We start from the raw sequence: 56,600 nt of genomic DNA, 5'->3' as shown, positions 1-56,600 counted from the left end.
ACGCGCAGCCGCTCGAGGTAGCGCGTCTCGTAGCAGTCCTGGAAGGCGTTGGGGGTGTCGAGGTTCTCCGGCTCCTCGCCCTCGGCGGCGGGCACCAGCGTCTTGTGCGGGTCCTGGTACTCGTGGACGTCCTGCGTGTACCACTTGGGCGCGTAGTCCAGCTCCACGGCGCGGCCGCCCACGCCGGTGATGCGGGACAGGTAGCAGGCCTTCGTGTAGGGTAGCCCGCCCGCGCCGACGCGCTGCTCGACGGGCGCGTACGCGTACGTGACGCGGTCGCCGTAGCGGTCCACTCGCGCGACGACATTCCAGGCGCGCGCATACTGCGCCTGGCCTTCCGCGAGGACCGAGCTGCCCGTCCAGCTCCCCCGCGGGCCTCCGAAGCGCACGCCCCACTCGATGGACTGGCCGGCGCTGGTCGCGAAGCCCTCGGACGTCTTCGAGACGCCGCCGCCGAACCAGCGCTGCGTGCCCGAGTCGTCGACGAGCACCCAGCGCTCGAAGTCCGGGTAGTAGCGGACGCGCCAGAAGCTGAAGTCCTGCGGCTCGAAGCCGAGGCCTCCCGCCGCCACGGCGAGCACCGGCGTCGCGCCGGACTGCTCGGACAGCACGAAGGACTGCTCGTGCACGGGGTCGGAGACCTCCCACGGCCCCTGGCCGCTGAGGGTGGCCTGGGAGGACAGCGGCAGCCCGGCGCTGGCGAACGCGGCGATGAGCTCGGGGGGGACGCCGGGCCCGCCGAGCTGCGACGTGAGGGCCACGTCCAGCAGCGCGCGGACCCAGGGGCGCGAGGTGGGCACGAGCCGGTTGCGGGTGCCTCCCGTCTCGATGCTGAAGCTCCGCGCGGCGAGTGACAGGCCGCCGCTGGACTCCGCGATGATTCGCTCGCGGGGCAGCGTCCAGCCCAGGCCCGCCACGCCCGTGGGCGCGTCCAGGTTCCAGCGCGTCGCCGCCTGGTGGATGGAGCTGTCGTAGGACAGCGCCAGCTCCACGGTGAGCGTGTCGTCCCCCAGCTTCCCCCCGAGCGAGACGAGGGGCCGCTGGTAGCTGACCGAGCCGCGGAAGAGGTTGACGCTCTGCTTCAGCGAGCCGACGTCGGACGACGCGTACTGTGCCGGCCGCTGGGCGGGAACCTGGTTCGGGGCTTTCCGCTGTGCCATGGGGCTCCGGTGACTGTTCGGGGATGCGGTAGCTGGGATACAGAAGTTGCCGAGATGAACCTGTGAGAGGGCACGTTGAGGACGTGCCCTCCCGCCGCGTGATGCCGGTGCGTGTTCGGCGGCACCGGCCTATGCAGCCGATATGCCGATGGTGCCTGTCCGTCTCGACGCCTCGGAGATATGGGGCGCGAGCCCTGCTCCGTGCGTTACGGCAGGACGCTGGTGCGTCGATGCCGTACGCGCCGCCTTCTCCTCCGGAGTCCGCTCGGCGAACGCGCGGTTGGCCTCGCGAGGAGCTGCGCGCTCCGTTTCACACCGTGAGAGGCTTGCCTCGCGGCCACGCCCCTTCACCGCAGGAGAGAACACGATGCATCGTCCCGCTGCTCCGAGGCCTTCCATCCTGCTGCCCCTGGCCACCGTGCTGATGGCGCTCGGTGTCCTGCTCATCGCGCCGCCCGCCTGGGCGGACAAGCCGGCCAGGCCCACGACCCGGCCCGTCGACCGGCACTTCATCCGCAAGGTCGACCAATCCACCGTCGCCAAGGACAAGAACACCGTCATCGAGTCACGCGTCGACGTCAGCCGGGACGTAAAAGAGATCAACGACGGCAAGGCCAAGAAGGGCAGCGAGTCCGGTACCATGACCTGGTCCATCAACGGGCGGACCTATGGTGCGCACGACAATGGTACGCTGTTCCCCATCCGGGGCTCCGGGCTCCACGAGCTGAACCGCTCGGCCTTCAAGGCGCTGGGTGTCTACAACAAGTTCAAGGACACCCCGCGCGCCAGGGAGATCCTGGACAAGATGGGCATCTCGCCGGGTGACAGGCAGGCCGCACTCAAGGCGCACAAGGCTGGCTGAGAGGGAGAGACATGCAGCCCGAAAGACAGGTTCTCGGATTTCTCGTCCGTGGCGCCGTGAGCGATGAGCACCTCTTCGAGAGCATCGCCCGCGCGCTCGGCCTTCCTCCCGGCGGAGCGGCACGCTTCGACGTCGACGGCCCCGCCGATGCGGCCGTGCTCGTCGAGACCACGCTCCGGCCCGCTGGCTTCCGCACGGATGTGACCCTCTACGCCGATGCTTCCCGCGCCAGCGGAGCCCCCGGGCTCACATCCCTGGACGTGGCGACCCGGGTCTCTGCCCTGCTCGGCGAAGAGGTCCTCGTCTCGCCTCCCGCGGACGACCCCGCGGTCGCCACCACCTGGCTCCTCGTCACGCCAGAGGGCAAGCGCTTCCGGGCCAACGAAGTCTCGCTGGGCGATGACGAGGACTCCGTCGACATCGACCGCGCCTCCCTCCGCCCCATATAGCCGGAGGAAGCACCACCTCGCCTCCCCCTCTTCGAATGACCGGGCCGCGCGGTACAGGCGCGTCCTTCCACCGCCCCCGGCGCGCCTGGCGCTCTGCAATGTCTTGACCAACAGGGCCGGAGCGTTGCGAATCGGCACTCGCGGCGGGAGTCGCGCGTCACGCCGCAACCATTCCCGGGGACGCGCGCCATGCGGGCCCGACGGAGACGTATCCGGACAGGCCGCCCGCACTCCCGCGCGGCGCCCTGCCCGCGAGGTCTTCTCGATGACGTCCTCACCGCGCTCGCCGTGGGCGCTGCTGCCCACCTGCGTCCTGTGGCTGTTCGCGCTCTCCGCCTGCACCGACTCGCCCGAGCCCCTCCCCACGCCCATTTCCACCGAGGACTCCGGCACTCCTGACGAGGGAGACGCCGACGCGGGCCCGGATGACGCGGGCTCCGGCGATGCCGGCTCCGACGACGCGGGCCCCGAGCCCTGGGACGGCGGCTACACGGTGCTCGAGGAGCGCGGGAACTGGGTGGACCGGGGCCGCTACGCCCCGTGCGCCTTCGACTCCGTCGGGGACCCCGCCACCGTCTCCTGCGAGGACCTGGCGCGCTACGACCTGTCGAAGTGCGCCCCCGGCGCGCTCGCGGACGTCGAGCCGCACGGCATCTACCTGACCGACCTCCGCACGGAGCGGCGGCTCGCGGACGGCGGCACCCGCGTCACCCCTGGCTTCACCAGCTTCCAGCTCCACTCCGACGGAGGCACCGACACGATGTCCGGTGCGCCCCTCACCCAGCGGCGGACGGATGGCGGGACGTTCTTCATCGCCAGCGCGAACACCTTCGGAACCGTGACGGCGCTCGCGGGGTGTCAGGTGCCCTCGCCGGGTGTCCTCACCGGCTGCTTCACCCGCTGCTCCGGCGGGAGGTTCGCGGGGACGGGCACCTTCGAGGCCCACCGCGTGGCGGTGCACGCGGGCGAGGAGGAGTCCTCCGGCGGGCTGCGGCTCATCTCGGAAGCGCACGTCGCGCTGGGCGAGCCCGCGGACGTCTTCGTCACGAAGGACCACGCCTATGTCGTCTCCTTCGCCCGCTTCGGCGTCAGCGGCGGGCTCACCGTCTTCGACGTGAAGGACCGGCGCTTCCCCATCCTGAAGACGGCCATCAGCCTGCCGGGGGACAACTACTGGAACGGCGTCTGGGCCAGGGGTGACGCGCTCTACATCGCGAGCATGGCCTCGGGCCTCATCGTCTACGACATCTCCAACCCCGCGGCCCCCGAGTTCATCCGCAGCTACGCCGCCGGTCCCGAGGGCGTGCACACCGTGCTCGTGGACGGGGACCGGCTCTACGCCATGTCACTGAATGGCGCGACGTTCGTCTTCGACGTGTCCACCCCGCTGAGCCCCGTCCTGCTCCAGAGCATCTCCCTGCCCGTGGAGCTCTCCGAGGGCGGCCCGCATGACGCCTTCGCCTACCAGGGGCGCCTCTACATCAACCACGGCAACGGCGGTTACTCCGTCATGGACGTCACCGACCTGGACAACGTGCGGCACCTGGGCCAGTTCGTGCACGGCGGCCGGGCCTACTCGCACCACAACGCGGTGGGCACCTTCGCCGGCCGCACCATCGCCTTCGAAGGCGGCGAGACGAACGGCGCCCACCTGCGCGTGCTGGACGTCACCGACCCCACGAACATCGTGAAGATTGGCGAGTTCCGCATGCGCCCCGTCACCTCCATCCACAACATGATTCTGCGCGGCGACCGCCTCTACATCGCGTGGTACCAGGAGGGGCTGCGCGTGCTGGACGTCTCCAACCCCACGAAGCCTCGGCAGGTAGCCCACTACAACACCTTCCGGGAGACCGACCCCGGCCGCACGGACAACATCTACGAGGGCGCCTTCGGCGTCCGCGTCCCCGGCGACGGACACGTGTACGTCGCGGACTCCGCGCGCGGCCTGCTCATCCTCAATGAGCCGTAGTTGACGCAAGGCCAGTGAGGTTCAAGCGGCCCGGGACAAGAGAGCCAGGCCCCTGCCGCGCACCCCATGGAAGGGCGGCCAGGGCGGGCGTGTCCCCAAGGGGCGGAACTTCGACATCGAGACTGTCCTGGAGTCGGATGACCGTCACCTGTCCTGGCCAGCCGCGGCTACCGGGTACTGCCAACGGGCGAGTCGAGGATGGATGCGGCCGTGGACTTCCCCAATGGCCCCACGGGGGCATGCGGGCTCCCGGCACCGGACACGCACGGGGGCGGATTCGCGCTCAGCGCGTCGACTCCACCTCGGGCTCCTCCGTCGAGCGGGTGAGCACCCGCGCGGGGCTGTCCAGCACTCGCGTGTCGTGCTTCACGCGCGCTGCCAGGGTGTAGCCCCCCTCGGAGCCCGTCCCCTCGTACACGGCCAGGAAGCGGTCGGCTCCGTAGGCAACCTCCGGGGTGCTCTCCTCCGCGAAGTCACCGCTGGAGATGAGGAAGCCGGAGGGGTCCTTCACCTCTCCGTACTCCGTCACCCGCGCACCCCAGACGCGGGGCGCGCCGTCGCGCGAGTCGCCCCAGACGACCAGGGACTTCGGGCCATGGTGGGCCACCGAGGGGAAGAGCTGATCTCCCGCTGCCGTGGAAATGGGAAGGCCGTCCGGGTCCTCCACGCGTCCGTCGGAGCGCACGCGCGCGCCGTAGACGTCGTAATCGCCTCCCCGGTTGTCGGACCAGACGACGAGGAAGCGCCGTCCGGTCCACACCACGTCGGGTGTGCGCTGATCCCCGGGCACGGAAACGAGGGGGCGGCCTCCCGGGTCGAGAATGGTGCCGTCGGGCAGCACCCGGGCCCCATGGATGTTCCGCGCATCCAGGTCGCCTCCGCGCGTGTCGCCCCAGACAACCAGGAACTCCCTTCCGTTCCAGGCCACCGCCGCACTGTCCGCGTCGCGGTCGGAGTCACTGAGACTCCTGGTTTCGAGGACCGTCCCGTCGGGCCGCATCCGGGTCATCCAGATGTCGTCCGCGTCATCCGCGGTGACCTCATACGTCACCAGACACATCTCCCGGCCGCATGCGATGTCCACCGGGCCAAACACGTCGCCGGAGTAGAAGACCTCGAAGAGTTCTCCAATCACCTCGCCCCTCGGGCTCACCCGGATGCCGGAGGCCCCATCCCCGGTATCCCAGACAACCACGAAGTTCGTACCGTCATATGCGATGGCGGGCTGGCCTCCGGCGCCAGGGAGTGGATTGAGGCGGATGCCCTCCGGGTCGAGGAGCGTCCCGTCTGGCTTCACGCGTGTGGCGTAGACGTTGCCCTCCCTCACGTCCTCCCATGCCACCAGGTACTTGCCACCGCCGTAGGCCACCGCCACGTTCCCGCTTCGCAGAGGGCGCGGCTCGGGCAGGGGCTTCTTCCGGTGCTGAGAGGACACCTCCTGCTCCGGCGCCTCCGGGTTCGTCTGGGGCTCCGCGGCCAGGAGCTCGGACTCCCCGGCCACGGACCCGCATGCCAGCATTGTCGCCCCCAGCAACACGCCTCCCCACCAACGCCTCAATCCGTACATGTGCATCCCCCTCTCGTGAACGACACGCGCAAGGTTCTGCTCTCGACGAGGGATGACAATTCGCCCGTTGGGGTGGGGCCTCGAGTGCCGGCCACATCTCCGCGATGCCGCCACCGCACCCTGTGCAAGCTCCCGCACGGTATGTGCAGACACACTCACACGAGAGGGGGGCCCCAGGGGCGTCCCTGATGGTGCGTGACTTGCAGTAGCCCCGGCATGCACGCCAAGGCAATCCAACAGCGCCCTTCCTTACGCGCTCGGAGTGGGCTCATGTCCCTCCTCTTGCTGCTCCTCGCGGGAACTGCATCGGCTCAACCTGTACAGGTGCCAGAGGCGGCACCAGAGGGCTCGCAAGGCACGCCAGGAACCTTCGGAGCCGAGCCACTACGCTCTCGTGAGGATCCGCGCGCCGGAACGCAGATGGGGATCGGCACCGCGGGCTACCTGACGCTGGGGCTGGCGGGTGGAATCGCTGGGGGACTGGCGGGCGACGCGATGTGCCCGGAGGGCGCTGACCGCGCCTGGGTCTTCTTCAGTCCGTGCCGGATGAGTGCCGCGCTGCTGGGCGGGCTCACGGGCATCGGCGTGGGATACCTGCTGGACCTGTGGTGGCGTGACGACTCCCAGGCGGCAATGTCCCCGGCACTGGTGGTCGGCCCCGGGGGCGCGAACCTCGGGCTGCACGGACGTTTCTGACTCGGCGTACCACGCGCCAACGTCGGCGCCCGTTCGGCGCTCGCGCGCCGAGCAACGGTAGCAGGCGCAGTCGCTCAGATACACGGCCGTTCAACGGAACCGCGCCGCGATCGCGCTCTCGAACGGGTAGTTCTTGAAGTAGGGCCTGGCCTCTTCGAGCGTGCGCCGCACCGAGGAACGTTCGACGAGACGCTCGAAGTAGGCGCTCAGCCGCGTGCAATGGGCCGGAAACGCGTGCAACGTCACGGCGTAGAACAGCGCTGGCGCCGCCGCGCAGTCGGCGAGGCTGAACTCGTCGCCCACCATCCACCGGGACGTGGCGAGCTGCTTCTCGGCCAACTCGTAGGCGGTGGCCAGCGTGGCGTGAGCGCGTCTGAGGTCACCGTTCGCGTTGCGCAGCCGGTCGAAGACGATCTCCTGCACGGGCGTCTGCACGTAGTTGTCGAACAGGCGATCCCACAGGCGCACATCGAGCGCCGCGTCGGCGTCGTGAGGAACCAGCGCGCGCGGGCCGGGACGGTGGCGGTCGAGGTACTCGACAATGATTGAGCTCTCCGCGACGACGCGGTCCGCGTCGCGCAACACGGGGAACTTGCAGAGCGGCCACAGCGCCGTCAGCTCGGCGCGGTGCGTGGCATCGGCGAGGTCGATGACGCGCTTCTCGAAGTCGGTACCGTTCTCGTAGAGAGCGATTAGCGCCTTCCAGCAGTATGTGGCGAGCGGATGGTAGTAGAGCGTCAGCATCACGGGCACCCCTCACGCGAGAGCCACCAGCGGTATCCGTTCGGACGGGAGGAGATGCCGAGCTCGGTGCAGACCTCGGCGATCAGGTCCGGCGTGAAGAAGTAGTTCTGCATGTGCACGACGCGGTCGCCATCGACCTCGAAGCGGTTGATGGCGCGCACATGCTCGCCGTCCTGGTGGGCGTACCAGAGCAGCGCGATCGCCTCACCACGATAGATGCGCGTCTCGGCGCGCGGCGGCGTCGGCAGTGCCCCGCCCACGAAGCGCGCCTCGATGCCGCCCTGGGTAGCGGCGTTCGCGAGGCGTTCGCTGCCGAACAGCATTCCTCGCAGCATCTGGTTGCGCGTCTCGTCTGTGCCGTACGACGCGGTGGCGCCGACGACCTCGACGGTCGCCATATCGAGCAGGAGCGCCGTGAGCCGCTCGATGTCGCGCGCGTTGAACGCCGCGCAGAACGCATCGACGACGCCACGCGCTGGCGCGCGACCGGCATCGACTTCAGGAGCGAGCAGCTTGCCACGACCTCGATGCAGCGCGGCCTTCACGGCGCCTACCGTCGTCCTGAGGATGCCGGCGACCTCCTCGAGCGAGAAGCCGAACGCGTCCTTCAGCACGACGGCAGCTCGCTCCTGAGGCGCGAGCTGGACCAGCAACGTACCCGCCGCATCACGCAGCTCGATGGGCTGGCTCGACGTGGTTGGCGCGGGCTCGATGGACAGGCGCGGCCTCCGCACGTGGTCGAGCCAGAGGTTCGATGCCACGCGGAACAGCCATGCGCGCGGGTTCGGCGGCGCCGACCCCATGCGTCCGAGCGCGGCGAACGCGCGCGACATCGTGTCCTGCGCGAGGTCCTCCGCGTCCCAGGGAGACCGCGTCAGGTGACGGCAGTAGCGATACAGCTCGCCTCGAAGCGGCTCGTAGGTGTCGGCGAAGCGGTGCCAGGAGGCGCGGACGGCATCTGGCAGGTCGGGGTTGTCGGTGCTCATGCGCGAGAAACGAACGGGGCTCCCCAAAGGATACGTCGGCTCGGCCCCGAGCAGGCTGAGTCCGCGCGAGGGCCTTCGGGCGGAAGCTGCGCGACCCGCCGGCCGAAGAGACGCGTGAGCCGGTGGAGCTCGTGGTGCGTCTGGATGAGCGGCCCGGTCGGGTCCTCCTCTTCGAGCATCTTGCCGAGCAGCGGGTAGTCCGTCTGGTGCTCCTCGCGCTCGTGCGGCAAGAGCTCCTTCTCGAGCATCTCGCGGAGCCCCTCGCGCTGCACGCGTGCATCGGGTGTGCCAGTGAATCGAGGCGTGCGGCCAGCGCCGCGAGCTCGCCGACGTGGGGGCGCAGCGAGTGATGGGCCGAGGCGAGCCCCTGCGCGAGCCCCTGCCTCCGCGCGCTTGGGCGCGACGAGCCCACCGCCGCCGAGCGCGCGCAGCGCGTTCAGAATGACGAGGACGTCCATGCCCTCCTCCTGGAGAACGGCCCCGGCGACCGGGGTGATGTAGCCCGCCGCTGCGAAGACCACCGCGACGAGCGAGAGTCCGCTCCCGACGAAGACGCTCTCCGGCGCGATGCGCCGGGTGCGCTGCGCGATGCGCGCCGCGAGAAGAAGCCCCTCGAGCCGGTCCGCTGTGAGCACGACGTCCGCTGCTTCGGAGGCCGCCGTCGCGCCGCGCGCTCCCATCGCGGCGCCGATGTCGGCGAGCGCCAGCGCCGGGGCGTCGTTGATGCCGTCGCCGACCATGGCCGGGATGCCTCGGCGCGGACGACTTTGATGACCTCGCCCTTCTCCTCCGGAGTCCGCGTGGATGGCGTTTCCTGGGAGGTGTGCGAACGGAGCGCGTGCGTGCAGCCTGCCATGGGCCCGAAGGGACGGAGAGATGACGCCTGTTGCCTCCCTGGCTGCCTTGCGGAGAGGTGCGGCATCGTGCCGCTCGCTCACGGTCTGCGACCTTCCCCTGGCTGGAGTAGCGGGCTTCCGGCCCGGCGCTCACCGTCCAGACGTCGAGGCCGCACTTGTTGCTCTCCTCCTTCGTGTTCACCTCCCCACCAGGAGTGAAGCCCGAGGAGAAGGCGATGACGGCCCCCAACCAGAACCCAATGCCCTACGCCGCGGCGCTACCCATGCCGGAGACGAAGCCGCAAGTCGGCAAGTATGGTCCGATTGCTCCGAAGACTCCGGCGCACGGCTTCACCATCATCGGTGACATCAAGCCGGGCAGGGCCCAACAGCTTCGACAGATGGCCCGCGAGCGCGCAGCCGCCACCTCGCCCAGGGAGCTGTACGAGCTGCTCAAGCCCCTGACCCTCCACTATGCCCGCTGGGTCATCATCAACAACGACACCCAGCTGATGTATCAGGCCATCTTCGACACGGACTTCGAGCTGTACGTCGAGGATGCCCATCGGCTGTTCATGAAGTCGGGCCTGGCGACGTTCTTCGAGTGCATGGTCGGCTTCCCCGACGACTGGAAGACGAACATCCCCGCTTTCGTCGAGTTCTTCAGGAAGCATCAAGTCGAGAGCATCTTCGAGTTCGCGAGCTATCCAGGCACCACGGTCACCGAGGTCGAGAAGGCTCTCGAGGTTCGCCGCACCTTCAGCTCCGTGCTCGACGCGATGCAGTAGGAGTGACCATGTACGGAGCAGAGAGCGATTCGGTGCGGGCGCAGCCGAAGGGACCGGCGCGTACCTACAATCAGAACCACCGCCCCCGCCCCTACACGGCAGGCCGCCGGCGCGTGAGCATCTACGTGTCGTGGAGCTTCCCGGGAGAAGCGAACCGGGACGTGACCGTCATGGACAACCGCTTCTCGACGATGACCGAGGTGCGGAGAGCGGAATGGCCTCGGTGGGAGGGCCGGGAATGGGCGCACCCCGGGCTGTTCCAACAGGGCATCGCGGGCGGGCTGGAGCTGTTCTTCCGCTCCTGGACCCGCTTCCAACGCATCGTCGAAGAGCTGACGGGGCATGGGGTTCCCGTCTGCCAACGTGTCGACCAGGCCGGGTTCAGGCTGCCGCTCGACGAACGCGTCCTGGGCGATACGGACACCCTGCTCGTCTTCGGACTCGACCACACGGTGACGGAGCAGACGGCGGAGCCGGCGGAGATTGAAGCGGTACGCCAGTTCCTCTCCCGCGAGGGGACCTGCCTGGTGCTCGGGCCACACCATGACGTCGGTGCGTCCGATGACCAGAAGGTGCGGGCGCAGGAGTACAGCCACCATGGGGACCCCCTGGTTCCACGCCAGCAGCGGTTCGGTGGCTACCTTCGCTCCCTGATGCAGGGGCTGGATATCCCCATCGAGAATCGCTTCGGGCTTCGCCCCGCACCGTCCAAGGACTCGACGAGCAGGCCCGCCCCGCTCTCCACCAACCGGGACCTGGACACCCGCGGCTGGCTGGAGGGAGTCACCACCCTCTCCTCGCACATGCACCTGCCCCACTATGCGCCGACGCGAGACGACGCCAAGGCCATCCGTGTCCTCGCGAAGCAGCCCATCGACCTGTCCAGGCCCCACCCCTTCACCGAGGCCGGAAATCGCGAGTTCAATGCCCTGGTCTGGCTCCCACCTGGCGGGAGCCGGGGCGGAGACGTCCTGATGGCCGACTCGACGGTGTTCAGCACCCTCTTCGGGATGGACGAAAGCCTGGACCGCTTCTGGAAGAACCTGGCGAACAAGAAGTGAGCGGCAGGGGGGCAGCCATGGGCGGAAGCAACGGTAGCTCGCTCGAGTTGGAGAACATCCAGAGCGGAATCCTGAGTGCGCGCCCCTCCCCCTACGCCGCGACCTACATCCTGCTGCAAATCGAAGACCCTGCCGCGGGACGCGCGCTCATGAGACGGCTGAGTGAAGTCGTCGCTTCGGCCGAGCACCTGACGAGCCCCGCGGGAGATACGTGGGTGAGCGTCGCGCTCACCTACTCCGGACTCGAGGCGCTTGGCGTCCCCGAGGAGTCGCTCGCCAGCTTCGCGTGGGAGTTCCGGCAGGGCATGGCGGCGCGGGCAGGGGTGCTGGGAGATACCGGCGCCAGCAGCCCCGAACATTGGGAAGCGCCCCTGGGGAGCCGGAAGGTTCACGTCATCCTGGTCGCGCTCGCTCCGGAAACGGAGCAACTCGAGCGCGCGCTGGAGCGTGCACGCCGTGCCTACCAGGACCAGCCCGGCATCCGCGCACTCTGGCGCCAGGATTGTCACTCCCTGGCCACCGGCAGGGAGGCCTTTGGGTTCAAGGATGGAATCAGCTTTCCGGGAATCGAAGGCTCGGCCGTTCCTGGCTCCAACCCACACGAGCGCCCCCTCAAGGCGGGCGAATTCGTGCTCGGTTACCCGGACGAAACGGGGGGACTTCCTCCCGCGCCGGTCCCCGAAGCCCTGGGCCGCAATGGCACCTACGTCGCCTTCCGCAAGCTCCACCAGGATGTGGCGCGGTTCCGCCAGTACCTGAAAGCCAACGCCTCGAAGGCCGGGGAGGAAGAGTGGCTCGCCGCGAAGATGATGGGGCGCTGGCGCAGTGGTGCGCCCCTCGCGAGGTGCCCCTTTCACGATGACCCCGAGCTCGGCGGCGACCCCCGGCGCAACAACGACTTCCTGTTCCAGGAAGACGATGCGATTGGGTACAAGACCCCGGCCGGCTCGCACATCCGGCGAGCGAACCCGCGCGACGCCCCTGTCGCTGGCGTCGTCAGCCTGCATCGGATGCTCCGGCGGGGCACGTCCTACGGCCCCCCTCTGCCCGAGGGAGTCCTCGAAGACGACGGTGCCGAGCGAGGGCTGATGTTCGCCTTCGTCGGCGCGCACCTCGGACGCCAGTTCGAGTTCGTGCAGTCGGAATGGATGAACGAGGGCACCTTCTTCGGCGGGGGACACACGAAGGACCCCATCGCCGGAACCCATGATGGCACGGGTGAGTTCTCGATTCCCCACCGCCCGATTCGCCGCCGCCTGACTGGCCTGCAGCGCTTCGTCACCACGCGCGGCGGTGAATACGCCTTCATGCCGGGGCTCCAGGCCCTGCGTTGGCTCGGAGACCTGCGTACCTAGGAGGAGCTGGCGATGGATGTGTTGATCATTGGCGCCGGGCCGGCGGGACTGGCGGCGGCGCTGCGTGCCGCCGTCCTGGGAGCACGAACGACGCTCGTCACCCGCGCTGAATATGGCGGCATGGCAGCCAATGACGGACCTGTTCCGGTGCGGACGCTCGCCCATGCGGCCCGGCTGATGCGAGAGGTCCGCCAATGTCACCGGTATGGAATCGAGACGGGGACGCCACGGCTGGACTACGGCCACCTGCTCGGCCGGGTGCAAGAGGTCGTCCGCGACGTGCGCGCACACTCGGTCCTTCGGGAGCAGCTCGAGGGCCTTGGAGTCACGGTGCTCGAGAAGGCAGGCACCGCGCGCTTTCTCGACGAGCACACCCTCGAGACAGAGAGCGGCCAGCGGCTGCGGGCGGACAGGTTCATCATCTGCGCCGGAGGAATCAGCCGCCCGCTCCCGGTTCCAGGCGCCGAGCTGACGGCCACCCACAGCGATGCGTGGAGCCTGACCCGCGTCCCGCCTTCACTCCTGGTCGTCGGCGGTGGAGCCACCGGGGTGCAGCTGGCATCGGTCTTCAACGCCTTCGGCTCGCGCGTCCAGCTCTTCGAGGCGGGCCCTCGGATCCTGCGCACCGAGGACGAGGACGTGGCCGAGGCCGTCAGGGCCGCGCTGCTCGAGGCGGGCATCGACGTGCGCGAGGGCTTTGGCACCATCGACTCGTTCGAGCGGATACGGGACGGCGTCCAGATGAACTTCACCCGTGCTCGCGGACGAGAGCGAGCGGAGGCGGCTCTCGCGGTCGTTGCGATTGGCTGGGCTGCGGACGTCGCGGGGTTGAATCTGGCAGACGCGGGGGTCGACACCTCTGCTCGCGGCTTCATCGCCGTGGACGACCAGCTCCGGACCTCTGCCCACCACATCTTCGCCGCGGGCGACGTCACTGGCCGGCGAATGCTGGTCCCCCCGGCGATGCAGGACGGCTTCGTCGCCGCGACGAATGCCGTGCTCGGCGCCAGCCTGACGAGTGAATACTCCGTGAACCCCATCGCCAGCTTCACGGACCCCGAGTATGCGCAGGTGGGATTGACCGAAGCGAACGCCCGCGAGACCCACGATGTCATCGTGGCGACGGTTCACTGCGACGCGGCCACCCGCACCCTCATCGATGGGAGGACGACGGGCTTCTGCAAGCTCGTCGTCGCGCGCTCGGGCACCATCCTGGGGTGCCATATCGTCGGCGAGCGGGCCGCGGAGACAGCGCAGGCGGCGGCAATCGCCATCGCGGCGCGGATGCGGGTCGCGGAGCTGGCGCGAGTCCCATTCTCGTTTCCCACCTACACCGGGATGCTCGGGCGAGCGGCGGCGGTCGCGACCCACCAGCTCAACCAGCAGGTCGGTTGGCAGGCGAACCCGCTGGACGGTCTCGAGTCAGCCGTGTCTGTTCATTGACGGACCGCCGCCTCATCCCTGGGGCCTGAACAGGGATAAACAGCTTCAAGCGTCGATTCGTTTCACCCGGATAACTCCTCACGAGTGGGTGAAACATGTTTCGAAACATCCTGAAGTGGACTCTCTCCGTCGGGGCGGTGGCCACCCAGATGTCGCGGATATGTGCGCGGGACTGGAGGTGCTCAGCTTCCAGCCAACCGAGGAGCTTCTTGCCTAGATGCTCCCGCCGGCCGTGGGCGGCCCGCCTGGTGCGCCGGTGGTGCGGAGTTCGGCGGAGGCAGCCCCCGCTCCAGCGCCTTGGAGAAGATTCCCGAAGCGCTGGGCGGGGTTAAGGGGAGTGGGCCCTCCTGGATTCGAACCAGGGACCAATCGGTTATGAGCCGACAGCTCTAACCGCTGAGCTAAGGGCCCCCAAGAACACGCAACAGTCACCGCGTCCGGGTGAATAACCCTCCGTGTGCGCCGCTGGCAAGAGGGCCGGGGGGGCGCTCCCCTCGGATGCGAGGAGGCCTCCCGGGCGGGGCGGCCGTCACCCCCGCTCGTCGCCGTCCTCCTTCACGCGGAACCGCTCGCCGCGCTGCTGCACCTCCACGCCCTCCGAGCGCAGGCGCCGGGCCTGCTCGTAGGCGACGAAGGGCGCCAGTGTCCCATCCGAGCGGATGACGCGCCACCAGGGCACCTCGTGGTGCGTGGGTAAGTCCCTCAGCTCCATTCCCACGCCCCGCGCCGCGCCGGGCCGCCCCGCGTAGAGCGCCACCTGCGCGTACGAGCGCACCTGCCCGCGCGGAATCGCCCGCACCGCGCGCCGCACCGCCTCGGAGAAGGGCGGGCGCTTCTCGGGCCCGCTCTTTGACAGGGGCTTCGACTTCGCCAGGGGCTTCTTCTTCGCTCGGAGCGCCACGCCCCGGACTCTAGAAACACGAAGGCCCCCGGTCCACGAAGGGGAGCGGGGGCCTCGGGCACGCCTTCAGGCGCTGTTCAGCTCTCCACGAAGGAGCGCAGGCGCTTGGAGCGGCTGGGGTGGCGCAGCTTGCGCAGCGCCTTGGCCTCGATCTGACGGATGCGCTCGCGCGTCACCTCGAAGTCCTGGCCCACCTCTTCCAGCGTGTGGTCGCTCTTCTCGCCGATGCCGAAGCGCATGCGGAGGACCTTCTCCTCACGCGGCGTCAGCGTGGCCAGCACCTTGCGGGTCTGCTCCGCCAGGTTCATGTTGATGACCGCGTCCGCCGGCGACACGAGGCTCTTGTCCTCGATGAAGTCGCCCAGGTGGCTGTCCTCTTCCTCGCCAATCGGCGTCTCGAGGGAGATGGGCTCCTTGGCAATCTTGAGGACCTTGCGGACCTTGTCGAGCGGCAGCTCCATCTTCTCGGCAATCTCCTCCGGCGTCGGCTCGCGGCCAATCTCCTGCACGAGGTAGCGGCTGGTGCGGATGAGCTTGTTGATGGTCTCGATCATGTGCACCGGGATGCGGATGGTGCGGGCCTGATCGGCGATGGCGCGGGTAATGGCCTGGCGGATCCACCACGTGGCGTACGTGGAGAACTTGTAGCCGCGCTTGTACTCGAACTTGTCCACCGCCTTCATCAGGCCGATGTTGCCCTCCTGGATGAGGTCCAGGAACTGCAGGCCGCGGTTCGTGTACTTCTTCGCGATGGACACCACGAGGCGCAGGTTGGCCTCCACCAGCTCGCTCTTGGCGCGCTCGGCGCGGCGCTCACCCAGGCGGATGGCGTCGTAGTTGCGGCGCAGCGCCTCGACGGGGAGGTTGGCCTCTTCCTCCACCTTCTTGATCTTCCGCACCGCCGTGCGCACGTCGCGGTCCAGGACCTCGAGTTGCTCGGGCGTGAGGTTGAGCTGCTTCTGCAGCTTCTTGCCGATGTTGGGGTTCTCCCGCGACTCCTTGAGCTGCGGGCGGAGCTCCTTCATGGAGATGCCGTAGCGGCGCTCCAAATCCCGGAGCTCGTCCTCGGCCTTGTCCACGCGCTCGATGAGGGCCTTCAGGTTGATGACGATGCGGTCCACCTGCTTCTTGTTGAGCCGCATCTCCTCCAGGACCTCCATCATCTTGGTCCGGAGGTCCTTCATCTCCTGCTTCAGCTCCTTCTTGCGGACCTCGGTCAGCTTCTTCTTGGAGGCGAGCTCCTCCTCCAGCACCTCGCAGTCCTTGGCGAACTTGCGGAAGCGCTCGATCTGCTTGCAGATCTGCTCGATCTTGTTCAGCTCGCTCTGCGCGAGCTGCTGCGGGGCATCGCCCTCGGCGCCCTCCTCGGGAGCGTCGTCGCCGCCCTCGGACTGGGACTCTTCCGGCGCGTCCTTGATGACGTCGCGCACGCGCAGCTTGGCCGTCTTCAGCTTGTTGCCGATGTCGAGGATCTCCTCCACGGCCACCTTGCAGGCGAGCAGCGCGCGCAGGACTTCCTTCTCACCCTCCTCGATGCGCTTGGCGATTTCGACCTCGCCCTCGCGCGTGAGCAGGCTGACGCTGCCCATCTTGCGCAGGTACAGGCGCACCGGGTCGTTCGACTTGCCGCCCGGCTCGTCGTCCTCGTCCTTCTCGTCCTCGTCGGCGTCTTCCTTCTCCTCCTCGACGGTGACGGTGGGCTTGATCTCGTTGTTCTGGGCGGCCTTCTGGGCGTCGACGATCTCGATGTCGTTGTCGCCGAACATGCTCATCACGTCGTCGATCTGATCGGACGACACGATGTCGGCGGGGAGCGCGTCGTTCACCTCGTCGTAGGTGAGGAAGCCCTTCTCACGGCCCGCGGCGAGCAGGTCCTTGACCTCCTTGCGCTCGGCGACCGGATCCTCCTCGATGTCGTCCTCGACGGCGTCGGGGTCCACCTGGACGGCGGCGGCGGCTTCCTCCGCGGCCTCCTCGGGGTCCACGTCGTCCGCCATGGCGGGGGCGACACCCTTCTTCTTCTTGAGCTTCTCCGTGGCCTCGGCGACCACGTTCTTCGCGGAGACCGCCTCCTGCTCCTCGGCGCTCGCCTTCCCCTTCGCCGCGGACGCGGTGCTCTCGGGCGCCTTCTTCTTGCGGATCACCGGATCCACCTTCTTCTTGGTGGGCTTCACGGACGCCTTCGAGGGCTTCTGCGTCGGCATTCGGGTACTTCTCCTTAAGAAATTCAGGGGCTTGTAGGCCAGGGGCGAGCCGGCCGATCTATCGCAAAGTCAGGGTTTCTTACAAACGCGAACTCAAACCGGTTGCATGGGCGCCTTTGTTCCCGAGGAGCCGGGCTTGAGCTCCTCCAGGACACGCTTCTTGAGGGCCAACAGTTCCACGCGCTCCGCCAGGAGCTGGCGCGTCTCCTCTGTCAGGTCGAACGCCCCCGCCGTCTGCTCCGTCGCCCGTCTTATATAAATGAGCCGTTCGTCAATGCGCCGCACCATGATTTCCCGGCAGATGTTCGAGAAGTCCTGCTCAAGCACCATTCCCGGCTCGGGGAGCTGGCGCCACGCCTCCTCGACGGCGCGCTTCACGGCGTCCGACGCCTCGTAGAGCGCGTCCTCCGTCCCATGCCCGGAGGTCGCATGGGCGAGCGCCATGCGCAGGCCCATGTGGGACAGTTCGTCACACACGCGGAAGGTGTCGCGGGCCAGGAGGCGCGAGTCCCTCAGGACGGAGGCCACATAGAGGGTCTCCAGCCAGGGGGGCGCCTTCTCGGGGGGGCGGGCAGGCTGCCGGGCGGGGCCCGCGGGCTGCGAGGCGGGGGCGGCGGTGGGGCCGGGCTTGGGGCGCAGGTTGCGGAGGGACTCGTCCACGATGGCCGCCGTCCAGCCGAACCAGGTGGCCAGGGCCTCGAAGAGGTCCTTGCGCACCAGTCCCGGGGGAACCTGGGCAATCATCGGCTTGAGCCGGTCCAGCGCCGCCATCTTCTCCTCGAAGGGGGACCGAGTGCCGTCGGGGAGGACGGTCGTGAACAGGTGGGTGGTGAGCGGCTGCGCGCTCTCGAGCAGCCGCTCCACACCTTCCAAACCCTCGCGTCGCGCGAAAGTGTCCGGGTCATCCCCCTGTGGAAGCAAGGCCACCCGGGCGTCCGCTCCCGCTGCGAGCAGGGGGCCGGCCAGCCGCTCGACGGCGGCGAGGCCGGCCTTGTCTCCGTCCAGCAGCAGGAAGAGCCGCTTCGCCTCCACGCGCCGCAGCACCTGGAGGTGGCCGGGCGTCAGGTTGGTGGAGCACAGGGCCACGGAGTTGCGGACTCCCACCTGGTACAGGCCAATGCAGTCGAAGTAGCCCTCCACCAGGATGGCGGCCTTGCGCTTGTGAATCTCGTCGCGCGCCTGGTTCATCCCGAAGAGCGTCTCGCTCTTGTTGTAGATGCGGGACTCGCGCGAGTTCAGGTACTTGGGCCCGTCATCCGAGCCCACCAGCCGGCCGCCGAAGGCGATGGCGCGGCCCTCCGGGGAGCGGATGGGGATGATGAGCCGGCCCCGGAAGAAGTCGATGTAGCCGTCCCCGCTGTTGCGGGGCGTGACGAGGCCCGCCTGCTGCCCCCACTCCAGCATGCCCTGCTTCTGGAAGCGGTCCGCCAGGAGGGTCCACGCGTTGGGGGCCCAGCCCAGCCCGAAGGCCATGGCCGTCTCCTCGGAGACACCCCGGCTGGCCACGTAGGCGCGCGCGGCGCGGCCCTCGTCCTGCTGCCACAGCAGGGCACGGAAGTGCTCGGCGGCGAAGTCCGTGGCCTCCTTGATGCGCTGGCGCTCGCGGACTCCCGGGTCTTCCTCGCCCTGGACGTCGATGCCCAGTTCCTGCGCCAGGTCCTTCACCGCGTCGACGAAGGTCTTCCCCAGGTAGCGCTGGACGAAGGACACCGCGTCGCCGCTCGCGCGGCAGCCATGGCAGAAGTAGAAGCGCTTCTCCGGCACCACGTAGAAGGAGGGCGTCTTCTCCTGGTGGAAGGGACAGCGGCCCTTCCACTCACGCCCGGCCTTCTTCAATTCCACGTGGCGCCCGATGAGGGCGACGAGGTCCACCCGCTCGAGGACCTCCTGGATTTTGTGCTCCGGAATCACGGCTGCCACCCCCTCGCCCACGCAGAGGTGGGCCCATGCCTGACATCATCGCGGCCCAGGCTGACGTCCTCCGCCGGGCAGACGACCCGCCGGATCCGTCCCACGCGTGGGGCGGAAGGGAAGCGGGAAGCTCGCGGGGTGGGGAGGGGCACGGCACGGACTCCTGGGGCTCCTGGGCGCTGCCTTGCCGCCGGCGGGGGCGGGGGCGCGGTTGGGGCCTGCTCAGGCACTTAATGACGGGGGGCCGGGGGGGCAAGTTTCCGCCCCCTCGACGGCCCCAAATGCAACGGCGCCGCCGGTTTCCCGACAGCGCCGGCAGGGGCACCGAGGCTGGAGCGGCTCAGGACAGCTTGGCGAGCTCCGCCTTGACGGCCTCGGAGATGGCGCGGCCCTCGGCCTTGCCCTGGAGCTTGGGGTTGAGGTTCTTCATGACGGCGCCCATGTCCTTGGGGCCCTTGGCGCCCACCTCGGCGATGGCGGCCTGGACGGCGGCGGTCAGCTCCTCGGCGGTGAGCTGCTTGGGGAGGTAGTTCTGGAGGACGCCAATCTCCGCCTCCTCCTTGTCCGCCAGCTCGGGCCGGCCGCCGGACTTGAACTGGTCGATGGAGTCGCGGCGCTGCTTGATGAGGCCGGTGATGACGGACTGGATGCCCGCGTCGTCGAGGGCGGAGGCGCCCGGCTCGACTTCCTTGTACTTCACCGCGCTCTTGAGCATGCGCAGCACGCTGGTGGTGAGCTCGTTCTTGGACCGCATCGCGTCCTTCAGGTCCGCGTCGATCCGCTCCTTCAGGGTGGCCATGTCGCGACTCCGCTGTGGAAAGTGTGTTCGGGGACTGGACGACGGGAGCCAGGGCACCTGACGGCGCCCCGGCTCCGCGCACGGGCCTCGCGTTAGAACGACTTGCGGGCCTTCTTCACCGCGCGCTTCTTGGCCGCGAGGGCCTTCTTCTTCCGCTTGACGGAAGGCTTCTCGTAGTGCTCGCGCTTGCGGATCTCAGAGAGGATTCCAGCCTTCTCGGTGGCCTTCTTGAAGCGCTTGAGGGCGCTCTCGATGGACTCTCCTTCCTTGACTCGGATACCGGGCATACTGTCACCTCCTTCCGCCGTGCGTGGATGTGGGTGTACTTCAAAAGGGGCAGCGGGTATGGCCCAGCGCCCGGGAAAACGCAAGGGTGCTGGGGGGAAACCTGGTGCTGTTGGACTAGAGTGGCCGCCTCGTGAGCCCTGCCCTCCTCCTGGTGGTGCTCCTGGCGACCGGCCAGAGCGCCGGCTCCGGGGCGAAGGACTGCTGGATGTCCTGCCAGCGGCACGTGGTGGGCTCCGCTCAACGCGCGAGGGCCTGTGGGGCCTGCCTGTCGGGAGGGCGCGTGGACGCCTGGGTGTCCGCCCTGGAGGGCATGAGGCCGGCGCCCCGTGAGGCGCTCGCCTCCGCCCGGAAGGATGCGGACTGGCGGGTGCGGTGGGCCGCGGTGCGCATGGACGCGAAGCTCCGCGGCACCACCGAGCGCCGCCTCCTGGCGGAGTGGGTGGCCTCCACACCCGCCTCCGCCGACCTGGACGCGTGCCTCACCGCCGCCCGCGCCGCCGCGGAGGCGGGCCAGTCCTCCGCGGACTTCCTGAAGGGAGCGGGCCCCCGGGGGCCGGACGCGGCGGCGCGGGTATGGGCCCGCCGCGACGCCATCCGCAAGGCGCTGGAGGTGGAGCTGTACGCGGAGGAGGTGCCGGTGCGGGGCGCGGCGCTCCTCCACCTGTCGGGCTTCCTGGGCCGGCGGCCCGCGCGGGTGGTGCTGGACGCCATGGAGTCCCGGCCGGAGTCCACGGACGAAATCATCGCCGGTGCCCTCAAGGCCGTGGCCGAGCGCAAGGGCACCTCCGTGGGACGCCTGCTCCTGGACGAGGCGCGGCCGGCGGACGAGGCGCGCATCAACCGGCTCTTCGCCGTGTACTCGCACGAGCTGGAGGCGCTGCAGCCGGCGCTGGCGGTGGCGGACCCCCTCCAGCGCCGCAAGGCGGTGCTGTCCCTTCGGGTGTACGGGCCGCTGGCGCGGCGGGAGCTGGAGCGCGCGCTGGGAGACACGGACCGCGCCGTGCGCCGCGACGCCGCCCGGGCGCTGGCCCAGGCGGAGGGGCTGGCGACGCGGCTGGCCGCGGAGCGCCGCCTGGAGGCGGGGGATGCCGCCGCGGCCCGTCCCTGGCTGGAGGCCATGGCGCGGGAGAAGGGCTGCGCCGCCTTCCTCCTGAGCGCGGCCGGGGACAGGGCGCTGCCCGCCGCCCTGCGCGGCGACGCGCTGGCGCAGCTGGTGGACTGTGACGAGGGCTCGCGAGAGCGCGTGGGCTCGCTGGCGGCCTACCTGAATGACGCGGAGGCGCCGGTGCGGGCCGGCGCGCTGCGCGCGCTGGGGGCCCTGGCCTCCCGGCACCCGGAGGTGGTGGTGGGCGCCGCCGTCCGCGCGCTGGAGGACCCGTCGCCGGAGGTGGTGGCCGCCGCGCTGGAGGTGGTGGCCAGCCAGCGCCAGTCCTCCCGGGGGGACGAAGCCGCGGGGCTGCTCGGCTCGGAGCACCCGGTGGTGCGCGCCGCCGCCGCCCGGGCGCTGGAGCACATTGGCCGCGCCCCCCACGTGAAGGGGCTGGCCACCTGCCTGCGCGAGGACCCGGTGGCCGACGTGCGCGTGGCCGCGGCGCAGGCGCTGGGCCGCATTGGCGGTCCTCACGCCGCCGCCGCCCTGTCCGACGCGGCGGCCAGGGATTCGGACACCCACGTGCAGCACGTGTCGCGCGAGGGGCTGCGCCGGCTCGGCTTCAGCCTGTAGAGGAGGGGAGGGCGTCAGATGCCGCTGACGGCCTTGGCGTCCACGCGGTTGCGGCCCGCGCGCTTGGCCCGGTACAGGTACTTGTCCGCCGCCGCGATGAGGTCCTCGGGCTGGGAGAAGTCCGAGTCCAGCAGGGTGGCCACGCCCAGGCTGATGGTGACCTTGATGGGCGTGCCGCCGAAGACGAAGTCGGCCTTGTCCACCGCGTAGCGGCAGCGCTCGGCGCAGGCCAGGGCCTGGTCCTCCGCGGACTCACGCAGCATCAGCGCGAACTCCTCGCCGCCGTAGCGCGCCAGCAGGTCCTCGGTGCGGACGGTGTCGCTCACGCGCTGGGCGATGCGGGTCAGCACGTAGTCGCCCGCCGGGTGGCCATACGCGTCGTTGATTTTCTTGAAGTGGTCCACGTCGAAGAGGACCAGCGACAGCGGCACCCGGTGGCGCAGGCAGTAGCTGAACTCCTTGCGCACCGTCTCCAGGAAGTACTTCTTGTTGTAGACGCGGGTGAGGCCGTCACGCGTGGCGGACTCGTAGATGCTGCGCTGGTACTGCTCCTCCAGCGCGTCCTGGATGGAGAACTTGAGGACGGTGTTGGAGCCGATCTGGATCTTGTCGCCGTCGTAGAGCGGCGCGGCGTTGACCTTCAGGCCGTTGAGGTACGTCCCGTTGGTGCTCGCCAGGTCCACCAGCTGGAAGCGGCCGTCACCCAGCGCCACCACCTTGGCGTGCTTGCGCGAGATGCCGTCGTCCTCCACCTGGAACTGCGCCTCGGAGCTGCGCCCCAGGACGACCTCCGAGCGGTCCAGCTTGAACATCCGCCCGATGCCCGCGGCGGACTTGGCGCTGATGACAATCAGGTACGCGCTCTGCTGCTGGGCGCTGCCCAGCAGGTCCGCAATGGAATGGACGGAAGTTTTCTCCTCGGACATCGCACCACCCATCTTACGGGCCGCCTTTTCGCCTGGGCAAGCATGCTGCCCTCGGCCTTCTCTCCACCACCGTCCGTCACGCCACCCGCACCCGCCGCGCGGGACGGCGCCGGGTGGGGGCGGGCGGGGGGACTGTCGGCCGTCCGACGGTCAGCTCCCCGGCCACCGGCGTTCGGATGAAGCGCGCCAGGGCCTCCTGCGAGTGGGGGTGGTACGCCAGCCCCTGCATCAGCTTCACCAGCGCCGCCGAGGGGGTCATGTCCGCGCCGCCCACCGCCCCCGCCTCCAGCGCCGCCGCGCCGGACTCATAGAGGGAGAGGTCCACGCCGTTGCGGTACGCCTCGCTCACCACCACCACCGGCACCCCGCGCTCCCGGGCCTGGGTGAAGAGGGGGCGCAGCGAGCGCCCGAGCTCCGGGGTGATGGGGAAGTTGCCGGCCCCGTACGCCTCCAGCACCAGCCCCCGGATGTGGGGGAGCAGCTGCAGCGGCAGGGCGGGGTCCAGCCCCGGGTACACCTTCAGGAGGAAGACGCGCGGGTCCAGCTTCTCGTAGAGGCGGAAGGCGCCGCGAGGCTTGAGGCCCGGCTCGAAGGTGGCGTCCACGCCCAGCGTCCCCAGCACGGGGCAGTTGGGGCTCTCGAAGGCGTCGTACTCCGCCACCTTCACCTTGCGCGTGCGGTTGCCCCGGTACAGGTGCGAGTCGAAGCAGATGGTGACCTCGCGCGGCCCCTGGAGCGCGGAGAGGACGGCGTCGATGAGGTTGAGCCGCGCGTCCGAGCGGATTTCCCCCAGCGGCCGCTGCGAGCCCGTCAGCACCACCGGGCAGGGCAGGTTGCGCAACATGAAGGAGAGGGCGCTGGCCGTGTAGGCGAGCGTGTCCGTCCCATGGGTCACCACGGCCCCGTCGAAGTGGGGCAGGCGCTTGTGGAGGTGGGCGGCCATGCGGCTCCACAGCTCCGGCTGCATCTCCGAGCTGTCGAGGTTGCAGAACAGCTCCAGCTCGATGTCGGCCAGCCGGAACAGCTCCGGGACGCGGGACTTGAGCGTCTGGAAGAAGGCCGCGGGGCGCAGGGCGGAGGGCCGGCCACCGGCCATTCCGAGCGTGCCCCCGGTATGCAGCAGCAGGACTCTGGGCATATGAGCAGGGGGGCTTCCCTGCCAAGGCTGGCGTTCCTTTACAAGCCCCGCGCGCGTGGCTAAGACCCGCCGCGTGCTCCTTTCCTGCTGGAAGCGTGTCGTTCCCCTGCTGGCCGCCGCCGTCCTGACGGGGCCGGGCTGCAAGAGCCCCGAGGGTGCCACCCCCGCCGCCTCCAAGGCGCCGGCCGCCCCCGCTCCCGCCGCCCCCCAGGCGGCTCCGACGCCTCCTCCCGCCGCCGCCACCGCGGCGCCCACGGACCCCGCCGCCGTCCTGAGCGGAATTCCAGGCATGGACTTCTCCTCGCTGTCCCCGGTGGCCCGGCGCGAGCTGGCCACGGTGATGAGCGACGAGTTCTGCTACTGCGGCTGCCCCCACACGCTGGGCGCCTGCGTGAAGCAGCACACCGGCTGCCGGCACGGAAAGCGCATGGCCCGGCTGGCCGCGCGCATGGTGTCCGACGGCAGCCCCGCCACCGAGGTCATCGTCTCGCTGTCCCAGTACTACGCCGCCTTCCGGCAGCCGCGGGCGCAGTTCAAGGTGGACGAGCGCATGTGCACCGGCAGCGCCGGCGCCCCGGTGACGGTGGTCGAGTTCTCCGACTTCGAGTGTCCCTACTGCGCCAAGGCCCGCCCGGTGCTGGAGGCCTTCGCGAGGAAGAACGCACAGCAGGTGCGCTTCTGCTACCTGCCCTTCCCGCTGTCCAACCACGCCAACGCGGTGCCCGCCGCCCAGGCGGCGCTGTGGGCGAGGGACCAGGGGAAGTTCTGGCAGATGCACGACGCCCTCTTCGAGCACCAGGAGAACCTGAAGCCGGAGGCGCTGCCCGCGCTGGCCAGGGGGCTGGGCCTGGACGGCGACAAGCTGGCCGCGGTGCTCAAGTCGGACGCCTACAAGCAGGAGCTGGAGGGCTTCCGCAACCAGGGCCGGGCGGCCGGCATCACCGGCACGCCGTCGGTGTACTTCAACGGGCGCCCCGTCGACCTCGCCTTCATCCAGGAGGAACTGCTCACGCACAGCCTGGAGGACGAGGTCGAGTGGCGCACGAACAACAACGCATGGGCCTCCGACTGACGGCGGGATGATGCCGCGCTTCCGCATCGACGGGCCCCAGCTCGTCCCCGAGGATCGCCACGGCCCGTCGCCGCTGTCGGGCCGCTCCGGGACGTACGCGCTGATGCCGACGGCGCCCGACCTGCTGGTCTTCTCGCGCACCCCCGCGGCGGGCGGCTCCATCCCCGCGCCGCGCGTGGTGATGTCCGGGGACGCCGGCGGCTTTCCGCTGTCCGACCTCATCGCCTTCCTCAGCCAGTCGCGCTGGAGCGGCGTCATCCGCGTCAGCTCGCCCAGCGGCGAGCGCTCCATCACCTTCCGCGAGGGCGAGGTGCGGGGCGCCTCCTCCGACGACCCGGCGGACCGGCTGGGCGAGGTGCTGGTGCGCCTGGGCTACGTGGAGCGCGCCCAGGTGGAGGCCGCGCTGCGCGAGCAGCCGCCCTCCAAGGTGGGCCGCGCGCTGGTGGAGAAGGGGCTCTTGCAGGCGCATGACCTCTTCAAGTGCGTCACCCACCAGGTGAGCGAAATCTTCCACGCCATCGTCCTGTGCCGCGAGGGGAGCTTCTTCCTCGTGGACCAGCCGGTGGACGAGAAGACGGGCCACATCATCCAGCTGTCCACGCAGAGCCTGCTGATGGACAGCATCCGGAAGATCGACGAGCTGGCGCACTTCCGAAAGCGCATCCCCCACGGGCGGCTGTACGTGGCGCGCAAGCGCCCCTCGGACGGGAAGCTGGAGGAGGACGAGGACCGGGTGCTGGCCATGCTCGACGGCCGGCGCACCATCCTGGAGCTGGGCCACGCGGCCCGCCTGTCCGAGTTCGACATCACCAAGGTGGTGTTCCGGCTGCTGGAAGGCGGCTTCGCGTCGGTGACGGACAAGCCGTTGATGGTGCCCGCCGCCACCGCGCCCACCCCCGTGCCGCGGCAGCAGGTGCCCGTGTCCGCCACGCCGGCCAGCCCGCCCACCCGCGCCGTCCCGGCGGTGGACCCCCGCCCGGTGGCGCGTGTCTTCAACTTCATCTTCCGCGAGATTCGCGACGAGGTGGCCAAGCAGGGCATGGACCGCGAGTTCATCGCCGCCGCCAACGCCGCGCTGTCCGGACAGGCCCTCTCGTCCTCGCCGGTGCTGGAGGGGCTGGCCTTCGCGGCGGACGGCAGCCTGCCGGAGGGCAAGCTGATTGAGGGCTTCGAGCGGCACCGCTCGCAGCTCGGCAGCGAGCCGCTGGCGTCCTTCAAGCAGGCGCTCAGCGACGTGATGTTCTTCCTGCTCTTCCAGGCCGGAGAGCTGCTGGAGTCGCGCGCGGACGAGGACCTCGCCCGCCGCGTGAAGGAACTGCTGGCCACGCTCGAGGCGCCGTGACGGATATTGAGCTTCCGCGGCTGACGGCGGACGTGCCCGGGTGCGGCGGCGCGTTCAAGCTGGTGCCCGAGGACTTCGAGGTGGAGGAGATTCCCGCCTACGCGCCGTCCGGCGAGGGCGAGCACCTCTACCTCTGGCTGGAGAAGCGCGGCCGGGACACCCGCGAGGTGGTGCGCGCGCTGGCCTCGGCGCTGGGCGTGTCCGAGGACGACATCGGCGTGGCGGGGATGAAGGACCGGCAGGCCGTCACCCGGCAGCTCATCTCCGTGCCCGCGCGCGCGGAGGCGAAGGTGGGGGACTTCGCCCTGGACGGCGTCAGCGTCCTGTGGACGAAGCGGCACGGCAACAAGCTCCGCACCGGGCACCTCCGTGGCAACCGCTTCCGCCTGCGCCTGCGTGGCGTGCGGGACGTGGGCGCCGCGCGCGAGTCCTTCTCCCGGCTGGTGGACCGGGGCCTGCCCAACTACTTCGGCGAGCAGCGCTTCGGCCGCGCGGGAGACAATGCGGACCTGGGCCGGCTGCTGGTGCTGGGCCAGCGGCTGCCGAAGCGGCCGGACCGCTTCCAGCGCAAGCTGTACCTGTCCGCCTTCCAGTCCCGCCTCTTCAACCGGGCCCTGGCCGAGCGCCTGCGCGCGGGCACGCTGGCTGCCGCGCTGCGCGGGGACGTGCTGCGCAAGGAGGAGACGGGCGGCCTCTTCGTCTGCGAGGCGCCGGAGGTGGACGGCCCGCGCGTGGCCGCCTTCGAGGTGAGCCCGGCCGGGCCCCTCTTCGGCCCGAAGATTCCGGCCGCCGCCGGAGAGGTGGCCGAGGCCGAGGCCCGGCTGCTGGCCGCGGAGGGCGTCACCCTGGACGACTTCAAGCGCGGCGGAGGCGAGACGGAAGGAGGGCGCAGGCCCTACCGCGTCCGCCTGGGCTCGCCCGAGCTGGCGCCGGAGGGCGAGGACCTGTGGCTCACCTTCGAGCTGCCCCGGGGCGCGTACGCCACCGAGGTCCTCCACGAGCTGCTCAAGGACGGCTGAAGGGCGCTGCCTCGCGCCGCGGCCCGGTGAGGCCCCCTGAAACGACAGCGCCTCCGTGGGCCGGGCCCGCGGAGGCGCTTCGCTTTTCAGCCCGTGGGCCCCGGCCTGGGTGGGCCGGGGCGGGGTGGCCTACTGCTCGACGACGTTGAACTCGGTGCGGCGGTTCATCGCGCGGCCGGCCTTGGTGTTGTTCGGGCCGATGGGCCGCGTCTCACCGAAGCCCACCGCCTCCAGGCGGCCCGGGTCGATGCCACGGCGGATGAGCTGCGCCATCACCGAGTCCGCGCGCTTCTGCGACAGCCGCAGGTTGGACGCGTCCTTGCCCAGCGAGTCGGTGTGGCCCTCGATGCGGATCTTCTTGATCCACGGGGCGTCCCGCATCGCCTGGGCCACGTCATCCAGGATGGCGAAGCTCTGCTTGCCGATGATCTTCGCCGAGCCGGACCCGAAGGTGATCTGCTTCTTGATTTCAATCCGGTCCTTCTTGATGACGACCATCTTGTACTGCTTGGCGCAGCCGCGCTCCTCCTTCACGCCGGGCTGGTCCGGGCACGCATCCAGCCGGTCGACGACGCCGTCATTGTCCGCGTCCTTGTCCGCGCAGCCGCCGTTCTCCGCGGGGCCGGACTCCAGCGGGCACTTGTCCTGACCATCCGGCAGGCCGTCGCTGTCGTTGTCCAGGTCCGGGCAGCCGTCGTCGTCCGCGAAGTTGTCCTTGTCCTCCGGCTCGTCCGGGCACTTGTCCTGCGGGTCGTTCAGGCCGTCGCCGTCCTTGTCGAGGATGGGGCAGCCCACGTTCTGCACCGGGCCCGTCTCGTTGGGGCACTTGTCCACGCTGTCCACGAGGCCGTCCTGGTCGTTGTCCAGCTCGGCGCAGCCGTCCTCGTCCTGGAAGCCGTCCTTGTCCTCGCCCTGGTCGACGCACTTGTCGTCCGGGTCGAAGATGCCGTCGCCGTCGCGGTCCTTCGGCGCCTCCTGCGGGCAGCCCTGGTTCTCCAGCACGCCGGGGTTGAGCGGGCACTTGTCGTTGCCGTCCAGCACGCCGTCGTTGTCGTTGTCGGCCTCGGGGCAGCCGTCCTCGTCCTGGAAGCCGTCCTTGTCCTCGGCCTGGTCGGGGCAGGGGTCGTCCTTGTCCAGCGTGCCGTCGCCGTCGTTGTCCGTCTCCTCGATGCGGACCACGACCTGGGGCGGCTGCGGCTGCTGCGGCTGGGTGGGCTGCTGCGGCTGGGTGGGCTGCTGGGGCTCGGGGCGCTCACGGACGAGCACCTGGCGCGGGCCGCAGCTCTTGGACAGCTCCAGCGCGCGGTCCACCGCGGTGTCCGCGGTGCGCACGTGCTGCGAGGCGCGGCCGCTGTTGCCCTGGCTCAGCTCGCCCCGGGCGAAGTCGAGGTGGGCCTCGGCGGTGGCCAGCTCCACCGGGGCGCAGCGGAGGGCGCCGCCACGGCGGGCACGCTCCACGTCCGCCGCGAGCACCTCCGTGTCAGCGCGAATCTTGCTGCCGCTGACACAGGCGACGGAGAGAAGCAGGGGAAGCAGCGCGGCGAGAGAGGGACGCTTCATCGGAGAGCGCTCGGGCGTCACGGGTTTGGGCGTCACGGGTTCTGGGGACGGCCACCGGGCTCGGTGGCGCCAGCCGCGGCCATGGCCTTCTCACGGGCCTCGTTGGCGTAGCGCGAGGCCTTCACGGCGAAGTCCACGCCGGCCTGATAGTCGGAGTAGCCCACCTCCTCGCGTGCCTTGGCGAGGTACAGATTGGCGGCGGTCCACTCGAACGGGGCGAGCTTGTCGGCCCCGGCCGTGCGCGCGGCCTGGATCTGCACCTCGGCGTCGAGGATGTTCGCGGTGGACTTCACGGGGCCGCACGCGGCGAGCGCCCCCGCCACCGCCACCAGCACCATCTGCTTCTTCATAGGGTGGCGCCTCTAGATGAGGGGTAGGACCCGCCGGTCGTATCAATCGCCCCTTGGGGGGTCAAGAATCGGGCAGACCGCGCTGGCCGGGGGGCCGGGCATGGAGGCGGAACTTTGACGGCCGGCGCCGCGCTTGCCATCGTTCCATCCCCGTGCGTCCGCCCGTCCGCCCAGTCCTGCTGCTCGCGCTGCTGCTCCCGCTCCTCGCCCTCTCCGCGCCTCCATCCGCCGCGAAGCGTGGCCAGCGGCGCGCGGAGACGGAAGCCGTCATCGAGGGCCTCCTCGAGGGAGCCCCGGTGCCCGCGGCCGTCTCGCGCCTGCGCTTCCTGCGTGAGGAGGCCTACGCGGCCGAGGAAATCACCCTCGCCCTGCGCAAGGTGCTGGACGAGCGGGTGCGCCGCAACCTCACCGCCGTCCTGGCCGGGCTGGAGACGCGCGAGGCCGAGCCCACGCTGGCGCGGCTCGCGGGCGACGACGACAGCGCGGTGCGCATGTACGCCGCGCAGGGCCTGGCCCGGCTGAAGAGCCGCAACACCCAGGTGCTGCTGCCCCTGTTGCAGGACAAGAGCAGCGGGGTGCGCCGGGAGGCGGCGCGGGCCCTGGGCGCCTCTCGCAACCCGAAGATGGGTGCCGCGCTGATGAAGGCGGCGAAGCTGGAGCAGGAGCTGGAGGTGCGTGCCGCCATGCTGACCGCGGTGGGAGACACCGGGGACGCGAAGCAGATGCCCGCCCTCAAGGCATACCTGACGAGCGACTCGGAGAGCTCCCGCTTCGCGGCGGCGCGCGGGCTGTGCCGGCTGGGCTCGCCGGACGGCTTCGCCTTCGCGGGCAAGCTGCTGGGCTCGCAGGACCGCTTCGTGCGCCGCCAGGGCCTGGAGCTGTACGAGGGCGTCAGCGCGAAGAAGGCCGCCCCCGCGCTCAAGCCCCTGCTGGAGGACAAGGACCGCGCGCTGGCCGCCGGCGCCGCGCGCATCCTCTACCAGGGCGGGGACGCCTCCATGCTGGACTGGCTCGTGCTGGCCTCGTGGAACGCGAAGGGGGAGGAGAAGCTCACGTACGAGAAGGAGCTGGAGACGCTCCAGCTCGCCGACGACCGGCGCAAGGCCATCCTCCGCAAGGCGGGTGTCGCGAAATGAAGGCCGCCGCGCTGCTGGCCGCGGCGCTCTTGTCCCAGGCGCCCGCGGCCCCGACTCCCCCCACGGATTCCGCGCCTCCGGGCGCGGACTCCCTCCTCGAGTCTCCCGCCGCGTCCGCCCAGGCGGCCACCGCCACCCCGCGCCGTCCCAACGGCTGGGAGGGCCTGTCCGCGGAGCAGCGGGCGGCGCTGGTGGCCCAGGACGCGGATGCGCCCGTCGCCGAGCGCCTCCTGCGGATGAGCGAGCGCTTCATCAACACGCCCTACGTGCTGTCCCCGCTGGGCGAGGGCCAGGGCGTGGACCCGGACCCGACCTTCCGCCTGGACGCGGTGGACTGCCTCACCTTCGTGGAGCAGTCCGTGGCCCTGGGGCTGGCGCGCGGCGAGGCGGACGTGGCCCCGCTGCTGGAGAACCTCCGCTACGCCAGCACGCCCTCCTATGAGGACCGCAACCACCTCATGGAGGCGCAGTGGCTGCCCAACAACATCCGCAAGGGTTTCCTGGTGGACGTGACGCGGCGCTACGCCGGTGAGGACTCGGTGCCCGTCACCAAGTCGCTCACCCCGCTCACCTGGCAGTCCCGCTCCTCCCTGGCGCTGGGCCTTCCGAAGGAGCGGCGTCCGGTGGGCACGTACCCGCTGAACATGCTCCCGCTGGAGAAGGTGATGGCGCACGCGCGCTCCATCCCCTCCGGCACCATCCTCGTGGTGCTGCGCGAGGATTTGCCGCTGAAGGCCACCCGCGTGACGCACCTGGGCTTCGTGGTGCAGCGCAAGAAGCGCACGTACCTGCGCCATGCCTCGCGTGGCGGCTACAACCGCGTGGTGGACGAGGATTTGGAGACGTTCCTCGCCCGCAACGCGCGCTACGCGAAGTGGAAGGTGACGGGCGTCAGCCTCTTCGAGGTGCGCCGGCCGGAAGGCGCCGGCACCAGCACCGCCGTTCGCTCGCCCTGAAGCGCGGCTGCCCGGCTGCTCAGGGGGCGGGCGGAGGGCTGGGGGGCGTCTCGGTCTCCCGCTCCTCTTCCTCGGCGGCGCGGGCGGCCTCGTCGGTGGTGGCCAGCTCCTGCACGCGCTCCTGCTCCAGCAGGGGCACCGCGCGGGCCCGCAGGTCCTCGGGCACCAGGATTTCCCACCAGGGCAGCAGGTTGCCCGTGGTCAGCTTGTCCACCACCCCGGAGCGGCCGGCGCGCACCAGCACGGGGATGTTTGCCTCCTGCAGCACCCCCACGAAGGCCTCCGCGGTGAACGGGTCCTCCGCGGTGGCCGCGCGCACGAAGACGCGCTTGTCCATCTCGTGGGGCAGCGGCAGGCCCCGGGCGCGCATCTCCTCCGCGCTCACGAGGAGCGGGTTGCCCGGACAGTCCGCGCACTCCCGCACGCTGTCCTGGTACTCCGAGCCGCACCTGGCGCAGTACTTCATGACGCTCCCTCCCGCGTGGTGTCTGGAGGGACATGGTAGGTCCGGCCCCCGCGAGCCGCACCCCCGTCCAGACGCATCGTTCAGTGGCGGGCTTCGTCGCCGCCGCCCGCCCAGTGGCGTGCCTCGTCACCCAGCCGGCCGACCGTGGCGCTCAGCCGCTCCACGTCGATGGGCTTGCGCAGCACCACGTCGCAGTGCTCGGCCCCCTTCACCTGCGTGTAGCCGGAGACGAGGATGACGCGGGCCCGCGGCTCGCGCTCCTTCACCTTCGCGGCCAGCTCGGTGCCGAGCATGCCCGGCAGCGACTCGTCGGTGACGACCACGTCCGGGTGCACGGACTCGAAAGCCCTCAGGCCGGCCAGCCCGTCCGGAGCGGTGCTGACGTCGAAATCCACCTCCAGCAGCTCCGCCAGCAGCTCCCGGCTGTCCCCATCATCCTCCACCAGCAGGACCTTGATTCGCGCGGCATCCATGTGCCTGCGAAACCCACGTGTCGGGCTGAAACGTCCTCCGTCGGCCGCGGGCGCTCCACCGCCCCCCCGCTGGGAGGGCAGGGGAGCAACGGAGTTTCCCCCTCACCGGCGGACGCGAGGCTGTCCATCTTTGGCCCCGGAGGTGATGCCATGAAGGTGTTGCTGCGTGGAGTGCACCTGGACCTGACGGACGCCCTCCGGGCGTACGTGGATGAGCACCTGGTGAGCCATATCGAGCGGTTCGCGGACGACGAGGCGGCGGAGATCGACATCTCGCTGGTGGACATCAATGGCCCCAAGGGCGGAGTGGACAAGGAGTGCCGGGTGACGGTGCGCATGCCCGGCCTCTCCTCGGTGCACGTCACGGAGACGGCGGACTCGCTGTTCCCCGCCATCGACGCGGCGCGTGACCGGCTGGAGAACGCCCTCAAGCGCTCGCGAGACAGACGGCGTGAGGTGCAGACGGACGGCCTGCCCCAGGACGTGGCGGTCGACGTGCCCACCTACTAGTCAGGGGGTGAGGCGGTAACGGCCCGGCTTTCCAGGTTGTCTACCTGGCGGCCGGGCCTGTCGTGTCCGGGTGCCCGAATCTTGCTGGCTCTGAACGGTGAACGCTATAAGCGGAACCCTTCACCCTCGGGCTAAAGGATGGCGATGGTCCGCCTCAAGTTCCTTGTCTTCGCCTTGCTGGTCATCGGACTGGGCCTGGCTCATCTGCCGATGCTGTCGGGACCGCAGCGCGAGCGCGCCGTGGCGGCAGCCACGTCTCAGGCCGCCGCGGGCGCCGCCGAGGTGGCGCGCCGCGTGGACGCCCGCCGCGCCGAAGTGCAGTCGCTGGCGCTGAAGCTGGCCGCCTCGCAGGACGTGGCCTCCGCGGTGGCCGCGCTGAGGCCGGAGCCGGCCCGCGCGCCCGCGCCGCGCAACCCGCGTGCCCGCCCCGCCGACGACGACGCTGCGCCCTCCGGCCCGCAGCCGCTGACCGCCGAGCGCTTCGCCGCGGTGCGCGCCGCCGCCGAGGCGGTGCTGCCCAAGGAGCTCAAGGGCGCGGTGGTGGCGCTGGTGGCGCAGGACGTCCAGTTCCACGCCGTCGCGGGCGGCGAGCCGTCCTCGGACACCGCGAAGCTGGACGTGGCCGCGGTGGCGAAGGCCGGCGGCACGGTGGTGGAGGCCTTCGGCGCTCCGCACGCCTTCGCTTCGGTGCCCCTGCTGTGGAGCGGCGACTCGCGCCTGCAGCCGCTGGCGACGCTGGTGGTGGGCGCCCCCCTGGTGGACGAGGGCCTGCTGGAGGCCGCGGCGCAGGCGTCCGGTGTCCCGGCGCTCGCGCTGGTGAAGGGTGACGCGGTGGTGGGCGCCGCCGGCGCGGAGAAGGCGCTGGCCGAGGGCTCGCTGGCGCAGGTGCAGGCCAACGCCGGGGGCGTGGTGCTGCGCAGCGGTCATCTCCAGGCCCTGGGCCCGGTGATGCTGCCCGTCTTCACGAATGGCGACTTCCTGGGCGGCAAGGCCCCGCTGATGGTGGGCTCCCGCCACGCGCTGGAGGGCACCCCGCTGGAGGTGCTCGCCGTGGCCGACACGCGCTCCGTGCTGGGCGCGCTCGCCGCCTACCAGCAGAACGCGCTCATGGGCCTGGCGGGCCTGCTGGGCCTGACGCTCCTGTGGACGCTGCTGATGGGCTCCGGCCGGAGCAGCGGTGACGAGGTGAAGGGCAACTCGGACACGCTGAGCCTGTCGGCCGCCATGGCCGCCACCACGCCTCCGCAGCCGCAGGCCGCGCCGCCGGCGGCCCACGCCTCCGCGCCCATGGGCGACCCGTTCGCGACGTCGGCGCCGCCTCCCGTGGCGGACCCGTTCGCCATGCCGGCGCCGCCCCCGACGCCCGCGGCGGACCCGTTCGCGATGCCGGCGCCTCCTCCCGCGGCGGACCCGTTCGCCATGTCCCCGCCGGGCCAGGCGCCCGTGGGAGACCCGTTCGCGCTGCCGCCCCCGGTGCCGGCGCCGGCCGCGGACCCGTTCGCCTCGGCGGACCCGTTTGGTTCCGCCGAGCCGTTCCCGTTCCCCGCGCCTCCTCCGGCGGCCCCGCCCGCGCCGTTCACCGCGGCGGCGGCCATGCCGTTCGAGCCGGACCCCGCGTCCTTCCCGCCGGCCGAGCCCCTGTCGCCGGCGTCCCCGCGCCGCGGCGCGTTCGCCTTCGAGGACCAGCCCACGGCGGCGTATTCGCTGCAGCAGGCGGCGGACCCGTTCGCGCTGGCGGCCGCGCAGGCGCCGGAGAACACGGAGACCACGCGCGTGTCGGCGATTCCGCGCGAGTTGCTCCAGGCCAGCGCCCGCCCGCCGACGTCGGAGGCCATTCCCATGCCGCCTCCGCGCACCGCCGCGCCGCCCCAGGCCGCCATTCCGCTGCCGGGCCTGGGCAACTCCGCGGTGGCGCTCTCCGAGGAGCAGCACTTCCAGGAGGTCTTCCGCGAGTTCGTCACCACCCGCGAGCGGTGCGGCGAGCCGGCCGACGGCCTGACGTACGACAAGTTCGTGCAGAAGCTCCGCAAGAACAAGGAGCAGCTCGTCCAGAAGTACGCGTGCAAGACGGTGCGCTTCCAGGTGTACGTGAAGGAGGGCAAGGCCGCCCTCAAGGCCACGCCCGTCAAGGACTGAACGTCCGCCTCGCTCGTGGCACCGAAGGCCCGTGACCTCCCCGGAGGTCGCGGGCCTTCTCACATTTCGTGCGGGATGGCGCCATCCGGTTGCACGGGTAGAGTGGGGCCCTTCCCCGGTGCTACCGTCCGGGGAATGAGCGTGTCGATGAATCGAGCCGCCCGCGTGCTGTGGGCCGTCGCGGGGCTGGTGCTCGTCGCCGGTTTCGCCTCCTGGGTCTACAGGCATGCCTCGCTCGGCGCCGGGCCCGCGATGAAGCTGGGCGGGCTCTATCTCCAGGTGGCGGTGACGCCGCTGCTCCTCGGGAGCGTGGGCCTCGCGCTGGTGCTGGGAGTGGCCTCCCGGGCGGTGGACGCGCTGCCCCGCCGCGTGGCCGCGCCTCCGCTGAAGCTGCCGGAGCTGTCCCCGCTCGCGGCGGATGGCGAGGACAGGGCCCGGGCCGTGCGGGAGATGCTCCTGGTGCTGGGGCGGCATCTGCGCGGCATGGCCGCCCGCAATGAGCCGGACATCATCGGCTTCATGGACCAGTTGATGGACGGGGCCATCCGCTCGGGCGCCAGCGACGTGCACATCCACCCCCTGGAGACGGGCACCCGCATCGCGTTCCGCGTGCACGGGGTGCTGGAGCAGGTGCTCGTCTTCCCGCGCGAGCACCACCCGCGGCTCATCAACCGGGTGAAGGTCCTCTCGCGGCTCCCGCTGTACCAGCTCGACAAGCCGCAGGACGGACACTTCCCGCTCGCCACGCAGGACGGGCCGGCGGACATCCGCGTCTCCATCCTCCCCACCAACCACGGCGAGTCGGTGGCGCTGCGCATCGCGCGCACCGGTGTGCGGCTGCCCCAGCTCGCGGCGCTCGGGTTCCCCCCGGCGCTGCTGGAGCAGTACCAGCGGCTGCTCGCGTTGCCGCAGGGCCTCATCCTGGTGGCGGGCGCCACCGGCAGCGGCAAGACGACGTCGCTGTACGCCTCGCTGGGCCACATCCAGCAGACGCGCGGTGAGCTGACGCGCATCGCCACCATCGAGGACCCCATCGAGTTCGACGTGCCCCTGTTCGCCCAGACGCAGGTCAACGCCGAGCAGGGTTTCACCTTCGCTCAGGGCCTGCGCGCGGTGCTGCGGCAGGACCCCAACGTCATCATGGTGGGCGAGATTCGCGACCCGGAGACGGCGCGCACGGCCATCCAGGCGGGCATGAGCGGGCACCTCCTGCTCAGCACCATCCACGCCAACTCGGCCGCGGGCGTGTTCAACCGCCTCATCGAGATGGGCGTGGAGCCCTTCCTCCTCGCGTCCGCGACGGCCGCCACGCTTTCGCAGCGGCTGGCGCGCGGGCTGTGTCCGCACTGCCGGACGGAGATGCCCCTCACCCCCGAGGACGCGGTGCGGCTGGACGCGGCGGGCCTCGAGCGCGGCACCTTCTACGGCCCGGTGGGCTGTGAGCGCTGCGAGGGCAGCGGCTACCTGGGCCGCACGGCCATCTACGAGATGCTCGCCGTCACGCCCGCCATCCGCGAGGCCATCAACGCGAAGGTGCCCAGCGACCGCATCCAGGAGCTTGCCCGTCGCGAGGGAATGGTGCCGCTGCTGGCCGCGGGCGTGGAGCGCGCGCGCGCCGGAGCGACGACGCTGAGGGAAGTGTTCCGAGTGGTGGGCGGCTGAGCCCGCGGGGGAGTGACGACACATGAGCAACGAGGCAACCCCCGCGAGCGGGAGGCCCGTCTACGAAGGGCCCGAAGGCGACACCTGGTCGAAGTCCCTCATGGGGCGCACGGAGGAGCTTGGCCATGTCCAGGCGCAGGCGGGCCCCGTCCACACCCGGCCACCGTCCACGTCCGAGCCGCGGGACGTGCCCGTGCCCGGGACGCCCGCCCCGCGCGCCGGGGCCGCGCCGGGAAGTCCGGCCGGGGCGCGGCAGTCCCCTCGGGTGAGACCGGCTCCACAGCCGCCTCCGCCCGCGCCCGCGAGGCCCCTGGCCGCCGCGCTGCGGCTCGGCTCCGCGTGCTTCGGTGTGCTGGCGGCCGTGCTGCTGGTGCTGCCCGAGCTTCAGCGCGTGTCGCAGTCCTCCGCGGATGAGAACCCGGCGCTCCCCGAGCAGACGCTCGCGCCGCGTTTCGACACGGCCGCGCCGGTGCGCGAGGGCGAGGTGCGCGAGCAGCGGGCCCCCATCGAGGGGACCAGCCTGCTCATCGCCGAGTCCGAGCCCACGGGGGCCACGGTGAGCGTGGACGGGGTGAAGCAGGGCACCACGCCCCTGTCGCTGACGCTGGAGTGCACGCCGGGGGCGCCCCTGCGCGTGAAGTTCGTCCGCAAGGGCTTCGACTCTGTCGAGCACACCACCGTGTGCCGGGCCGACACCATGACCGAGCTCTCCACGCGCCTGCGCAGGTCCCGGGGGGGCGCGAGGCCCTGAGCCGGCTACCGGTAGCCGGTGGCGTCGGCGGGCTTGCCCGCGTCCTGGACCTCGGGGATGTAGCGCCAGGCGTCGGGCTGGGAGCCGTCGACGTCCGTGAAGCCGTACACCTTCGCGAGCTGGCCGCTGGAGAGGGACTGTCCGCTCCAGCGGGCCACGTCCGGGTCCGCGGCGAGCGCGGCGACCGCGCGCCCGACGTAGGCCGGTGACTCCGAGATGATGAAGTGCGGCTGCTGGGCCGTCGCGTCGCGCCAGTTCGCCTCGGTGACGCCGTGGATTTCCAGCATCATCTCGGAGCGGAGCCAGCCGGGCGTCAGCGCGACGGCGGTGGCCCCGTGGGGCCGCAGCTCGTGGGCCTGGCTCCACGCCAGCCGGAGGACGGCCGCCTTCGCGAGGTCATAGAACGTCGACACCCGGAAGTGCGTGGCGTTGTACTCGGCGGTGCCGTCCGTCACTTCGACGACGAGCCCCCCGGGTTTCCGGATGAGCAGCGGCAGCGCGCAGTGGCTGGTGATGAGGTGGGTGTCGACGGCCAGCCGCAGCATCCGCAGCCCGGCGTCCAGGGGCTGCTCCCAGAGGGGCTTGTTCCACTCGAAGAGGTGCTCGCCGCCCCAGATGTCGTTGACCAGCACGTCGAGCCGGCCCTGCTCGCGGTCGATGCGCTCCACCAGGGCCCGCACCCGCGCCGGCTCCAGGTGGTCCACCTGGACCGCGATGCCGTGTCCTCCGGCTCGGGTGACTCGCTCCGCGGTCTCCTCGATGGTCTCCGGGCGGTTCTGCTCGGAGCGCTGTGTGCGCGTGGTGCGGCCGGTGACATAGACGGTGGCGCCCGCCGCGCCCAGCTCGACGGCGATGCCTCGGCCCGCGCCGCGCGTGGCGCCCGCGACCAGGGCCACCTTGCCGTGCAGGGGGAGGCTCGTGACAGGTGTCTCTCGGGGTTCAGTCATACGCGGGAGTCTGGAGTCCTTTGTTGACACCTCCTGTCATGAATGGGGCGCCGTGGCGTTGGAGCCCGGCACCGCGACGCGGCGGCGCTGTCGCCTGTTCGACAGCGCCGGCGCCGGGGAGCACCGGCCGTCCGGGCGCTGCTGCCCCACGTCCGGGCCACGCATGCCAGCGGGCCCCAGCTCCAAGGTCCTGGGGCGCGGCGTGGGGAACGTCGTGAGACAGCAGCGCCCGCGAGACCGCCTCCCGTCCCCCTCGGCTCGGGAGGAACGCGCGCGCCTGGATGACATCTGTGCCACGCGGCGCCCTCCCGTTGCTCATGGTTCCATCACGGCTGCATCAGGATGGGGGCATGGCCTCACGCCACGGGCCGCAGGGTGAGCGTGCGCTGCCGCTCCGTCTCCCGGAATCCAACCGACCGGTAGATGCGCTCCGCCGGGCCGCCTTCCTCCGCGACGAGGACGAGCACGCGCGCTCCCAGGCGCGCGAGGGCATGGCGCGAGGCCTCGTGGACCAGCGTTCCGCAGACACCCCGGTTCCGGAACTCCGGATGGGTGCCCACTTCCTGGAAGCGAGCCACGCCCTCGTCGACGAAGATGCCCAGGTCCCCCACCAGCCGGCCCTCCAGGAACGCGCCGAACCAGGTGCCCCGCCCGGTGCGCGTCATCTCCCGGTACCGGTTCAGGTGGCGGTGGATGAAGGGCTCGTAGCTCTCGGGCGGCACCGATGGCGGGCGCTCCGCGCGGTGGTTCTCCATCGCGGCGGCCCAGTCCGCGTCGCCCGCGAGCGGCCGGACGTCGAGCCCCGCGAGGGGACGCGGTGGCGGCTGGACGGCCTCGGCCGTGAGGACGACATCCGCGATGAGCGTGAAGCCCTTCGCCAGGAACGGCTCCTCCACCCCGGGGCCTCCATGCGGGTCGTCCCAGCCGAGCGTCACGTGCCGGATGCGTGGCGCGTGTGCGAACTCCTCGTGGAACCGGCGGACCCAGCGCAGGTCATCCCCCGGGCCGGGCGGCGAGGGGAACAGCAGCAGGTTGCCGCTGTAGAAGTCCGGGTCGGAGGGAGTCTCCACGCGCACGCAGTCCGGAAGCTGCGTCACCGTGCCGTGGAAGGCGCGGAGCATGAGGTCGGTGCGCCAGGCCAGAGAACGGGCACGGAACATCAGAGAATCTCCCCCACGTGCCGGCGGATCTTCCCGCTGATGCCATCCGTGGGCAGGTCGTTGGCGTCGGTGCCGAAGGGGTTCTCGATTTCCTCCGCGATGAGCTCCATCGACGCGAGGACGTAGAAGACGAAGGCCACCGCCAGGATGACGTAGTAGCCCAGGCTGAAGGCCAGTCCGAAGGGCAGCGTCATCACATAGAAGAAGATGAACTTCTTCAGGAAGACCGAGTACGAGAAGGGGATGGGCGTGTTGCGGATGCGCTCGCAGGCCCCGCAGATGTCGGTGAACGACTGGAGCTCCGCGTTCATGGAGAGCAGCTGCTCCCCGGTGAGGACGCCCTGCTTCTGCAGCGCGTAGACCTTCCGCATCAGGAGCGAGGCAAGCTGGTTGGGGACGTGCCGGGACGGGTCCAGGTGCCGGGCCTCCACGCCGCCCCCGGCGACGAACTCCTCCGGGTTGAACTGGTCCCTCAGGTGGTTCTTCAGGGCGAAGGCGTAGTTGGGAATCATCGCCCGGAAGAACTCGCGGTTGTCCCGGTCCTCCTCGGGGAGGAGGGCGTTCATCCTCAGGGCGAGGTTCCGGCTGTTGTTGACCAGGGCGCCCCACTGCTTCCGGCCCTCCCACCAGCGGTCGTAGGCGGAGTTGGACCGGAAGGCGAGCAGCAGGGAGATGACGAAGCCGAGCAGGCTGTGCAGCAGGGAGATGTTCTTGACGCGGCTGTCGTCGGGCAGCTTCCAGACCGCGGACTCCAGCCAGGCCACCAGCGCCGAGTACAGGCAGATGGCGACAATCATCGGCAGCAGCTTCCGGAAGGTGTCCGCCTGGTGGATCCGGAAGATGAAGGTGAACCAGTCCTTGGGGTTGTAATCAATCATGGTGGGTGGGCCGTGGGGGCCTGGCGGGACATTCCATGCGCGGGCGCGAGGGTAGCGCACACGCCGGGCCCGGGGCGTGGACTCAGGGGTTCGCGGACGGCTCTCCTCGCAGCCAGTCCGCGCGGATGCCCAGCGCGCGGCACAACAGGTAGAGGGCGGGCAGGGTGGGCAGCAGCTTCCCGCGCTCGATGCGCACGTAGGCCTCGGGTGGAAGGCGCGCCGCGTCCGCCACCTGGGCCGGCGTCAGGCCGGTCCGCAGCCGTGCATCCCTCAACCCGCGTCCCAGCGGGACGGACACTGCCTCATTCACGCGGCACCCTCCTGGTGAGTGGGCGGACCCTATCAGAAGGTTTAGTTGTGAATAAACCTGTCCGCGAATGGAACGAGCCGGGGCATGCACGAAAGGCCCGCCAGGATTTTCCCGTGCCTTCGTATTGGGAGTGATTCACCTCCATTCCACCGAAGGGAAGTCGCCCCACATGCGTAGAACGAACGACAGGTCCCGTCTGGGACGGGCCCTGATGGCCGCGGTGTGCCTCACGGCCGGATGCCGGCCCGTGGATGACGCGGAGACGCCGGCGGCACAGGCCACGCCCGAGCCCGTCCAGGCTCCCGCTTCCAAGGTGCGCACCGCCTATGCGCGCATCGGCCCCAGGGGCGAGCCGCGGAAGGTGAAGTACGAGGTCGTGGATGGCATGGCCATCTTCGAGGGCGACATCATCCTCGGCACGGCGGAGCAGGTGGAGCGCGAGTCCGAGTCCCTGCGCGCCCAGGCCGAGGGGCGCGTCTCCGCCCAGGGCCTCATCGTCACCCCCACCAGCAAGCGCTGGCCCAACGGCGTGGTGCCCTACGTCCACGTCTACGGCTCGCTCTACGACAACTACGTGGTGGCGGATGCCATGCGGCACTGGGAGCGGCAGACGGGCCTGCGGTTCTCCCCCGTCTCCGCGTCCACTCCCACCTCCACGCCTCACGTCTACTTCACGAAGGGGACCGTCTGCTCCTCCGCCGTCGGCATGCAGGGCGACCGCCAGTTCATCATCCTGGCCGAGGGCTGCGGTTTCGGCTCGGTGGTCCATGAGCTTGGCCACGCCATCGGGCTCTGGCACGAGCAGAGCCGGGCGGACCGCGACCAGTACGTGGACATCCTCTGGGACAACATCCTGGATGGCAGCGAGCACAACTTCGAGCAGCACATCAGCGATGGAGACGACGAGGGGCCGTACGACTTCAACTCCATCATGCACTACGGCTCCACGTCCTTCGGGAAGACCGACCCCGTCACGGGCGCGAAGCTCACCACCATCCGGACGAAGAACGGCGAGTCCATCGGACAGCGAAGCGGGCTGAGCCCGGGTGACGTCGCCGCCGCGGCGAAGATGTACCCCGGCGTGGTGAAGGGGTACTTCGAGGAAATCACCCCGACGGGACAGGTGAAGGGCTGGGCGCTCGACACCGCCTCTCCCGGGGTCTCCATCGACGTGCACTACTACATCGACGGGCCGGCGGGCTCCGGCGCGTACAGCGGGGCGGCGGCCACGGACGTCTACCGCTCCGACGTCAACGACGCCTTCAACGGCATCGTCGGCGACCACGGCTTCTACTTCCCCGTGCCGGCGTATTTCCGCGATGGCCAGCCGCATACGATGTACGTCTATGGCATCGACGCGCAGGGCCTCCACAACCCGCTGCTGGACGGCTCGGCTCGCACCTTCAACCTGCCGGGTGCCTTCGGGACGCTGGACTCCATCGGAGGTGACGGCGTGGTGACGGGCTGGGCGCTGGACCTGGACTCGCCCTCCGCCTCCATCAACGTCTACTACTCCATCGACGGAAACCCGGCCACGGCCGCCACCATCACCGCGAACCTCTACCGGGGGGACGTCAACGCGGCCTACCCCGGTACCACGGGCAACCACGGCTTCAGCTTCCGGCTCCCGGATTCCTACGTCGACGGGCAGGAGCACACGCTGCAGGTCTTCGCGCTGGACGCGCAGGGGCGGAACAGCCCGCTGCTCAATGGCGCGCCCCGGACGTTCCGGCTCGCGATGCCCATTGTCTACCAGGCCGGCGACTTCATCGGGTCAGGCACCGAGCAGCTCCTGGCCATCTTCGGCGGGGGCACCGGCCGCCGGGTGAATGCCTACGACTACCGCTTCAAGAATGGCGCGTACGACCTGCGCTACCAGGAGAACTGGGGCGACTCGGGTGTGATGGACGGGTGGCATGAGCCGTCCGACGTGAAGCTGAAGGGCGACTTCCGGGGCCTGGGCTACGACCAGCTCCTGTTCATCAACAACTCGGGCTGGGGCGGCCGGGTGATGATTACCGACTTCCGCGACGGCGTGGTGCCCGTCGAGGTCCGCTACCACGAGCCCTACGGTCAGAGCGATATCCTCAATGGCTGGCAGGGCCCGGAGGACCTCCAGCTCGTGGGCGACTTCCTCGGGCGCGGTCATGACCAGGTCATGTTCATCAACCGCGACGGCGTGGGCGGCCGGGTGATGATTGCCGACTTCAGCGACGGCGCCGCCCCCGTCGAGGTCGGCTACTTGGAGTCCTGGAGCAGCCTCCCCGACACCCTCCAGGGCTGGATTGACCCGAACGACCAGCTCCTCGTCGGGGACTTCCAGAACCGGGGGTATGACCAGGTGCTCTGCATCAACCGCGCGGGCACCCAGGGCCGGGTGCAGGTCCTCGACTTCCGGGACGGCGTGGCTCCGGCGGAGGTGCGCTACTCCGAGCAGACGGGAGCCTTCCCCCAGCTGGATGGACTGACCGATGACGGCGACGCCGGGTTCGTCGGCGACTTCCGCGGCCTCGGGTACGACCAGCTCCTGTTGGTCAACAACGGCACCACGGGCCCCAGGCTGCTGGTGGCGGACTTCCTGGATGGCGTGCCTCCGGCCGAGGTGCGCTACCGCGAGGAGATTGGCGATGGTTATGTCCTGTACAACCTGACGACCACGGCCTTCGTCGGCGACTTCCGCGCGCTCGGCCATGACCAGCTCTTGTACGGCTCCCCCTACCTGGGAACCCACCGCTACACGCGCATCGTCGACTTCAGCGATGGTGTCGCGCCGACGGAAGTCCTCTACAACCAGATTGAGATGAACTGACGCACCGGCGCGGCCTCTCCCGTCACTCCGGGAGGGGCCGTCGCCCGCTGAGCGCCGGCCGTGGCGCTCAGCGGCCTCCCAGCCTCCCGGAGTGGCTCGCCCACTCGGGGGCGAGGAGGGACATGAGGATGGCGTCATGCCAGGCGCCCTCCCACCAGAGGACCTGCCGCCGGACGCCCTCGGCGACGAAGCCCACCTTCTCGTAGACGCGCCGGGCGCGGGGGTTGAAGGCGTAGACCTCCAGCTCCACGCGGTGCAGAGCCACGCTCTCGAAGGCGTGCCGCAGCATCAGCCGTGTTGCCTCGGTGCCCAGCCCGCGTCCGAAGACGCCGGGCCCGGTGAGCGAGATGCGGAAGTTGCAGGCGCGGTTGTGCGGGTCGAGGTTGTTGAGCACCACCTCGCCCAGGCACTCGCCGGTGGCGGCATCCGTGATGGCCAGGTCGAGCCGGTCCGGCTCTTCGGCCCGGCTCGCGTACCACGCCTCCACGGCCTCCCGGGTGAACGGCTGCTGCGAGCCGGTGAGCCGCATGCACTCGGGCTCGTGGAGCATCCGCCAGAGCGCGGGCACGTCTTCGGGGAGGAAAGGCCGGAGGACGACGCGTTCACCGCGGAGCACGGGCTTGTGGGCGAGCATGGCGGAAAGGCTACCGATTCTCCTCGGCCCGCACCTGCTCCGCCAGTGTCCGGAGAATCGGGCGCACCCTGCCGCGGAAGTGCTCCCATGCGCTCGGGCTGGTGGGCGTCTCCAGCATCGCGAGGATGCCCGAGAGGGGCACGTCCCGCGGGAGCCACGTCGCGCGCGAGACGATGAGGACGGGCACCTTGGGAAAGGCGGGATTGAGCAGCAGCTCGCCGTAGAGGCCCCAGCCGCTGTCTCAGCCCCAGTCCCGGTCCGAGCGCGAGCCGCCGTTCAGGGAATCCCCGTGTTGTCCACCAGCACCGCGCTGGAGCTGGGCACCGTGGCCTGCCCGGCCGTGAAGCGGTTGCGCGGCAGCGTCACGCCGTTGCCGGTGATGGTGGCGCTGGCGATGTCCGAGAAGGCGCCGGAGAAGCTGTTGGCGTTGCTCGTCAGCCGGCCGGTGACCTTCACGCCGCGCATGCGGTTGGCTCCGCCAGCACTGTCACGTCGCCCCGCTGCCCGGCACCACGGACGTGGTGGACCCCTGGTTGATGACCGGGTTGACCAGCACCACCGCGCTCGTCACCTCACCGAAGCGCCCCGGCGAGGCTGGCGGGTCATCATCTCCGCAGCTCACCAGCACCAGTCCCACCAACACCGCGACGCACTTGCGAATCAGCATGGAGGCCCCCGGCGCGAAGCCCCCCCATCGTTCACCAGTGGCCGCGAATTGAGGCAGCTCAGACCCTGTCTGCTCGCGCGCCGACAGTCTCCTGGGATGATTGCGGCGGGGACGATGCAGTGGGGGGAGGGGCTACACCGGAGGCTCAGCGAGACTCGCGGAGCAGCCCCGCGGCCCGGGTCCGTACGTTGGCCATGGGGTCCGCGCGGGCGGCTTCCTCCAGGTAGGGCACGGCGGCGTCGCCCAGGTCCTTGCGGATGAAGTCCTGGCAGATGCCATGGAACCGGTCGCTGACGAGGCAGCGGATGGCGTTCCGGATGAGGGTGGGGGAGTCGCGGTACGAGGCGTCGTTGCGCAGCGCCGCCCGGTACGCCGCCACGCCATCCACCCAGCGGAGGTTGTCGAAGTTGACGTTTCCTTCCAGGTAGCGCACGTAGGCGCTCCGCGGATGCTTCGCCGCCAGCTTCTTCAGCGCCGCCAGGGCCGCGTCCCGCCGCTGGGCGTCGATCAACCGGTGGACCTCGTCGAGACCCGGGAGGTCTTCCGGAGGGGGACGCCAGTCCTCGCGGGGCGAGGCGCCCGTCCGGGGCTGCTCTCGCGTCGCAGTGCCTCGCGAGGCCGGGGCCTGTGGGCGCTTCGCGGCCTCGGAGGTCGCGGGCGCTGGAGCGGAGGAGGTGGAGGCAGCGGCCCACCAGACGATGCCCGCCCCGAGGAGGACGAGCGCCGCCGCGCCCCCCAGCATGATGGCGGGCGAGCGGCCCCGGGTCGTTGGAGTCGCCCCGGACGCTGTCAGGGGGATGCGCTCCGTGGGGACGTTTCGCGGGGAGTCGGCGGCCACGGCCTCCGTCGAGGCCGCCCACGCGGCGGGAGCCTGGGCTTTGGACGGTGAATTCCGCGGCGCCGAGGCCCCCTCCGTCGCGAGCGCCTCTTCCCGCTGTGCGGATGCGGCGTCGGTGGTGCGCGGAGCTTCGGGCGCCTCCTGGCGCGAGGGCGTCGCGTGAGCCCGGGCCGGCGCGGAGTCGGCGCCCGGACCCGGCGCCGCGTCCTGGCCCGGCGGCGCCACGTGGATGCGGGCCGGCGCGAACACGACCGTGTCGAGCGCGGCGAGGAAGTCCGTCGCGGACTGGAAGCGCTCCGCCGGGGCCTTCGCCAGCGCCTTCTCCACCGCCGCCTCGAGCTCGGCGGTGAAGCCGGCCTCGGGCGCCACCTCGCGCAGCGGCGGGGGCTTCACCTCGCGGTGCATGTGGAAGAGCTCCGCGTTGCTCGACGCGGTGAAGGGCTTGTTTCCGGTGAGCAGCTCGAAGAGCAGCACCCCGGTGGCGTACAGGTCCGTGGGCGGGCCCACCGGCTCGCCGTGAATCTGCTCCGGAGCCATGTACGCCGGCGTCCCGAGCATCAGCCCGGAGGTGAGGCCCGTCGCCTCGTCCCGGAGCTTGGCGATTCCGAAGTCGAGGATGCGCACCTGCTCCCCGAGGCCCACGGCCTGGGTGACGATGATGTTCTCCGGCTTGATGTCCCGGTGGACGATGCCCTGCGCGTGCGCGTGCGCCAGTCCCGCGAGCACGTGGCGGATGGTGGCCAGGGCCCTGGCCGGCGGCAGCGGCCCGTCGCGCAGCAGGCCGCGCAGCGTCTCGCCGGTGACGAAGTCCATCACCATGTACGGCGAGTCCTGGTCCACGCCGAAGTCGATGACCGACACGCAGCACGGATGGGTGAGGCGGCTCATGGCGCGCGCCTCCACCTGGAACCGCTTCCGGAAGTCCTCGTCCCGGGCCGCCCACGCGTGGAGGAACTTGATGGCGACCGGCTTGCCCACCTCCAGGCGCTCGCCCCGGTAGACCACGCCTATGCCACCCGCCGCGAGTCGCTCGATGATGCGGTAGCGCTCCTGCAACACCGAGCCGATGCGCGGGTCGGACACGGCCGTGGGCTCATTCATGGGCGCGCAAGATAACAAGACCCCCGGAAGCCCGGGAGGACGGGAGCGGCGCGGCCCTCACGCCTCGTGGCCGTCAAGGCTCCGCCGGGAGTCATCGCACCCGAAGTGCATCGGAGCCACGACGCGTGTGAAGACAGCCGCGTGGGTGACACCCCCGCATGGGACGTCCCGTCACTCCGCCCGTGACTTGACGGGCCCCACGCCCTCGGCGCGGGGCAGCACCACGCTGAAGCGGGCGCCCTGGCCGGGCTCGCCGCCCACGTCCAGCTTGCCGCCGTGCTCCTGGAGGATGCGCGCCGCGATGGCCAGCCCCAGGCCGGTGCCGCCGTCCTTGGTGGTGAAGTAGGGCTCGAAGATACGGGCGCGGTGCTCCGGCGGAATGCCCGGGCCGCTGTCCTCCACCTCGATGATGGCGTCCGCCTCCGTGCCCTTCACCCGCACGCGCAGCGGGCCGCCCTTCTCCGCCATGGCCTCCTCGGCGTTCTTCACCAGGTTGACCAGCACCTGCGTGAGCTGATCTCTATCCACCCGCGCCACCACGCCCGTCTGGAGCGAGGGGAGCAGCTGGATGCCCGGCGGCGGCGTGGCGTACAGCGACAGCACGCTCTGCACCAATTCACCCAGGTCCACCGGCGCGAGCTGCGGCTTGGGCATCCGCGCGAAGCGGCTGAACTCGTCCACGATGCGCCGCAGCCGGTCCACCTCTTCCAGCACCACGCCCGCGCTCTCCTTGAACATGTCGGGGAAGCGAGGGTGCCCTGCCTCCTGCGCGGCCTGCAGCGTCTCCAGCGACATGCGGATGGGCGTCAGCGGGTTCTTGATTTCGTGCGCCAGCCGCCGCGCCACCTCCTGCCACGCGGCGATGCGCTCGCTGGCCACCAGCCGCTCGGTGGTGGCCTTCAGCTCGCCCGTCATCCGGTTGAAGGTGCGGACCAGCTCGCCCACCTCGCCGCTGGCCTCCACCGCCACCTGCGCGTCCAGCGCGCCCTCCGCCACGCGCCGGGCGCCCTCGGTGAGGGCCTCCACCGGGCGCGTCATCCACCGCGACACCAGCAGGCCCAGCAGCACCGCGAAGGTGCCGCCCAGCCCCGCCAGCAGGAGGAAGGCGCGCATGACGCCCTGCTCGGCTTCCCGCGCCGGGGCCCGGCTGAAGACGAGCCGCACCGTGGTGGCCTCTCCCAGCGGCAGCGTGCGCGCCACCGTGGGTGGCTCTGCCGCGCCGGCCCGGGCCAGCTCCGTGCCACCCGACACCACGGACACCTGCGCCTGGGTGAGTCGCGACAGGTGCTGCGCCAGTCCCTCGTCGAGCAGCACGCCGCCCACCGCCCACAGCCGCGAATCTCCGTAGTCCACCGGGCGCGCGGTGACGAGCGCGGGAAGCTGGCGCAGGCCGGACGGGGTGCGCACGTCCACGCGCACCGGCACGGGCTTCAGGGACTTCTCGCGGGTGACGGCGAAGAGGTCCGGGTCCGGGTCGCCACGCCGCGCGGGCAGGTGGCCGGAGGACAGCACCGTGCCGCCCCGGTCGAAGAGGGCGAGCACCGACAGGCCGCGGCTCTGCATCAGCCCCTCGGCGGTGCCGGCCTTGATGGCGCGGGTGGGGCTCTCGCGGGCCTCGCGCGCCAGGTCCTCCATGGCGGGGCTGTCCACCAGCTCCTCCACCGCGCGGCGGGCGGTGGCGCCGGAGCGCTCCAGCGACTCCTGCGCGGAGGTGGTGGCGGCCTCCATGCGCGCGTCCAGCTCGCGCGACAGCGTGTCCCGCAGGCGGGTGAGGGTGAGGGGCACCACCACCGCCAGCGGCACCAGCGCCAGCAGGGCGAAGGCGAGCGCCAGCCGCGTCCTCAGGCGCATGGCGGCCTCCTCACGGGCGGCCTCCGGTGGCCGTCGCTTCCTGGGGCACCAGGTGGAGCCCGTCCAGCATGGGCAGGCCCTGCGCGTCGAACCTCAGGCCGCCGGCCTCGGGCGCCACGCGCAGGCCCAGGCCTTGCGCGTACAGGGGCACCAGCGGCACGGACGGCGCCAGCGCCAACGCCCGCTCCCTCGCGCGTGTGTCCCGGGCCGCCGCGTCCGCCAGCGCGCCGATGGCGGGAAGCTCCACGCCGAGCAAATCCCTCCGCCCGCCCGCGTCCAGCACCACCGCCAGCGCGGGGCCGGGCACGGGCGGCAGCAGCAGGGCGTGCAGCATCAGCTCGAAGTCACCCTTCGCCCAGCGCGCGCGCAGCGCCGCGCGCGGCAGCGGCTCCAGCGCCACGGTGTAGCCGCGCTCGTGCAGCTTCACCTGGATGCGCTCGGCCACCGCGCGCTGGTCCTCCACGGAGCTGTCGTAGAGGAGTGTCACCTTGCGAGCGGGCCCGGTGGCGGGTGGGGCGGGGCGCGGCCGGGGGCCCTGCTGCATCAGCATGGGCGGCAGCAGGTGCGGCATGGGCAGCGCCGGGGCGTGGACGAAGAGGCGGGTGAGGTCCTCGCGGTCGATGGCGCTCTCCACGGCCTGCCGGAAGTCCGAGGGCAGGCGCCGGGGCGAGAAGGCGAGGTACGTGGCGTAGAAGGGCGCGCCTGCCGTGGTGTCCGTCTCCGAGGAGACGCCCAGCACGAGCTGCACCTGCCGGGCGGACCACAGGCGCGACAGGCCGCGCTCGTCCGTGCCGGTGAGCAGCAGCCGGTCCAGGTACGGGCGCCCCTGCGGCCACGCGAGCCGCGCCTCCAGCGCGCCGCGGCCCGCGGCGCTGAAGGGGCCCAGGGGGCCGGAGGCCACGGGCGCGGCCAGGGCCGGGTGGCACAGCGCGCGCTCCAGGTCCGGCCAGGGGAAGGAGAGGGACAGCTCCAGCAGGGGGCCGTTGGCGCTCACCTGCCGCCCCTCGCCGCGCACGGGGTAGAGCAGGGCGCGGTAGGGCGAGGCGCCTTCCGTGCTGGCCAGCCGCATCCACGCGCGGGCCAGCGCGCCGGCCGCCGCCGCGTTGGGCAGGGTGAGGCGCACGGACTGCGGCGTGGGACGCGACAGCTCGCGGGCGAGCGACGGGTGGACGGCGCCGTCCGTCGTGATGCGGCACACCGGGCGCGACAGCAGCCCCAGCAGCGTGGCCTCCAGGGGCGTGTCGGCGAGCGCGGGCTCGGCGACTTCCGGAGGCCCGTCGTGGGCCACGCGCAGCTCGCCGCCGTAGCGGGGGCGGCCGGCCGCCAGCGCGGAGGCGGAGGCGAGGAGGACGAGACACGTGAGGGCGGAGCGGAGCGTCATGGCGCACCGTGGCGCAGGAGGAAGAGCTCGCCGGTACCGTCCGGCTTCGTCAGGCCCACCACCACCTCGCGGCGCTTGTCGCCGTCCAGGTCGGCCGTCACCACGTACAGCGCGCGGCCGGCGGGCAGCGCGCCCTGCCAGAGCGGCTCGTGCGCGGTGGGCTCGTCCCCGGTGGCGGCGTACACGCGCAGCACGTCCGGCGAGGGCTGGAGCTGCGGCGAGGTGGTGAGCAGCTCCGGCGTCCCGTCCCCGTCCACGTCCCCCAGCGCGCTGCCCGCGCCCAGGCCGTGCAGCCGCGTGGGCGCGGCGCCGGCGCGCGGGTAGAGGGATGCCGAGCCGTCCGGGTGGACGAACAGCAGCCGCGGCGGGATGAGGCTCGCGGTGGTGAAGGGCGCGGGCACCGTCATCGCGCGCCCGTCCGCCATCCGCACCTCCGGCGCGAAGGCCGTCTGCCCGGGGACGAAGGCCCCGCGCTCGGCGGCCCCGAGCGGCGCCGCGTCCAGCGGCCCCAGTGGCCTCAGCGTGGCGCGCGCCGCCTCCAGCGCGAGCACCTCTCCGTGCGCGTGCCGGGTGCTCCACGCCGCCAGGCGCGGCGGCCCCGGCAGCACGGCCAGCGCGCCGAAGGGCTCGCGGGTGGTGGCGCTCGCGAAGGGCAGCATGTCCAGCTCGCGGCGCGCCAGCAGCCGTCCGTCCGCGGCGAAGACGGACACGTCGCGCTCCGTGAGGGCGGCCACCTCGTCCCTGCCGTCGCCGTCCAGGTCTCCCGTGGCCAGCGCGGCCAGCGGATGCTCCAGCCGCGCCAGGACGGCGCCCAGCAGGCGCACGCCCCGGGGGGCGGAGCCATTCGTGGCGGGCCCCGACGGCGCACCGGCCGAGGCCAGCGCCAGCACGGCCGCGTCCGCCTCCACGGCGCCGGCCAGCGTGCCCGCGGGCTTCGGCGGGCGCGTGGCGGTGCGGCCGGACCAGAAGTTGACCCAGGTGCCCAGCGCGTCGCCCCGGGCACGAAGCTCGCCGCCCTCCACGTCCACCGTGAGGCGCACCAGCGTGCGGGCCCCCTGCGCGCGGGCGGCCCCCTCCGCGGCCTCGGCGGTGGGCGCGTCCACCACCACCGGCGCCAGCCCCGCGGCGGCCAGCCGCGCCGCCAGCACGGTGCCCACGGCGCGCCGCAGCTCGGCGGAGCCTCCGGACACGTGCAGGGCCACGGGAGCTTCCGCGGGCAGCGCGCGCACCGACTCCGCCAGCGACTTCGCGAGGCGGTCGACGGCGGAGGCGCTCTCCGGAGCGGTGGGGAAAGACTGCGGCGCGGCGCCGGCCGCGAGCGCGGCCAGCAGGGCGAGGAGTGGGGCTCGGCTCACAATCCGTTCCTGTTGCCGTCCTCGATGAAGAAGTTCTCCGGAGTCACCTGCCCCGGAGGCGGCGCCTCGGCCGTGGGCTGCGTGCCCTCCAGGAACGGCTCCAGCCGGCCCGGGACGGAGGCGCCAGCCAGCAGCCCGCTGACGGGGTCGATGCGCACCTGGACGACGCCGGAGGGCACCTCGAACTCGCGGGCGGGCAGGCCCTCGTGGGCCACGCGCATGAACTGGAGCCAGATGGGCAGCGCGGCGCGGCCACCCGTCTCGCTGCCGCCCAGCGGCGAGTTGTCATCGAAGCCCACCCACGCGCTGGCCACCCAGTCCGCGGTGAAGCCGGAGAACCACGTGTCCTTGGACTCCTGCGTGGTGCCCGTCTTGCCGGCGGCGGGACGGTTCAGCTCCCGCACCGCCCTGGCCGTGCCCTCCTCCACCACGCTGCGCATCAGCGAGGTGGTGAGGTACGCCACCGCGGGGGGCAGCGTCTCCTCGAAGGCGGGCTGGTGCTCCTCCAGCACCTTGCCATTCACGTCGCGCACGCGCAGCAGCAGCAGCGGCTCCGCGTAGCGGCCATTGGCCTGGAGCGTCGCGTAGGCGTTGACGGCCTCCAGCATCGTCACCTCGCCGGTGCCCAGCGCCAGCGTGAGGTTCTCCGGCAGCGGCGAGTGGATGCCCGCGCGGCGCGCGAAGTCGATGATGCTCGCCGGGGTGAGCGCCTCGATGAGGCGCACGGACACCGTGTTCTTCGACTGGGTGAGCGCCTCGCGCAGCGTCATCGGCCCCTCGAACTGGCGGTCGTAGTTCTGCGGCTTCCACGTCTTGCCCGTGTACGGGTCTCGGATGGCCTCGGGGGCGTCGTTCACCTTGGACAGCGGCGTGTAGCGCCCGCTGCCCAGGGCCGCCGCGTAGAGGAAGGGCTTGAAGGACGAGCCCGGCTGGCGCTTCGCCTGCGTGGCGCGGTTGAAGGACGAGCGCTCCGCGTCATAGCCGCCCACCAGCGCCGCCACGTTGCGGTTCTCCGGGTTGATGACCACGAGCCCGCCCTGCACGAGCGGCACCTGGTCCAGCGCGGCCTCCACGAAGGCCGGCGCGGGCGGCGCCTTGAGCACGCGCACGTAGACGAGCTGGCCCTTCTCGAACACGTCGGAGGCCTTCTTCGGCGAGCCCTTGCCCTTCTGGCGTGCCCACGTCGCGGTGGAGAAGGGCACCTCGGCGGTGCGGCCCACCAGGTCCACGCGCGCCACGTTGCGCTTGTCGTCCACCTCGGTGACGTAGCCGGTGAGGCGCAGCCCCTCCTCCAGCGGCTTGAGGCGCACGGCGCGCGCCAGCTTCTCCTCCTCGGAGCGCGCGGCCTCCTCCTCGGGCGTCAGCTCCGGGAGCTGCTCCTCGGAGCCGTCCTCCTCCAGCTCCGCCTGGCCGCTCGCGCCGCCCGCCTGGGGCCCCTTGGGCTCCTCCTCCTTCTCCACCCGGGCCAGCGGCGCCAGGTCGGCCACGTAGCCCTGGTCCTTCTGCCGGCGCCCGGCCTCCTCGATTCGGGTGGTGATGAACCCGCGCAGGCGCTGCCACTGCGCGTCCGTCAGCGTGCCCCGCGGGCCGCGGTAGCCCTGGCGCCGGTCCACCGCCTCCAGGCCCTCGCGCACCGCCTGCTCGGCCGCGGCCTGGAGCTTCGGCACCATGGCGATGTCCACGCGCAGGCCACCCGCCATCACCGCCTGCTCCCCGTAGCGCGCGATGAGGGTGCGGCGGATCTCCTCCGCGTAGTACAGCCCCACCGGCTTCTCCTGGCGCGGCGCCAGGACGATGGGCTTGTCCATCTCCGGCTCCACCACGCTGGCGGGCACGAAGCCATGCCGCGCCATCTGCTGCAGCACGTAGCGCTGGCGCGACTTGGCCCGCGTCATGTTCGTCACCGGGTTGATGCGGTGGGGAAGCTGCACGGTGCCCGCGAGCACCGCCGCCTCACCGACGGACAGGTCCTTCGCGTGCTTGCCGAAGTAGAAGAGCGCGGCCTCCTCCAGGCCGTAGCGGCGCTGCCCGTAGTAGGACTGGTTGATGTAGAGGGCGAGAATCTGGTCCTTGGTGAACGCCTCCTCCACGCGCGGGGTGAGAATCCACTCGCGGGCCTTGCGGCTGAAGCTGCGCTCGGGCGTGAGCAGCAGGTTCTTCACCACCTGCTGTGTAATCGTGGACGCGCCGGACTTGCGGCTGCCGGGGATGAGGTTCTTCACGGCGGCGCGGGCGATGCCGAAGGGGTCCAGGCCCTCGTGCTTGTAGAAGTCCGCGTCCTCGGCGGCCAGGAAGGCATTGCGCACGTGGGGAGGCAGGTCCTCCACGCGGATGAGGGTGCGGCGCTCGTGGGCGAACTCGGCGCAGAGGCTGCCGTCCGCGCACGTCACCTTGGTGACCTGCGGCGGCTGGTAGTGGCGCAGGGCCTCCACCGAGGGCAAATCCCGGCTGTAGTAGACGTAGCCGCCGGCAATCGCGAGCAGCCCCAGGACCAGGCACACGGCGCCGGTGATGAGCAGCCGCTTCGTCCAGCGCCACAGGCGGGCACCGGGTCCGGGGCGCGCCGGAGGCGGAGGCGCGGCCGGGGAAGGCGTGGAGGGGTCGGGCGGATGGGGCATCACGGGAGCCGGGGTCATGGCGCTTTCGAAGAGGGCCGCACGTTAGACCGTGGGGACGGGAACGGGAACCGGCCCGGAGTCCACCCCGGGCCGGTGTCCGGGCGGACAGGCACTACGGCGTGGAGGGCTCGGGCGTCACGGACGCCGCGTCCCGGACGGTGGGAAGGGGCACGTCCGCCCGGGCCAGCCGGTTCACCCGGTCCGCGTTGACGCGCGCCTGGACGTAGCGGGGCGACAGGCGGGTGGCGGTGGCATAGGCGGCGCGGGCGTCCTCCACCCGGCCCAGCCGCTCCCAGGCCACCCCGAGGTTGTTGTGCACGTAGGCCACGTGGGGGAGGAGGGAAGCGGCCCGGGAGAGCACGTCCGCCGCCTTCGCATCCTCGCCCGCGCGCAGGTACGCGAAGCCCAGGTTGTTGAGCGCGTAGCCGTGCTCCGGGTCCAGGTGCACGGCCTGCTGGAAGCGGAGGATGGCGGCGGGCAGCTCCCCGGCGCTCAGGTGGGCGCGGCCGAGCACCTGGTACACCTCCGCGTCCTCCGGACTCCTGAGGACGGCCTCTTCGCCCACGCGCACGGCCTCCGCGTAGCGGCCCAGCGACACCAGCAGTCTCGCCTGCTGCACCAGCGCGTCGCTGTCCTCGGGGAGCAGGCGGCCGAGCCGCTCATAGGCCAGCACCGCCACCTCCGTCTGTCCCCCCAGCCGGGCGAGCCGGGCAGCCAGTGCCAGCGCGTCCGTGTCCGCCGGGTCGTCAAACAGGGCGCGGCGGCACTCGGTGAGGGCACCGGAGACGTCACCCAGTTCCTTCAGGGAGCGCGCGCGGGCCAGGTGGTCCACGCGCCGGCCGTGCGTGTGCGGCAGGGCGAGCCGCTCGGCCGAGGGCGTCTCATCAGGGCTCGTGCGCGCGTCATCCGGCGAGGAGGGCGCCTCGTGCCAGAAGTGCGGCGGTGCCTCCTCCGTGAGGGGGAGCGCGGGCGGGGCCGCCTTCACGCCGCCGTTGCCCGCGTCTCCGCCCTCGTGCCGCCGGGCCTGCTGCTGTGCGACGGCGACCCACGGGCGCCAGGAGGGGGGCAGGGGGACGTCGTCCCACGCGGCGAACCCGAGCACGGCGAGGCAGGCGGGCAGCAGCGACTTCCTCAACGCGGAGGGCAGGGTGAAACCGGCGTGGGGAGTGGCCTTCCTCGTGCTCATGGCGGCGACCTCGACTTCCGTCGGCGCGCCCGGGAAGGGCGCTCCGGGGAGCCGTGTGCCGGACTCCCACCCGGGAGCCAATGCCACTGCCGTGCCAGGGGCTTTCCCCCGAGAGACGGCGCGGGGTGTGGCCCCCTGGCCACGGAGCGGGGGAAAAGCGTGGCGGGAGCGCGGGTGTCATGCGACGGTCCGCGCGATGAAGATCGCCACCTGGAACGTGAACTCGATTCGGGCCCGCCAGGAGCGGGTGCTCGACTGGCTGAGGACCGCGCAGCCGGACATCGTGTGCCTGCAGGAGCTCAAGTGCACGGACGCGGACTTCCCCACCGACGCGGTGCGCGAGGTGGGCTACCACGCGGCGGTGCACGGGCAGAAGACGTACAACGGCGTGGCCATCCTCGCGAAGGAGGAGCCCCGGGACGTGGTGAAGGGGCTGTCGGACGGCGTGGACGACACGCACGCGCGCCTCATCGCGGCCACGGTGGGCGGCATCCGCGTGGTGAGCGCCTATGCGCCCAACGGGCAGTCGGTGGACTCGGAGCAGTACCACTACAAGCTCCAGTGGTACGAGCGGCTGCGGCGCTACCTGGACTCGCGGCACCAGCCTGGAGAGCCGCTGGTGCTGGGCGGTGATTGGAATGTCGCTCCCGCGGACATCGACACCTACGACCCGAAGGAGTGGGAGGGGCAGACGCTCTTCACCGACAAGGAGAAGGCCGCGCTGCGCAAGGTGTGTGACTTCGGGCTGAAGGATGCCTTCCGTGAGCTGTACCCGGACGTGCAGAAGTTCTCGTGGTGGGACTACCGCATGCTGGCCTTCCCGAAGAACCGCGGCCTGCGCATCGACCACCTCTACGTGACGGCGCCGCTGGCCTCGCGCCTGGTGGCGTCCGACGTGGACCGCGAGGCGCGTAAGGGAAAGCAGCCGTCCGACCACGCGCCGGTCTGGATCGAGCTGCGCTCCTGATTCGTGGCGCGGTAGGGATTCGCACGAGGCGGGGCGCCGCCTGGCGGTGCCTGGGCCATGGCGGTGTATCGGAGGAGGCGCGAACGGGGCGGCCCTCGATGAAGGCCCTCGTGTTGTACGGACCAGGGTGGACGTCCCGCCGCGTTCGCGGCCGCGCGGGAGCCAAGGCCTTCGACCTTCCTCGAAGGCCAGGCGGCGCGACGGCCAGGTGACACGGCCAGGCGCTCGCATTGCCGGGGCGCGCATGGGGACGGGGACGCGGCGTGCGTTGAGAGTGCGCCGCTTTTTCGGGGCCCATGACCCGGCACCACTCTGTCGGAGACAGGCGCCTCGGGCGTTGCGGCTCCGGCAGCCAACGCAGACCCGCCAGTCCTCTCGGCTTCGACGTGCTCCGCCGCGGGAGTGGACGTGCCGGTGCCTCCAGGCTCGAAGTCCGCGCCTCGGGAAGGCGACTCCTCCTCCGCTGCCAGCGCCTTCCAGAGAGCCCGGCCCGCGGCGTTGACGTCCTCTTCGACCAGCGCCCCCTCCTCGCCACGGGCCAGCGCGCGAACCAGCTCCGCCAGCGCTCCCCAGATGAGTCCCTCGCCCACCCGGACGCTGCCCGGCGCCAGCGCCCCCTCGCGCTCACCGAGGGCCAGCACCTCGCGCACCAGCGC

At 71.2% G+C, this 56,600-nt stretch carries 50 protein-coding genes and 1 tRNA gene (1 of these 51 running past the window's edge); 20 read left to right on the top strand and 31 right to left on the bottom strand.

What is annotated here, in order from left to right:
- Positions 1-1,160: the 5' portion of an RHS repeat domain-containing protein gene (locus K8638_RS09495; protein WP_223754128.1), read on the bottom strand. 7,372 nt of this gene lie to the left of the window's left edge; 1,160 of the gene's 8,532 nt are visible here — the first part of the coding sequence; it begins with the start codon at positions 1,158-1,160; the stop codon falls past the left edge of the window.
- Positions 1,161-1,527: 367 nt separating this feature from the next.
- Between K8638_RS09495 and K8638_RS09490 the strand changes: the two genes are divergently transcribed.
- The 3 genes from K8638_RS09490 to K8638_RS09480 all read left to right on the top strand — a co-directional run bounded on the left by K8638_RS09490 (position 1,528) and on the right by K8638_RS09480 (position 4,443).
- Positions 1,528-2,022: a hypothetical protein gene (locus K8638_RS09490; protein ID WP_223754127.1), complete on the top strand. Its 495-nt coding sequence runs from the start codon at positions 1,528-1,530 to the stop codon at positions 2,020-2,022.
- An 11-nt stretch (positions 2,023-2,033) separates the two neighbouring features.
- Complete coding sequence (locus tag K8638_RS09485; RefSeq protein ID WP_223754126.1) at positions 2,034-2,471, top strand: hypothetical protein; 438 nt, start codon at positions 2,034-2,036, stop codon at positions 2,469-2,471.
- Between the two features lie 265 nt (positions 2,472-2,736).
- Positions 2,737-4,443, top strand: coding sequence for an LVIVD repeat-containing protein (locus tag K8638_RS09480; protein ID WP_223754125.1), 1,707 nt, complete (start codon positions 2,737-2,739; stop codon positions 4,441-4,443).
- A 283-nt stretch (positions 4,444-4,726) separates the two neighbouring features.
- Here K8638_RS09480 and K8638_RS09475 read toward each other — a convergent pair whose 3' ends face one another.
- Positions 4,727-5,962: a hypothetical protein gene (locus K8638_RS09475; protein ID WP_223754124.1), complete on the bottom strand. Its 1,236-nt coding sequence runs from the start codon at positions 5,960-5,962 to the stop codon at positions 4,727-4,729.
- Between the two features lie 468 nt (positions 5,963-6,430).
- On the opposite strand from K8638_RS09475, the gene K8638_RS09470 reads away from it, so the two are divergent.
- Positions 6,431-6,706 (top strand): hypothetical protein, encoded by a 276-nt coding sequence (locus K8638_RS09470; RefSeq protein ID WP_223754123.1) that lies wholly within the window; start codon positions 6,431-6,433, stop codon positions 6,704-6,706.
- A gap of 90 nt (positions 6,707-6,796) precedes the next feature.
- Here K8638_RS09470 and K8638_RS09465 read toward each other — a convergent pair whose 3' ends face one another.
- Genes K8638_RS09465 through K8638_RS09455 form a run of 3 tightly spaced genes read right to left on the bottom strand, consistent with a single transcriptional unit; the run spans position 6,797 to position 9,176 of the window.
- Positions 6,797-7,450, bottom strand: coding sequence for a glutathione S-transferase family protein (locus K8638_RS09465; RefSeq protein ID WP_223754368.1), 654 nt, complete (start codon positions 7,448-7,450; stop codon positions 6,797-6,799).
- Entirely contained in the window at positions 7,450-8,436 is a 987-nt protein-coding gene (locus tag K8638_RS09460; protein WP_223754122.1) for an RNA polymerase sigma factor, read from the bottom strand. Before K8638_RS09460 ends, K8638_RS09465 begins: the two co-directional genes overlap by 1 nt.
- Complete coding sequence (locus tag K8638_RS09455) at positions 8,433-9,176, bottom strand: hypothetical protein (protein ID WP_223754121.1); 744 nt, start codon at positions 9,174-9,176, stop codon at positions 8,433-8,435. The genes K8638_RS09460 and K8638_RS09455 overlap by 4 nt, the downstream gene beginning before the upstream one ends.
- 272 nt (positions 9,177-9,448) lie before the next feature.
- Between K8638_RS09455 and K8638_RS09450 the strand changes: the two genes are divergently transcribed.
- From K8638_RS09450 to K8638_RS09435, 4 genes are read left to right on the top strand one after another with little or no spacing between them, the layout of a single operon-like run.
- A complete protein-coding gene (locus K8638_RS09450; RefSeq protein WP_223754120.1) occupies positions 9,449-10,060 on the top strand; it encodes a hypothetical protein in 612 nt (203 codons plus the stop codon).
- Positions 10,061-10,068: 8 nt separating this feature from the next.
- Positions 10,069-11,121, top strand: coding sequence for a hypothetical protein (locus tag K8638_RS09445; protein ID WP_223754119.1), 1,053 nt, complete (start codon positions 10,069-10,071; stop codon positions 11,119-11,121).
- Positions 11,122-11,138: 17 nt separating this feature from the next.
- Positions 11,139-12,476, top strand: coding sequence for a Dyp-type peroxidase (locus K8638_RS09440; RefSeq protein WP_223754118.1), 1,338 nt, complete (start codon positions 11,139-11,141; stop codon positions 12,474-12,476).
- Positions 12,477-12,488: 12 nt separating this feature from the next.
- Positions 12,489-13,919 (top strand): NAD(P)/FAD-dependent oxidoreductase, encoded by a 1,431-nt coding sequence (locus K8638_RS09435; protein ID WP_223754117.1) that lies wholly within the window; start codon positions 12,489-12,491, stop codon positions 13,917-13,919.
- Between the two features lie 338 nt (positions 13,920-14,257).
- Here the strand turns inward: K8638_RS09435 and K8638_RS09430 are convergent.
- The 6 genes from K8638_RS09430 to rpsU all read right to left on the bottom strand — a co-directional run bounded on the left by K8638_RS09430 (position 14,258) and on the right by rpsU (position 20,021).
- Positions 14,258-14,330 (bottom strand) — tRNA-Ile (locus K8638_RS09430).
- 118 nt (positions 14,331-14,448) lie between these two features.
- Complete coding sequence (locus tag K8638_RS09425) at positions 14,449-14,820, bottom strand: MGMT family protein (RefSeq protein WP_223754116.1); 372 nt, start codon at positions 14,818-14,820, stop codon at positions 14,449-14,451.
- 77 nt (positions 14,821-14,897) lie between these two features.
- The gene (gene rpoD / locus K8638_RS09420) at positions 14,898-17,024 is read right to left on the bottom strand and encodes an RNA polymerase sigma factor RpoD (RefSeq protein WP_223754115.1); all 2,127 of its coding nucleotides are present in this window, start codon (positions 17,022-17,024) and stop codon (positions 14,898-14,900) included.
- Positions 17,025-17,117: 93 nt separating this feature from the next.
- On the bottom strand, positions 17,118-18,935 hold the full coding sequence (gene dnaG, locus K8638_RS09415; RefSeq protein ID WP_223754114.1) for a DNA primase: 1,818 nt from the start codon (positions 18,933-18,935) through the stop codon (positions 17,118-17,120).
- Between the two features lie 340 nt (positions 18,936-19,275).
- Positions 19,276-19,734 (bottom strand): GatB/YqeY domain-containing protein, encoded by a 459-nt coding sequence (locus tag K8638_RS09410; RefSeq protein WP_223754113.1) that lies wholly within the window; start codon positions 19,732-19,734, stop codon positions 19,276-19,278.
- Positions 19,735-19,826: 92 nt separating this feature from the next.
- Entirely contained in the window at positions 19,827-20,021 is a 195-nt protein-coding gene (rpsU, locus tag K8638_RS09405; RefSeq protein ID WP_002614080.1) for a 30S ribosomal protein S21, read from the bottom strand.
- A gap of 131 nt (positions 20,022-20,152) precedes the next feature.
- On the opposite strand from rpsU, the gene K8638_RS09400 reads away from it, so the two are divergent.
- Positions 20,153-21,745 (top strand): HEAT repeat domain-containing protein, encoded by a 1,593-nt coding sequence (locus K8638_RS09400; protein ID WP_223754112.1) that lies wholly within the window; start codon positions 20,153-20,155, stop codon positions 21,743-21,745.
- Positions 21,746-21,759: 14 nt separating this feature from the next.
- Here the strand turns inward: K8638_RS09400 and K8638_RS09395 are convergent, their stop codons facing one another.
- Positions 21,760-22,671, bottom strand: a complete 912-nt coding sequence (locus tag K8638_RS09395) for a GGDEF domain-containing protein (RefSeq protein WP_223754111.1) — start codon at positions 22,669-22,671, stop codon at positions 21,760-21,762.
- Between the two features lie 76 nt (positions 22,672-22,747).
- A complete protein-coding gene (locus K8638_RS09390) occupies positions 22,748-23,809 on the bottom strand; it encodes an asparaginase (protein ID WP_223754110.1) in 1,062 nt (353 codons plus the stop codon).
- Between the two features lie 73 nt (positions 23,810-23,882).
- Here K8638_RS09390 and K8638_RS09385 point away from each other — a divergent pair, with 73 nt between their 5' ends.
- Genes K8638_RS09385 through truD form a run of 3 tightly spaced genes read left to right on the top strand, consistent with a single transcriptional unit; the run spans position 23,883 to position 27,242 of the window.
- A complete protein-coding gene (locus K8638_RS09385; RefSeq protein ID WP_370643946.1) occupies positions 23,883-24,881 on the top strand; it encodes a DsbA family protein in 999 nt (332 codons plus the stop codon).
- Positions 24,882-24,888: 7 nt separating this feature from the next.
- Entirely contained in the window at positions 24,889-26,223 is a 1,335-nt protein-coding gene (locus tag K8638_RS09380; RefSeq protein WP_223754108.1) for a DUF4388 domain-containing protein, read from the top strand.
- Positions 26,220-27,242, top strand: coding sequence for a tRNA pseudouridine(13) synthase TruD (gene truD, locus K8638_RS09375; protein WP_223754107.1), 1,023 nt, complete (start codon positions 26,220-26,222; stop codon positions 27,240-27,242). The genes K8638_RS09380 and truD overlap by 4 nt, the downstream gene beginning before the upstream one ends.
- Positions 27,243-27,371: 129 nt before the next feature.
- On the opposite strand, the gene K8638_RS09370 is transcribed toward truD, so the two are convergent.
- Both K8638_RS09370 and K8638_RS09365 read right to left on the bottom strand, forming a co-directional pair.
- Positions 27,372-28,802 (bottom strand): OmpA family protein, encoded by a 1,431-nt coding sequence (locus K8638_RS09370; protein ID WP_223754106.1) that lies wholly within the window; start codon positions 28,800-28,802, stop codon positions 27,372-27,374.
- 32 nt (positions 28,803-28,834) lie between these two features.
- Positions 28,835-29,152 (bottom strand): DUF4398 domain-containing protein, encoded by a 318-nt coding sequence (locus tag K8638_RS09365; RefSeq protein WP_223754105.1) that lies wholly within the window; start codon positions 29,150-29,152, stop codon positions 28,835-28,837.
- Between the two features lie 152 nt (positions 29,153-29,304).
- Here K8638_RS09365 and K8638_RS09360 point away from each other — a divergent pair, with 152 nt between their 5' ends.
- Both K8638_RS09360 and K8638_RS09355 read left to right on the top strand, forming a co-directional pair.
- Positions 29,305-30,288 carry a HEAT repeat domain-containing protein gene (locus K8638_RS09360; RefSeq protein WP_223754104.1) on the top strand — a complete coding sequence of 328 codons (984 nt, stop codon included), beginning with the start codon at positions 29,305-29,307 and terminating at the stop codon, positions 30,286-30,288.
- Positions 30,285-31,244: an N-acetylmuramoyl-L-alanine amidase-like domain-containing protein gene (locus K8638_RS09355; protein WP_223754103.1), complete on the top strand. Its 960-nt coding sequence runs from the start codon at positions 30,285-30,287 to the stop codon at positions 31,242-31,244. Before K8638_RS09360 ends, K8638_RS09355 begins: the two co-directional genes overlap by 4 nt.
- Positions 31,245-31,263: 19 nt before the next feature.
- On the opposite strand, the gene K8638_RS09350 is transcribed toward K8638_RS09355, so the two are convergent.
- Both K8638_RS09350 and K8638_RS09345 read right to left on the bottom strand, forming a co-directional pair.
- Entirely contained in the window at positions 31,264-31,710 is a 447-nt protein-coding gene (locus K8638_RS09350; RefSeq protein WP_223754102.1) for a DUF2007 domain-containing protein, read from the bottom strand.
- Between the two features lie 80 nt (positions 31,711-31,790).
- Positions 31,791-32,183: a response regulator gene (locus K8638_RS09345; RefSeq protein WP_223754101.1), complete on the bottom strand. Its 393-nt coding sequence runs from the start codon at positions 32,181-32,183 to the stop codon at positions 31,791-31,793.
- Positions 32,184-32,333: 150 nt separating this feature from the next.
- Between K8638_RS09345 and hpf the strand changes: the two genes are divergently transcribed.
- From hpf to K8638_RS09325, 4 genes are all read left to right on the top strand, one after another.
- Positions 32,334-32,693, top strand: a complete 360-nt coding sequence (gene hpf / locus K8638_RS09340; protein ID WP_223754100.1) for a ribosome hibernation-promoting factor, HPF/YfiA family — start codon at positions 32,334-32,336, stop codon at positions 32,691-32,693.
- A gap of 144 nt (positions 32,694-32,837) precedes the next feature.
- A complete protein-coding gene (locus K8638_RS09335) occupies positions 32,838-34,829 on the top strand; it encodes an MXAN_5187 family protein (protein WP_223754372.1) in 1,992 nt (663 codons plus the stop codon).
- 147 nt (positions 34,830-34,976) lie between these two features.
- Positions 34,977-36,491 carry a GspE/PulE family protein gene (locus tag K8638_RS09330; protein WP_223754099.1) on the top strand — a complete coding sequence of 505 codons (1,515 nt, stop codon included), beginning with the start codon at positions 34,977-34,979 and terminating at the stop codon, positions 36,489-36,491.
- Positions 36,492-36,513: 22 nt separating this feature from the next.
- The gene (locus tag K8638_RS09325; protein ID WP_223754098.1) at positions 36,514-37,242 is read left to right on the top strand and encodes a PEGA domain-containing protein; all 729 of its coding nucleotides are present in this window, start codon (positions 36,514-36,516) and stop codon (positions 37,240-37,242) included.
- A gap of 5 nt (positions 37,243-37,247) precedes the next feature.
- Here K8638_RS09325 and K8638_RS09320 read toward each other — a convergent pair whose 3' ends face one another.
- From K8638_RS09320 to K8638_RS09305, 4 genes are all read right to left on the bottom strand, one after another.
- The gene (locus tag K8638_RS09320; protein ID WP_223754097.1) at positions 37,248-38,189 is read right to left on the bottom strand and encodes an SDR family oxidoreductase; all 942 of its coding nucleotides are present in this window, start codon (positions 38,187-38,189) and stop codon (positions 37,248-37,250) included.
- Positions 38,190-38,545: 356 nt separating this feature from the next.
- Positions 38,546-39,349: a GNAT family N-acetyltransferase gene (locus tag K8638_RS09315; protein ID WP_223754096.1), complete on the bottom strand. Its 804-nt coding sequence runs from the start codon at positions 39,347-39,349 to the stop codon at positions 38,546-38,548.
- Positions 39,349-40,227, bottom strand: coding sequence for a bestrophin family protein (locus K8638_RS09310; protein WP_223754095.1), 879 nt, complete (start codon positions 40,225-40,227; stop codon positions 39,349-39,351). The genes K8638_RS09315 and K8638_RS09310 overlap by 1 nt, the downstream gene beginning before the upstream one ends.
- Before the next feature lie 82 nt (positions 40,228-40,309).
- Positions 40,310-40,537, bottom strand: a complete 228-nt coding sequence (locus K8638_RS09305; protein ID WP_223754094.1) for a helix-turn-helix transcriptional regulator — start codon at positions 40,535-40,537, stop codon at positions 40,310-40,312.
- Between the two features lie 169 nt (positions 40,538-40,706).
- Here K8638_RS09305 and K8638_RS09300 point away from each other — a divergent pair, with 169 nt between their 5' ends.
- Positions 40,707-43,346, top strand: coding sequence for a M12 family metallopeptidase (locus K8638_RS09300; protein WP_223754093.1), 2,640 nt, complete (start codon positions 40,707-40,709; stop codon positions 43,344-43,346).
- Positions 43,347-43,413: 67 nt separating this feature from the next.
- Here K8638_RS09300 and K8638_RS09295 read toward each other — a convergent pair whose 3' ends face one another.
- From K8638_RS09295 to K8638_RS09250, 10 genes are all read right to left on the bottom strand, one after another.
- Positions 43,414-43,980 (bottom strand): GNAT family N-acetyltransferase, encoded by a 567-nt coding sequence (locus K8638_RS09295; protein ID WP_223754092.1) that lies wholly within the window; start codon positions 43,978-43,980, stop codon positions 43,414-43,416.
- A gap of 10 nt (positions 43,981-43,990) precedes the next feature.
- Entirely contained in the window at positions 43,991-44,167 is a 177-nt protein-coding gene (locus K8638_RS09290) for a hypothetical protein (protein WP_223754091.1), read from the bottom strand.
- Between the two features lie 89 nt (positions 44,168-44,256).
- A complete protein-coding gene (locus K8638_RS09285; RefSeq protein ID WP_223754090.1) occupies positions 44,257-44,445 on the bottom strand; it encodes a hypothetical protein in 189 nt (62 codons plus the stop codon).
- Between the two features lie 22 nt (positions 44,446-44,467).
- A complete protein-coding gene (locus tag K8638_RS09280; RefSeq protein ID WP_223754089.1) occupies positions 44,468-44,647 on the bottom strand; it encodes a hypothetical protein in 180 nt (59 codons plus the stop codon).
- 145 nt (positions 44,648-44,792) lie between these two features.
- On the bottom strand, positions 44,793-46,586 hold the full coding sequence (locus K8638_RS09275) for a serine/threonine-protein kinase (RefSeq protein ID WP_223754088.1): 1,794 nt from the start codon (positions 46,584-46,586) through the stop codon (positions 44,793-44,795).
- 171 nt (positions 46,587-46,757) lie between these two features.
- Entirely contained in the window at positions 46,758-48,437 is a 1,680-nt protein-coding gene (locus K8638_RS09270) for an ATP-binding protein (protein ID WP_223754087.1), read from the bottom strand.
- A 10-nt stretch (positions 48,438-48,447) separates the two neighbouring features.
- On the bottom strand, positions 48,448-49,818 hold the full coding sequence (locus K8638_RS09265; protein WP_223754086.1) for a peptide ABC transporter substrate-binding protein: 1,371 nt from the start codon (positions 49,816-49,818) through the stop codon (positions 48,448-48,450).
- Positions 49,815-51,173 (bottom strand): VCBS repeat-containing protein, encoded by a 1,359-nt coding sequence (locus K8638_RS09260; protein ID WP_223754085.1) that lies wholly within the window; start codon positions 51,171-51,173, stop codon positions 49,815-49,817. The genes K8638_RS09265 and K8638_RS09260 overlap by 4 nt, the downstream gene beginning before the upstream one ends.
- Positions 51,170-53,809: a penicillin-binding protein 1A gene (locus K8638_RS09255; protein ID WP_223754084.1), complete on the bottom strand. Its 2,640-nt coding sequence runs from the start codon at positions 53,807-53,809 to the stop codon at positions 51,170-51,172. Before K8638_RS09255 ends, K8638_RS09260 begins: the two co-directional genes overlap by 4 nt.
- A gap of 94 nt (positions 53,810-53,903) precedes the next feature.
- Positions 53,904-54,977 (bottom strand): tetratricopeptide repeat protein, encoded by a 1,074-nt coding sequence (locus tag K8638_RS09250; RefSeq protein WP_223754083.1) that lies wholly within the window; start codon positions 54,975-54,977, stop codon positions 53,904-53,906.
- A gap of 196 nt (positions 54,978-55,173) precedes the next feature.
- Here K8638_RS09250 and xth point away from each other — a divergent pair, with 196 nt between their 5' ends.
- Positions 55,174-55,944, top strand: coding sequence for an exodeoxyribonuclease III (gene xth / locus K8638_RS09245; protein WP_223754082.1), 771 nt, complete (start codon positions 55,174-55,176; stop codon positions 55,942-55,944).
- Positions 55,945-56,600: the final 656 nt, after the last annotated feature.

The sequence above is a fragment of the Myxococcus sp. RHSTA-1-4 genome (genome assembly GCF_020037125.1).
Taxonomy (GTDB): Bacteria; Myxococcota; Myxococcia; order Myxococcales; family Myxococcaceae; genus Myxococcus.
Note: the sequence above shows the minus strand (reverse complement) of the source record. Positions and strands in the feature narration are given on the sequence as shown.

Coding starts and splice junctions, on each gene's coding strand:
- K8638_RS09490 (WP_223754127.1), top strand. CDS start 1,528: ATGCATCGTCCCGCTGCTCCGAGGCCTTCCATCCTGCTGCCCCTGGCC.
- K8638_RS09485 (WP_223754126.1), top strand. CDS start 2,034: ATGCAGCCCGAAAGACAGGTTCTCGGATTTCTCGTCCGTGGCGCCGTG.
- K8638_RS09480 (WP_223754125.1), top strand. CDS start 2,737: ATGACGTCCTCACCGCGCTCGCCGTGGGCGCTGCTGCCCACCTGCGTC.
- K8638_RS09475 (WP_223754124.1), bottom strand. CDS start 5,962: ATGCTGGCATGCGGGTCCGTGGCCGGGGAGTCCGAGCTCCTGGCCGCG.
- K8638_RS09470 (WP_223754123.1), top strand. CDS start 6,431: ATGGGGATCGGCACCGCGGGCTACCTGACGCTGGGGCTGGCGGGTGGA.
- K8638_RS09465 (WP_223754368.1), bottom strand. CDS start 7,450: ATGCTGACGCTCTACTACCATCCGCTCGCCACATACTGCTGGAAGGCG.
- K8638_RS09460 (WP_223754122.1), bottom strand. CDS start 8,436: ATGAGCACCGACAACCCCGACCTGCCAGATGCCGTCCGCGCCTCCTGG.
- K8638_RS09455 (WP_223754121.1), bottom strand. CDS start 9,176: ATGGTCGGCGACGGCATCAACGACGCCCCGGCGCTGGCGCTCGCCGAC.
- K8638_RS09445 (WP_223754119.1), top strand. CDS start 10,069: ATGTACGGAGCAGAGAGCGATTCGGTGCGGGCGCAGCCGAAGGGACCG.
- K8638_RS09440 (WP_223754118.1), top strand. CDS start 11,139: ATGGGCGGAAGCAACGGTAGCTCGCTCGAGTTGGAGAACATCCAGAGC.
- K8638_RS09435 (WP_223754117.1), top strand. CDS start 12,489: ATGGATGTGTTGATCATTGGCGCCGGGCCGGCGGGACTGGCGGCGGCG.
- rpoD (WP_223754115.1), bottom strand. CDS start 17,024: ATGCCGACGCAGAAGCCCTCGAAGGCGTCCGTGAAGCCCACCAAGAAG.
- K8638_RS09410 (WP_223754113.1), bottom strand. CDS start 19,734: ATGGCCACCCTGAAGGAGCGGATCGACGCGGACCTGAAGGACGCGATG.
- rpsU (WP_002614080.1), bottom strand. CDS start 20,021: ATGCCCGGTATCCGAGTCAAGGAAGGAGAGTCCATCGAGAGCGCCCTC.
- K8638_RS09395 (WP_223754111.1), bottom strand. CDS start 22,671: ATGTCCGAGGAGAAAACTTCCGTCCATTCCATTGCGGACCTGCTGGGC.
- K8638_RS09390 (WP_223754110.1), bottom strand. CDS start 23,809: ATGCCCAGAGTCCTGCTGCTGCATACCGGGGGCACGCTCGGAATGGCC.
- K8638_RS09380 (WP_223754108.1), top strand. CDS start 24,889: ATGATGCCGCGCTTCCGCATCGACGGGCCCCAGCTCGTCCCCGAGGAT.
- K8638_RS09370 (WP_223754106.1), bottom strand. CDS start 28,802: ATGAAGCGTCCCTCTCTCGCCGCGCTGCTTCCCCTGCTTCTCTCCGTC.
- K8638_RS09365 (WP_223754105.1), bottom strand. CDS start 29,152: ATGAAGAAGCAGATGGTGCTGGTGGCGGTGGCGGGGGCGCTCGCCGCG.
- K8638_RS09355 (WP_223754103.1), top strand. CDS start 30,285: ATGAAGGCCGCCGCGCTGCTGGCCGCGGCGCTCTTGTCCCAGGCGCCC.
- K8638_RS09350 (WP_223754102.1), bottom strand. CDS start 31,710: ATGAAGTACTGCGCCAGGTGCGGCTCGGAGTACCAGGACAGCGTGCGG.
- K8638_RS09345 (WP_223754101.1), bottom strand. CDS start 32,183: ATGGATGCCGCGCGAATCAAGGTCCTGCTGGTGGAGGATGATGGGGAC.
- hpf (WP_223754100.1), top strand. CDS start 32,334: ATGAAGGTGTTGCTGCGTGGAGTGCACCTGGACCTGACGGACGCCCTC.
- K8638_RS09335 (WP_223754372.1), top strand. CDS start 32,838: ATGGTCCGCCTCAAGTTCCTTGTCTTCGCCTTGCTGGTCATCGGACTG.
- K8638_RS09330 (WP_223754099.1), top strand. CDS start 34,977: ATGAATCGAGCCGCCCGCGTGCTGTGGGCCGTCGCGGGGCTGGTGCTC.
- K8638_RS09325 (WP_223754098.1), top strand. CDS start 36,514: ATGAGCAACGAGGCAACCCCCGCGAGCGGGAGGCCCGTCTACGAAGGG.
- K8638_RS09320 (WP_223754097.1), bottom strand. CDS start 38,189: ATGACTGAACCCCGAGAGACACCTGTCACGAGCCTCCCCCTGCACGGC.
- K8638_RS09315 (WP_223754096.1), bottom strand. CDS start 39,349: ATGTTCCGTGCCCGTTCTCTGGCCTGGCGCACCGACCTCATGCTCCGC.
- K8638_RS09310 (WP_223754095.1), bottom strand. CDS start 40,227: ATGATTGATTACAACCCCAAGGACTGGTTCACCTTCATCTTCCGGATC.
- K8638_RS09300 (WP_223754093.1), top strand. CDS start 40,707: ATGCGTAGAACGAACGACAGGTCCCGTCTGGGACGGGCCCTGATGGCC.
- K8638_RS09295 (WP_223754092.1), bottom strand. CDS start 43,980: ATGCTCGCCCACAAGCCCGTGCTCCGCGGTGAACGCGTCGTCCTCCGG.
- K8638_RS09285 (WP_223754090.1), bottom strand. CDS start 44,445: ATGCGCGGCGTGAAGGTCACCGGCCGGCTGACGAGCAACGCCAACAGC.
- K8638_RS09280 (WP_223754089.1), bottom strand. CDS start 44,647: ATGCTGATTCGCAAGTGCGTCGCGGTGTTGGTGGGACTGGTGCTGGTG.
- K8638_RS09275 (WP_223754088.1), bottom strand. CDS start 46,586: ATGAATGAGCCCACGGCCGTGTCCGACCCGCGCATCGGCTCGGTGTTG.
- K8638_RS09270 (WP_223754087.1), bottom strand. CDS start 48,437: ATGCGCCTGAGGACGCGGCTGGCGCTCGCCTTCGCCCTGCTGGCGCTG.
- K8638_RS09265 (WP_223754086.1), bottom strand. CDS start 49,818: ATGACGCTCCGCTCCGCCCTCACGTGTCTCGTCCTCCTCGCCTCCGCC.
- K8638_RS09255 (WP_223754084.1), bottom strand. CDS start 53,809: ATGACCCCGGCTCCCGTGATGCCCCATCCGCCCGACCCCTCCACGCCT.
- K8638_RS09250 (WP_223754083.1), bottom strand. CDS start 54,977: ATGAGCACGAGGAAGGCCACTCCCCACGCCGGTTTCACCCTGCCCTCC.
- xth (WP_223754082.1), top strand. CDS start 55,174: ATGAAGATCGCCACCTGGAACGTGAACTCGATTCGGGCCCGCCAGGAG.